The organism is Kitasatospora sp. SUK 42 (genome assembly GCF_015776785.2).
Lineage (GTDB): Bacteria > Actinomycetota > Actinomycetes > Streptomycetales > Streptomycetaceae > Kitasatospora.
This window is the reverse complement of the sequence record NZ_LFMD02000002.1, coordinates 152,773-209,898: the sequence shown is the minus strand read 5'-3', so window position 1 is coordinate 209,898 and position 57,126 is coordinate 152,773. Positions and strand designations below refer to the sequence as shown.

50 protein-coding genes and 1 riboswitch (2 of these 51 cut by a window edge) are annotated in these 57,126 nt (G+C 73.2%); of the genes, 22 read left to right on the top strand and 28 right to left on the bottom strand.

The annotated features are described in order from the left end of the window. Positions 1-224 carry the end of a TIGR03364 family FAD-dependent oxidoreductase gene (locus RZ50_RS00880; protein WP_196948384.1) on the top strand. 898 nt of this gene lie to the left of the window's left edge, so only the last 224 of its 1,122 coding nucleotides appear in the window; its start codon lies beyond the left edge, outside the window; the stop codon is at positions 222-224. Between the two features lie 11 nt (positions 225-235). After that, positions 236-910: a phosphonatase-like hydrolase gene (locus tag RZ50_RS00875; protein ID WP_308271092.1), complete on the top strand. Its 675-nt coding sequence runs from the start codon at positions 236-238 to the stop codon at positions 908-910. Positions 911-1,096: 186 nt separating this feature from the next. On the opposite strand, the gene RZ50_RS00870 is transcribed toward RZ50_RS00875, so the two are convergent. From RZ50_RS00870 to RZ50_RS00845, 6 genes are read right to left on the bottom strand one after another with little or no spacing between them, the layout of a single operon-like run. Further along, entirely contained in the window at positions 1,097-1,417 is a 321-nt protein-coding gene (locus RZ50_RS00870; protein WP_196948383.1) for a multidrug efflux SMR transporter, read from the bottom strand. Between the two features lie 7 nt (positions 1,418-1,424). After that, positions 1,425-2,102 carry an HAD family phosphatase gene (locus tag RZ50_RS00865; protein ID WP_196948382.1) on the bottom strand — a complete coding sequence of 226 codons (678 nt, stop codon included), beginning with the start codon at positions 2,100-2,102 and terminating at the stop codon, positions 1,425-1,427. 49 nt (positions 2,103-2,151) lie between these two features. Further along, positions 2,152-3,237 carry an ABC transporter ATP-binding protein gene (locus tag RZ50_RS00860; protein ID WP_196948381.1) on the bottom strand — a complete coding sequence of 362 codons (1,086 nt, stop codon included), beginning with the start codon at positions 3,235-3,237 and terminating at the stop codon, positions 2,152-2,154. A 35-nt stretch (positions 3,238-3,272) separates the two neighbouring features. Further along, on the bottom strand, positions 3,273-4,082 hold the full coding sequence (locus RZ50_RS00855; protein ID WP_374199892.1) for an ABC transporter permease: 810 nt from the start codon (positions 4,080-4,082) through the stop codon (positions 3,273-3,275). Next, on the bottom strand, positions 4,082-5,062 hold the full coding sequence (locus RZ50_RS00850) for an ABC transporter permease subunit (RefSeq protein ID WP_217680170.1): 981 nt from the start codon (positions 5,060-5,062) through the stop codon (positions 4,082-4,084). Before RZ50_RS00850 ends, RZ50_RS00855 begins: the two co-directional genes overlap by 1 nt. Positions 5,063-5,068: 6 nt before the next feature. After that, entirely contained in the window at positions 5,069-6,241 is a 1,173-nt protein-coding gene (locus RZ50_RS00845; RefSeq protein ID WP_196949830.1) for an ABC transporter substrate-binding protein, read from the bottom strand. A gap of 364 nt (positions 6,242-6,605) precedes the next feature. Here RZ50_RS00845 and RZ50_RS00840 point away from each other — a divergent pair, with 364 nt between their 5' ends. Further along, positions 6,606-7,406, top strand: a complete 801-nt coding sequence (locus tag RZ50_RS00840) for a GntR family transcriptional regulator (RefSeq protein WP_308271088.1) — start codon at positions 6,606-6,608, stop codon at positions 7,404-7,406. 27 nt (positions 7,407-7,433) lie between these two features. Here the strand turns inward: RZ50_RS00840 and RZ50_RS00835 are convergent, their stop codons facing one another. Next, the gene (locus RZ50_RS00835) at positions 7,434-9,029 is read right to left on the bottom strand and encodes a phosphonate degradation HD-domain oxygenase (protein ID WP_196949829.1); all 1,596 of its coding nucleotides are present in this window, start codon (positions 9,027-9,029) and stop codon (positions 7,434-7,436) included. Positions 9,030-9,256: 227 nt separating this feature from the next. On the opposite strand from RZ50_RS00835, the gene RZ50_RS00830 reads away from it, so the two are divergent. Both RZ50_RS00830 and RZ50_RS00825 read left to right on the top strand, forming a co-directional pair. Next, entirely contained in the window at positions 9,257-9,427 is a 171-nt protein-coding gene (locus RZ50_RS00830; RefSeq protein ID WP_196949828.1) for a hypothetical protein, read from the top strand. A 123-nt stretch (positions 9,428-9,550) separates the two neighbouring features. Continuing rightward, entirely contained in the window at positions 9,551-11,185 is a 1,635-nt protein-coding gene (locus RZ50_RS00825) for an APC family permease (RefSeq protein WP_196949827.1), read from the top strand. Positions 11,186-11,446: 261 nt separating this feature from the next. Here the strand turns inward: RZ50_RS00825 and RZ50_RS00820 are convergent, their stop codons facing one another. Further along, complete coding sequence (locus RZ50_RS00820; RefSeq protein WP_196950392.1) at positions 11,447-12,532, bottom strand: aminotransferase class V-fold PLP-dependent enzyme; 1,086 nt, start codon at positions 12,530-12,532, stop codon at positions 11,447-11,449. A gap of 98 nt (positions 12,533-12,630) precedes the next feature. Here RZ50_RS00820 and RZ50_RS00815 point away from each other — a divergent pair, with 98 nt between their 5' ends. The 6 genes from RZ50_RS00815 (at position 12,631) to RZ50_RS00790 (ending at position 19,455) form a co-directional block, all read left to right on the top strand. Continuing rightward, the gene (locus tag RZ50_RS00815; RefSeq protein WP_196950391.1) at positions 12,631-13,722 is read left to right on the top strand and encodes an amidohydrolase family protein; all 1,092 of its coding nucleotides are present in this window, start codon (positions 12,631-12,633) and stop codon (positions 13,720-13,722) included. 70 nt (positions 13,723-13,792) lie between these two features. Further along, a complete protein-coding gene (locus RZ50_RS00810; protein ID WP_196950390.1) occupies positions 13,793-14,470 on the top strand; it encodes a uracil-DNA glycosylase in 678 nt (225 codons plus the stop codon). 126 nt (positions 14,471-14,596) lie between these two features. After that, the gene (locus RZ50_RS00805) at positions 14,597-15,598 is read left to right on the top strand and encodes an SCO1860 family LAETG-anchored protein (RefSeq protein WP_217680168.1); all 1,002 of its coding nucleotides are present in this window, start codon (positions 14,597-14,599) and stop codon (positions 15,596-15,598) included. 201 nt (positions 15,599-15,799) lie between these two features. Continuing rightward, the gene (glnII, locus tag RZ50_RS00800; protein ID WP_196947042.1) at positions 15,800-16,822 is read left to right on the top strand and encodes a glutamine synthetase; all 1,023 of its coding nucleotides are present in this window, start codon (positions 15,800-15,802) and stop codon (positions 16,820-16,822) included. Between the two features lie 247 nt (positions 16,823-17,069). Continuing rightward, on the top strand, positions 17,070-18,167 hold the full coding sequence (locus tag RZ50_RS00795) for an LLM class flavin-dependent oxidoreductase (RefSeq protein ID WP_196947041.1): 1,098 nt from the start codon (positions 17,070-17,072) through the stop codon (positions 18,165-18,167). Between the two features lie 220 nt (positions 18,168-18,387). Then, on the top strand, positions 18,388-19,455 hold the full coding sequence (locus RZ50_RS00790; RefSeq protein WP_196947040.1) for a cobalamin-independent methionine synthase II family protein: 1,068 nt from the start codon (positions 18,388-18,390) through the stop codon (positions 19,453-19,455). Between the two features lie 50 nt (positions 19,456-19,505). Here the strand turns inward: RZ50_RS00790 and cobC are convergent, their stop codons facing one another. Next, entirely contained in the window at positions 19,506-20,552 is a 1,047-nt protein-coding gene (gene cobC, locus RZ50_RS28755; RefSeq protein ID WP_308271082.1) for an Rv2231c family pyridoxal phosphate-dependent protein CobC, read from the bottom strand. Continuing rightward, complete coding sequence (locus RZ50_RS28750) at positions 20,549-21,763, bottom strand: cobalamin biosynthesis protein (RefSeq protein WP_308271080.1); 1,215 nt, start codon at positions 21,761-21,763, stop codon at positions 20,549-20,551. Before RZ50_RS28750 ends, cobC begins: the two co-directional genes overlap by 4 nt. Before the next feature lie 304 nt (positions 21,764-22,067). Here RZ50_RS28750 and RZ50_RS00780 point away from each other — a divergent pair, with 304 nt between their 5' ends. The 4 genes from RZ50_RS00780 (at position 22,068) to RZ50_RS29630 (ending at position 26,317) form a co-directional block, all read left to right on the top strand. Further along, a complete protein-coding gene (locus RZ50_RS00780) occupies positions 22,068-23,006 on the top strand; it encodes an alkaline phosphatase family protein (protein ID WP_196947039.1) in 939 nt (312 codons plus the stop codon). A 5-nt stretch (positions 23,007-23,011) separates the two neighbouring features. Next, entirely contained in the window at positions 23,012-24,349 is a 1,338-nt protein-coding gene (locus tag RZ50_RS00775; protein ID WP_308271078.1) for an MFS transporter, read from the top strand. Positions 24,350-24,351: 2 nt separating this feature from the next. Further along, positions 24,352-25,377 (top strand): TolB-like translocation protein, encoded by a 1,026-nt coding sequence (locus RZ50_RS00770; RefSeq protein ID WP_196947043.1) that lies wholly within the window; start codon positions 24,352-24,354, stop codon positions 25,375-25,377. A gap of 109 nt (positions 25,378-25,486) precedes the next feature. After that, positions 25,487-26,317, top strand: coding sequence for a hypothetical protein (locus RZ50_RS29630; RefSeq protein WP_196947038.1), 831 nt, complete (start codon positions 25,487-25,489; stop codon positions 26,315-26,317). Positions 26,318-26,332: 15 nt separating this feature from the next. Here RZ50_RS29630 and RZ50_RS00760 read toward each other — a convergent pair whose 3' ends face one another. The 3 genes from RZ50_RS00760 to RZ50_RS00750 all read right to left on the bottom strand — a co-directional run bounded on the left by RZ50_RS00760 (position 26,333) and on the right by RZ50_RS00750 (position 29,154). Beyond that, positions 26,333-27,292, bottom strand: coding sequence for a hypothetical protein (locus RZ50_RS00760; RefSeq protein WP_196947037.1), 960 nt, complete (start codon positions 27,290-27,292; stop codon positions 26,333-26,335). A 21-nt stretch (positions 27,293-27,313) separates the two neighbouring features. Continuing rightward, positions 27,314-28,117 carry a serine hydrolase gene (locus RZ50_RS00755; protein ID WP_196947036.1) on the bottom strand — a complete coding sequence of 268 codons (804 nt, stop codon included), beginning with the start codon at positions 28,115-28,117 and terminating at the stop codon, positions 27,314-27,316. A gap of 116 nt (positions 28,118-28,233) precedes the next feature. Further along, positions 28,234-29,154, bottom strand: coding sequence for an EamA family transporter (locus RZ50_RS00750; protein WP_196947035.1), 921 nt, complete (start codon positions 29,152-29,154; stop codon positions 28,234-28,236). A 130-nt stretch (positions 29,155-29,284) separates the two neighbouring features. Here RZ50_RS00750 and RZ50_RS00745 point away from each other — a divergent pair, with 130 nt between their 5' ends. Both RZ50_RS00745 and RZ50_RS00740 read left to right on the top strand, forming a co-directional pair. Further along, positions 29,285-29,797, top strand: coding sequence for a MarR family winged helix-turn-helix transcriptional regulator (locus RZ50_RS00745; protein ID WP_196947034.1), 513 nt, complete (start codon positions 29,285-29,287; stop codon positions 29,795-29,797). Between the two features lie 110 nt (positions 29,798-29,907). After that, the gene (locus tag RZ50_RS00740) at positions 29,908-30,360 is read left to right on the top strand and encodes a hypothetical protein (protein WP_196947033.1); all 453 of its coding nucleotides are present in this window, start codon (positions 29,908-29,910) and stop codon (positions 30,358-30,360) included. A gap of 88 nt (positions 30,361-30,448) precedes the next feature. Here RZ50_RS00740 and cpt read toward each other — a convergent pair whose 3' ends face one another. From cpt to RZ50_RS00710, 6 genes are read right to left on the bottom strand one after another with little or no spacing between them, the layout of a single operon-like run. Continuing rightward, positions 30,449-31,015: a chloramphenicol phosphotransferase CPT gene (cpt, locus tag RZ50_RS00735; protein WP_196947032.1), complete on the bottom strand. Its 567-nt coding sequence runs from the start codon at positions 31,013-31,015 to the stop codon at positions 30,449-30,451. A gap of 24 nt (positions 31,016-31,039) precedes the next feature. Further along, on the bottom strand, positions 31,040-32,455 hold the full coding sequence (locus tag RZ50_RS00730; protein WP_196947031.1) for a cobyrinate a,c-diamide synthase: 1,416 nt from the start codon (positions 32,453-32,455) through the stop codon (positions 31,040-31,042). Between the two features lie 4 nt (positions 32,456-32,459). After that, on the bottom strand, positions 32,460-33,065 hold the full coding sequence (cobO, locus tag RZ50_RS00725) for a cob(I)yrinic acid a,c-diamide adenosyltransferase (protein ID WP_196947030.1): 606 nt from the start codon (positions 33,063-33,065) through the stop codon (positions 32,460-32,462). 6 nt (positions 33,066-33,071) lie between these two features. Continuing rightward, positions 33,072-35,216 carry a putative cobaltochelatase gene (locus RZ50_RS00720; protein ID WP_196947029.1) on the bottom strand — a complete coding sequence of 715 codons (2,145 nt, stop codon included), beginning with the start codon at positions 35,214-35,216 and terminating at the stop codon, positions 33,072-33,074. Beyond that, a complete protein-coding gene (locus RZ50_RS00715) occupies positions 35,213-36,727 on the bottom strand; it encodes a cobyric acid synthase (protein ID WP_196947028.1) in 1,515 nt (504 codons plus the stop codon). Before RZ50_RS00715 ends, RZ50_RS00720 begins: the two co-directional genes overlap by 4 nt. Further along, entirely contained in the window at positions 36,724-37,686 is a 963-nt protein-coding gene (locus tag RZ50_RS00710; RefSeq protein ID WP_374199853.1) for a cobalamin biosynthesis protein, read from the bottom strand. The genes RZ50_RS00715 and RZ50_RS00710 overlap by 4 nt, the downstream gene beginning before the upstream one ends. Before the next feature lie 98 nt (positions 37,687-37,784). Then, a riboswitch (cobalamin riboswitch) is annotated at positions 37,785-37,916 on the bottom strand. A 255-nt stretch (positions 37,917-38,171) separates the two neighbouring features. On the opposite strand from RZ50_RS00710, the gene RZ50_RS00705 reads away from it, so the two are divergent. Both RZ50_RS00705 and RZ50_RS00700 read left to right on the top strand, forming a co-directional pair. Beyond that, on the top strand, positions 38,172-39,284 hold the full coding sequence (locus RZ50_RS00705) for a S9 family peptidase (protein WP_196947707.1): 1,113 nt from the start codon (positions 38,172-38,174) through the stop codon (positions 39,282-39,284). 490 nt (positions 39,285-39,774) lie between these two features. Continuing rightward, positions 39,775-41,100, top strand: a complete 1,326-nt coding sequence (locus RZ50_RS00700; protein WP_196947706.1) for a hypothetical protein — start codon at positions 39,775-39,777, stop codon at positions 41,098-41,100. 124 nt (positions 41,101-41,224) lie between these two features. On the opposite strand, the gene RZ50_RS00695 is transcribed toward RZ50_RS00700, so the two are convergent. From RZ50_RS00695 to RZ50_RS00655, 9 genes are all read right to left on the bottom strand, one after another. After that, on the bottom strand, positions 41,225-42,103 hold the full coding sequence (locus RZ50_RS00695; RefSeq protein WP_374199852.1) for a phosphatidylcholine/phosphatidylserine synthase: 879 nt from the start codon (positions 42,101-42,103) through the stop codon (positions 41,225-41,227). After that, a complete protein-coding gene (locus RZ50_RS00690; protein WP_254801938.1) occupies positions 42,090-42,782 on the bottom strand; it encodes a phosphatidylserine decarboxylase in 693 nt (230 codons plus the stop codon). Before RZ50_RS00690 ends, RZ50_RS00695 begins: the two co-directional genes overlap by 14 nt. Positions 42,783-43,258: 476 nt before the next feature. Continuing rightward, positions 43,259-44,461: an acyl-CoA dehydrogenase family protein gene (locus RZ50_RS00685; RefSeq protein WP_196947704.1), complete on the bottom strand. Its 1,203-nt coding sequence runs from the start codon at positions 44,459-44,461 to the stop codon at positions 43,259-43,261. 237 nt (positions 44,462-44,698) lie between these two features. Beyond that, a complete protein-coding gene (locus RZ50_RS00680) occupies positions 44,699-45,202 on the bottom strand; it encodes a MaoC family dehydratase (protein WP_196947703.1) in 504 nt (167 codons plus the stop codon). A gap of 11 nt (positions 45,203-45,213) precedes the next feature. Beyond that, entirely contained in the window at positions 45,214-46,176 is a 963-nt protein-coding gene (locus RZ50_RS00675; RefSeq protein WP_196947702.1) for a CoA ester lyase, read from the bottom strand. 43 nt (positions 46,177-46,219) lie between these two features. Beyond that, the gene (locus RZ50_RS00670; RefSeq protein WP_196947701.1) at positions 46,220-48,250 is read right to left on the bottom strand and encodes a protein meaA; all 2,031 of its coding nucleotides are present in this window, start codon (positions 48,248-48,250) and stop codon (positions 46,220-46,222) included. Between the two features lie 10 nt (positions 48,251-48,260). Beyond that, the gene (gene ccrA / locus RZ50_RS00665) at positions 48,261-49,598 is read right to left on the bottom strand and encodes a crotonyl-CoA carboxylase/reductase (RefSeq protein WP_196947700.1); all 1,338 of its coding nucleotides are present in this window, start codon (positions 49,596-49,598) and stop codon (positions 48,261-48,263) included. A 368-nt stretch (positions 49,599-49,966) separates the two neighbouring features. Then, positions 49,967-50,887 (bottom strand): TetR family transcriptional regulator, encoded by a 921-nt coding sequence (locus RZ50_RS00660; protein ID WP_196947699.1) that lies wholly within the window; start codon positions 50,885-50,887, stop codon positions 49,967-49,969. A 155-nt stretch (positions 50,888-51,042) separates the two neighbouring features. Continuing rightward, the gene (locus tag RZ50_RS00655) at positions 51,043-52,818 is read right to left on the bottom strand and encodes a 3-hydroxyacyl-CoA dehydrogenase family protein (RefSeq protein WP_196947698.1); all 1,776 of its coding nucleotides are present in this window, start codon (positions 52,816-52,818) and stop codon (positions 51,043-51,045) included. 551 nt (positions 52,819-53,369) lie between these two features. Here RZ50_RS00655 and RZ50_RS00650 point away from each other — a divergent pair. The 3 genes from RZ50_RS00650 to RZ50_RS00640 all read left to right on the top strand — a co-directional run. Further along, complete coding sequence (locus RZ50_RS00650) at positions 53,370-54,809, top strand: glutamine synthetase family protein (protein WP_196947697.1); 1,440 nt, start codon at positions 53,370-53,372, stop codon at positions 54,807-54,809. A gap of 3 nt (positions 54,810-54,812) precedes the next feature. Next, positions 54,813-55,931 carry an amidohydrolase family protein gene (locus RZ50_RS00645; protein WP_217680166.1) on the top strand — a complete coding sequence of 373 codons (1,119 nt, stop codon included), beginning with the start codon at positions 54,813-54,815 and terminating at the stop codon, positions 55,929-55,931. Positions 55,932-56,148: 217 nt separating this feature from the next. Further along, positions 56,149-57,126: the 5' portion of a S8 family serine peptidase gene (locus tag RZ50_RS00640; protein WP_196951022.1), read on the top strand. Its footprint extends 507 nt past the window's final position; only the first 978 of its 1,485 coding nucleotides appear in the window; it begins with the start codon at positions 56,149-56,151; its stop codon lies off the right edge, out of view.

Sequence of the window (57,126 nt, the reverse complement as noted above, 5' to 3'; positions counted from 1 at the left end):
CGTACGACCACCTGACCGGCGTCGTGGAGGAGCTGCTCGGCCGCCCGCTGCCGCGCATCCGCCGCCGCTGGGCCGGGGTGTACGCCCAGTGCCTCGACTCCACCCGGGTGGTCCACCGCGAGCGCGTGCGCGACGGCGTCTGGCTGGTCACCGGCCCGGGCGGCCGCGGCATGACCTGCTCGCCGGCCATCGCCGAGACCACCGCCGAACTCGCGAACCTGTAAGGAACGTTGACGTGACTACCGACATCCGCCTGGTCGTGCTCGACATGGCCGGCACCACCGTGGCCGACGACGGCCTGGTCGAGCAGGCCTTCACCGCGGCGGCCGCCGCACTCGGCGTCGAGGCCGGCAGCCCCGGCTTCGCGCCCATGCTGGAGCACGTGCGCGCCACCATGGGCGAGTCCAAGATCTCCGTCTTCCGGCACCTGTTCGGCGAGGAGGAGAAGGCCCAGCGGGCCAACGCCGCCTTCGAGGCCGCCTACCACGACCTGGTCGACGCCGGACACTGCGCCGCGCTGCCCGGCGCCGCCGAGGCCATCGCCGAACTGCGCGGCCAGGGGCGCAAGGTGGTCCTCACCACCGGCTTCTCCCGGGCCACCCAGGACCGCATCCTCACCGCCCTCGGCTGGGAGTCGATCGCCGACCTCACCCTCTGCCCCGCCGAGGCCGGGCGCGGCCGCCCGTACCCGGACCTCGCGCTCACCGCGCTGCTGCGCACGGGCACCGACTCGGTGCGGCAGATCGCCGTCGCGGGGGACACCGGCTACGACATGCTGACCGGCACCCGGGCGGGCGCCTCGGTGGTCGCCGGGGTGCTCACCGGAGCCCACGACGAGGCCCGACTGCGGGCCGACGGCGCCACCCACGTGCTCGGGTCGGTCGCCGAACTGCCGGGCCTGCTCGGCTAGTTCACTTCCCGGAAGGGCGGAGTCGCGGGGGTTCCCCGGGCTCCGCCCTTCCGGCTGAACGGCCGGAAACGGGAAGAACAGGAAGAGCGGGGGAACGGGGGAACGGGAAGAACGGAACGGCCGGAGTGGGAAGTCGGGGGATCCGACTTCCCACTCCGGCCGTTGGTGTTCGGTTGGTGGAGGCCGTCAGTGGCTGCCCTTGAGGTTGAGGACGACCACTCCGATGATCACCAGGGCGATCCCCAGCCATTGCGGCCGGCCCAGGGATTCACCGAAGGCGATCACGCCTATTCCGGCGACCGCCGCCGTTCCGGCACCCGACCAGACCGCGTAGGCGATCGAGACCGGTATGTGCTTGAGCGCGCGGCCGAGCAGCAGGAAGGAGAGGGCGTAGCCGAGGGCCACGCCCAGGCTGGGCCAGAGGCGGGTGAACCCCTCGGTGAGCTTGAGGCAGCTGGTGGCGCAGACCTCGCTCAGGATGGCGAGGGCGAGCAGGAGGTAGGGCATGTGGCTGTCAAACGGCCGGGGCGGTGCCGAGCTTCCCCAGCAGGGCGAGGTCGGCCCGTTCCAGGCTGTCCAGCAGCGTGATCCGGTCGCCGTCCGGGATCGGCACGGCGGTGGACGGCACCGCGAGCACCGCGCAGCCGGCCGCGCTGGCGGAGGCGACCCCGGTCGGGGTGTCCTCGACGGCGACGCAGGCGGCCGGGTCCAGGCCGAGCCGCTCGGCGGCGGCCAGGTACGGATCGGGCGCGGGCTTGGTGCGCGGGGTGTCCTCGGCGGCCAGGGTGACGGCGAACCAGTCGCGGCCGATGGCGGACAGCACCAGGTCGACCACCCGGCGCGGGGAGGCGGAGACCAGTGCGGTGGGCACCCGGGCCTCGCGCAGCGCGGTCAGCAGGGCGAGCGCGCCGGGGCGCGGCACCGTCTCGGCGGCGACCTTGCCGGCGAAGGACTCGCCCAGCCGGTCGGCGAGTTCGGCCTCGGTGAGGGCGGTGCCGCTGACCCGGTGCAGGTGGGCGGCGGTGTGCTCGACGGCCTGGCCGAGCACCTCGGGGGCGTCCCGGTCGGTGAGCGGGTGGCTCAGTTCCTCGGCGAGTTCGGCGGCGGCCTGCCACCACAGTTGTTCGGTGTCGACCAGGGTGCCGTCCATGTCGAACAGGACGGCCGAGGGGAGTGCGAGGGATTCAGGCATGGCGGTACCTTCGGTGGTTCTTCGGTCGGTGCGGGGCGGTTCGAGGCTCTCAGGCGACGCGCCGGTCCACCAGTACCGGGCGCTCCGGCAGGGTGAGGTCGGCGCGCGAGCCGGCCGGCAGCGCGGCGGCGGCCTCGGTGGGCAGGTCGGCCTTGACCTCGGTGCCGTCGTCCAGGCGGACGGTGAGCCGGGAGACGGCGCCGAGGAAGGACGCGGTCACCACCAGCGCGGGGCCGGTCGCGGACGGGGCCAGGGTGACGTTCTCCGGGCGGACCAGCACGTCGAGGTCGCCGTCGGCCGGGAGCTCGCCGTCCACCGCGTGCCGGCGGCCGAGCACCTCGACGCCGTCCGAGGTGCGGGTGCACGGGATGCGGCTCATGGTGCCGACGAACTCGGCGACGAAGGCGGTGGCCGGGCGGCCGTACAGCTCGGACGGGGTGGCGCACTGCTCCAGCTTCCCGGCCCGCAGCACCGCGACCCGGTCGGCCATCGAGAGCGCCTCCTCCTGGTCGTGCGTGACGAACAGGGTGGTGATGCCCAACTCCTGCTGGAGGCGCCGGATCTCCTCGCGCAGCTGGAGGCGGACCTTGGCGTCCAGCGCGGACAGCGGCTCGTCCAGCAGCAGGACGCGCGGCTGGAGGGCGAGCGCGCGGGCGAGCGCGATGCGCTGCTGCTGGCCGCCGGACATCTGGTGCGGGTAGTGCTCGGCGCGGTGCGGCAGGCCGACCAGGTCCAGCAACTCGTGGGCGCGCTTGCGGCGTTCGGCCTTGCCGGTGCCGCGCATCCGCAGCCCGAAGGCGACGTTGTCCAGCGCGGTCAGGTGCGGGAAGAGGCTGTACGACTGGAACACCATGCCCGCGTCGCGCTTGTGCGCGGGGATCGTGGTGATGTCCTGGCCGTCGACCAGCACCTCGCCGGAGTCGTGCTGCTCGAAGCCGGCCAGGATGCGCAGCGCGGTGGTCTTGCCGCAGCCGGACGGGCCGAGCAGGGCGAGCAGTTCGCCCGGGTTGACGGTCAGGTCCAGGCCGTCGAGGGCGGTGGTGGCGCCGAAGGACCGGCGCAGCGAGCGGAACTCGACGGTGGCGCCGCCGGCGGCCGGGGCCTTGCCGGTGGCGGGGGCGGTGGCCGTGGTCATGGCTGGTAACTCCTGGATGGCAATGGGGGGTTGGATCAGGACCGGGCGGCCTTGCGGCCGCGGCCGACGGCGGACATCAGCAGCAGGACGAGCCAGACGATCAGCAGGCTGAGCATCGAGACCGCGACGGACATCTGGCCGTCGCTCTTGCCGTTGGAGTTGATCCACACCGAGAAGGGGGTGAAGCCGAGGATGGAGGCGGTGGTGAACTCGCCGAGCACCAGGGCGACGGTGAGCACGGCGGCGTTCAGCAGCGCGCTGCGCAGGTTGGGCAGGACGACGGTGAACACCGCGCGCAGCCAGCCGGCCCCGCAGTTGCGGGCGGCCTCGACCAGGGTGACCACGTCCACGCCGCGCAGTCCGGCGTCGATCGCCCGGTAGGCGAAGGGCAGCGCCATCAGCACGTAGGCGATGATCAGGACGATCGGGAACTTCGGGTCCTGGATGGCCACGATGGTCTGGAAGAGCGGGGTGTCCTGGAGGTAGTCCGGGCCCCAGCGCAGCACGCCGATGATGCCGGTGGTGAGCGCGACCACCGGGACGACCAGCGGCATCGAGCACATCACCTCGATCACCGGGCGCAGCCTCGGTGCGCCGAGCCGGGCGGCGAGCACCGCGGGGACCAGCAGGAGCAGCAGCACCACCACGGTGACGGCGGCCAGTTCGAGGCTCAGCACCAGGCTGTCGGTGAAGCCGGGGGCGTTCAGCAGCTCGGTGTAGGCGCGGAAGGTGGTCCCGCCCTTGTTGTCGTCGATGCTGAACCACAGCGAGGCGGCCATCGGCACCGCGAAGTAGATCCCGCAGATCAGCAGGACCAGGCCGCGGCCGAAACGGATGCGATTGATCAGGCGAGCCACTTGGCACTCCGGCGCTGAAGGGGCAGGTACACGGCCATCACCAGGCAGGCGACCACGATCATGTCGAGGCCGAGGGCGAGGGCGAGGTTGCCCTGGCCGACCAGGACGTTGCCGGACAGCGCGTCGCCGATCTGCATCGAGATCAGCGGCACCGAACTGCCGACCATGGCCTCGGCGGTGGCGTACGCGGCGAAGGAGGCGCCGAACAGCAGCACGAAGCCGCCGAGCAGCGAGGGCACCAGCACCGGCAGTGCCACGTGCCGCCAGTACTGCAGGGCGGTGGCGCCGTTGTTGGCCGCGGCCTCGCGCCACTGGGCCTTCAGGCCCTCCAGGGCCGGGGTGATGGTGATGACCAGCAGCGGGACGAGGAAGTACAGGTAGACCACCGACAGGCCGGAGAACGTGTAGAGGTTCCAGCCGTGCCGGGTCAGGCCGAGCTTCTTGGTGACCTCGCCGGAGTTGCCGAGGGTGGCGACGAACATGAAGGCCAGCGGCACGCCGCCGAAGTTGGCGAGCACGCCGGAGGCGGACATCACGGCCTCGCGGAACACCCGGAACCGGGAGGTGGCCACGGCCTGGGCCAGCGGCAGGCCGACCACGGTGGCGATCAGGGCGGTGAGCAGGGAGAGCTTCACGCTGCCCCACAGGGCCGTCCAGTAGGCGCCCTGGAGGGAGCCGGTGAGGTTGTCGGTGGTGAAGGTGCCGCCGCCGTCGGGGGCGTCCGTCGAGGTGGTGAACGCCCCGATGGCGATCGCGACGGCGGGCAGGCCGAAGCCGATCACGAAGAAGAGCAGCAGGGGGAGGGCGGCGAGCCAGGCGCGGCTGCCGCCGGTCCGGCGCCTGCCGGGGCGGGGGGCCTTGGCGGTGGTCGCCGTGGCCGTGGCGGGGGTGACGGGGCCGGCGGTGGCGCCCCCGCCGCTGTGAGCGGCGGAGGCGGGGGCCGGCACCGGGGTGGGAGCCGTGGTCATCTCAGGTCAGCCCGCGATCGCCTTGGCCCAGTTCTCGGTCACGGTCTTCTTGGCCGCGTCCGTCTGCTCCTGGGTCGGGAAGGTGGTGAAGGGCTTCTCGACGGCGGGGAGCTTGGCGGCGGCGGCCGTGTCCAGGGTGCCGGCGGTCTTCATGGAGTCGAACAGGGCCGGGGTGGCGTAGCCGCCCAGGAAGCCGTTCTGGCCCTCGGCGCTGTAGAGGTACTCCTGCCACAGGCGCGCGGCGGCCGGGTGCGGGGCGTCCTTGTTGATGGCCTGGTTGTAGTACTGGGCGTAGGAGCCGTCCGAGGGGATGGCCACCTGCCAGTCGATGCCCTTGTCCTTGAACTTGTCGGCGTAGCCGGCGCTCAGGTAGGACCAGTCGATGGTGATCGGGGTCTCGCCCTTCTCGATGGTCGCCGGGGTGACCTCGACCGGGTTGAAGTTGCCGGCCTGCTTGACCTTGCCGAAGAAGTCGATGCCGGGCTGGATGTTGTCCAGCGAGCCGCCGTTGGCGAGCGCGGCCGCGTAGACGGCGCCGAAGGCGGCACCGGCCTTGGTCGGGTTGCCGTTGAGGGCGACCATGCCCTTGTAGTCGGGCTTCAGCAGGTCGGCGAAGGTCTTCGGGCAGACGGACACCTTCTTGGCGTCGCAGCCGATCGCCATGTAGCCGCCGTAGTCGTTGTAGTGCAGGCCGTCGGCGTTCTTCATGGTGGCCGGGATCTTGTCGAAGTCGGTCACCTTGTACGGGGCCAGCAGGCCCTGCTTGGCGGCGCTGAGCGCGAAGGCGGAGCCGAGGTCGAGGACGTCGGGGGCGCGGTCCTGGCCCTTGCGGGAGGTGACCGCGTTGATCTCGTCCTGGCTGGTGCCGTCCGGGTTCTCGTCCTCGATCTCGATGCCGTACTTCGCCTTGAAGTCGTCCATCAGCTTGCCGTAGTTCGCCCAGGTGCGGGGCAGCGTGATGACGTGCAGCTTGCCCTCCTTCTTGGCGGCGGCGACCAGGCCGTCCATGCCGCCGAAGTCGGCGACCGAGGTGGCGGTCTTGGCGCTCTTGCCGCCCGCGGCGTCGCCGCTGCCGGACTTCGCGGTGGAGGAGCCCGCGGAGCCGCAGGCGGTGAGGGACAGCGCGGCGGCGGTGAGGACGGCCGCGAAGGCGGCGGAGCGGGCGCGGTGCACGGACACGGGTCAGTCTCCTGATCGGGTGTACTGCGAAGGGGGGTGCTGCACGGGAGTTGTGGTGTCTGATCGGGGGAACGATCGTGCGAGTGGCCGCCTGGTGGATTCCGTCCGGCCGTCGTCCGGTATCCGTTCGAAACCGTCCGAGTTGACTAGCCAACTTCGCTGACGGAGGTAAGTAACCCGGAATCCGGTGACGGGAAGGTGAACGGACGGCCCAGAACCGGGGTCGGCTGCGGGAACGGTGGAATCCGGCCAGTTGAGCTTGATCCGTTCGGTGCGATGCTCGGAAGGCGCAGCGGGATAAGGTCGGGCTGTCCGCGCCGGTGAAGCTGCGCAGGACACCGCCCCAGGAGGGACATTGACTGACGTGGCACTTGAACCCGAGCGCCCCGTGGCCGAGCAGCAGCGACCCGCCGAACGTGCGTCCGGCGCCCTGTACCGCAAGGTGGCCGCCGATCTGCGCGAGGCCATCACCACCGGCGCCTACGGCGAGGCGGGCCGGCTGCCGGCCGAGGGCGCGCTGGCCGAGCAGTACGGGGTCTCCCGGGGCACCGTCCGCCAGGCGCTCGCCGTGCTGCGCTCGGACGGGCTGGTCACCTCCCGCCGGGGCACCCGGCGGGTGGTGCTCGGCGGCGCCCGGGTGCAGAGCTTCTCCGAACTGCTCAGCTTCACGCACTGGGCGTACTCGATGGGCGAGGAGCCCGGCGGCATCCTGGACTCGCTGGTGCGCCGCCCGGCCGACGCCGCCGAGCGCGAGCAGCTGCGGCTGGAGCCCGGCGCCGAGGTGTACGTGACGGTCCGGCTGCGGACGCTGTCCGGCACCCCGGTGATGGTCGAGCGCACCGTCTACCCGCCGCGGGTCGGCGAGATCGTCGCCGAACTGCCGCCGGACGTCGTCTCGCACACCGAGGTGCTGCGCGAGCACGGCATCCTGTTCACCGACGCCGACCACACCATCGACATCGTCGCGGCCAACGCGGAGGACGCCCGGCTGCTCGGCTGCCGCCGGGGCGGCCCGCTGCTGCGCGAACGGCGGCGCACCACCGACCCGACCGGCACGCCGGTGGAGTGGTCCCAGGACCGCTACCTGCCCGGCACGGTGGCCTTCAGCGTGCACAACTCGCTGGCCACGTCGGCGCTTTCGCGGCACGCCCGGGAGCTGGACTGACCGTCCGGCCCCCGGGCGCGGCCGCCCTCACCGCATGAGCGCGGCGAGCAGCGGGCGGTAGTGCCCGAAGTCCGGCGTCGGCGCGCCGGCCACCTTGGCCTGCTCGTCCCAGCGCCGGACGGCCACCGCGTCCTCGGCGCCCGGGAGTCGGGCGAAGTCGGCGGCCTCCCGCTCGTCCATCGGGCCGCCCTGGACCCGCAGGGTGTACTCCGAGGCCTCGGACAGCCGCGCGCGGTAGTCGGGCTCGACCGCGCACAGGTAGCGCTTGGCGGCCACGTGCAGCCGGACCGGCTCGGTGACCTCCGGGCCGAACCAGCGGGCCAGCCAGTCGGCGCCGGTGTCGCTGTGCCGGTTGTCCTGACCCCGCATCAGATCCCGTCCGTGCAGGGATCCCTGGCCGCGCTTGTCGAAGAAGTGCCCGACGTCGTGCAGCAGCGCGGCGGCGACCAGGTGCTCGGGCGCCCCGGCGGCCTCGGCAGCGGCGGCGGCCTGCAGCATGTGCTCCGCCATGGTCACCTCCTCGCCCAGGTACTCCCCGGCGCCCTCGCCCGCGAACAGCGCGGCGAGGTCGTCCAGCGCGGCGGCGCGGCGGTGCAGCACGGCGAGGGTGGACGACAGCGAGTCCAGGTCGGCGTAGCAGCCCTGGAGGTGCCGGTGGCCGTCCTGCTGGAACGCCGTACGGGCGTGCAGCAGACGGGTGTTGTCGAAGACCAGGCAGTCGCCGGGGGCCAGTCGGAAGGTGAGCTGGAGCTCGGGGCGCAGGGTGATCGCGGCGAAGCGGCGGTAGGCGGCGTAGAAGGCGTCCAGCCGCTCACGGCTGCCGCGCAGGGTGCCGATCGAGCGGTTGTTGAACCGGACCTCGCGGATCCGGCCGAGCGCGTCCACGTCGATCAGCGGGCGGTCGGCGCGCAGTTCGGTGCGGCGGTCGCGGAAGACGAAGGGGACGGGCGTGCCGGTGAGCACGGCGAAGTCCTCGGGGGACTCCTCGCGCAGGACCGCCGCCGCCCGGAAGCCGTCCACCAGGCCGGAGTCGCCGCCGGTGGCCGAGTTCTCCAGGCAGTGCAGCAGCTGGAGGGTCGGCAGCGGGTCGCGGTACGGGTTGTCGGTGTGCGGGGTGATGGCGACGCTGGTGAAGGCCAGGTTGTTCGGGTCCGGCTCGACCCGGACGTCGAACAGCTCGCCGTAGTTGGTGACCCGCACGTACCCGAAGCTCTCGGCCACCCGCAGCACCTGCCGCTCCACCGTCGGCACCCCGCGCAGCACGGCGAAGCCGCTGCGCCGCACGGCGGCCAGGACCGCCGCCTGCTCGGCCGGGTCGGTGAGGTACGCGGCCCACTCCGCCTCCGGGATCCCGCGCGCGAAGTCCGCGGCCGCCCAGAGCCGCTTGCCCTGCTCGGTGCGCCCGTCGCCCTCGGACTCCTCGGCGAGCCACTCCAGCGGGTAGCGGGAGCGGTGCCCGTCCGACCAGAGGACCTCCAGGCGGCCGTCGGTCTCCTCGCTCGCCGCGACCGCCAGGTCGTCCGGCAGCTCGTTGATCTGGAACAGCTTCTGCCCGCTGCGCGGGTCCCGGCACTCGGCGCACGGGCAGTTGTCGCGCAGCCAGTACGGCGGCAGCTCGGTCATCGGTCTCCTCCTCGGCTCAGCGGTTTCGCAGGCAAAGTTGTATAGCCAACTTTTCCTCCAGGGCGGAGCCTGCCTGCCTCCGGTGAGATCCGGGTGCCCGACGGATGAACGCCCGGGGAACTGTCCGTCGAGAACGCCGTCAAAACCCTTGCGGCCACGACCTTGACCTGCTCGGATGTGCGGATGCTCGATCAGGACCAACCCCCGGCCGACGACGTCCTGTCGCCGTGTGCGACTGGGCCGACGGCAGCATGTGGGGCGTCTACAGCGAGCTCACCGAGAGCTCCGAGAGCGCCGTGAGCGCCGTGAGCGCCGTGAGCGCCGTGAGCGCCGTGAGCGTCGAGGACGCCGCCGCCCGCGCCCGCGAGTTCCGCAGGATCGCCGAAGTGCCGTCCTGACAGCCGGGCCCGACCGTTCGGGTGAGGGCGGTCGGGCGGCGCGCGTTTCGGCGCGGGGGAGTCCGCGGTGCTGCGGCACTGTCGGAAGACTTTCCCGCGTTCCCCACCGAGAGGCGCTCGGCCATGGCCCATTCCTCCGACCCGCCCGGATCGGGGCACACCGGGCTGCGGCGGGAGGTCGGCGTCATCGGGCTGCTCTGGGCCTCGGTCGGGGCGATCATCGGCTCCGGCTGGCTGTTCGGGGCGCAGAAGGCGGCGGTGGCGGCGGGCCCGGCGGCGCTGCTCTCCTGGGGCATCGGCGCGGTGGCGATCGTCCTGCTGGCACTGGTGCACGCGGAGTTGGGCGGGCTGTTCCCGGTGGCGGGCGGCACCGCACGCTATCCGCACTACGCGTTCGGCGGGTTCGCCGGGATGTCCTTCGGCTGGTTCACCTGGCTCCAGGCCGCGACCATCGCCCCGATCGAGGTGCAGGCGATGATCAACTACGCCCGGCACTGGTCCTGGGCGCACAGCCTGCTCAACGACGACCTGACGCTCACCGGGACGGGCTTCGCCGTCGCGGCCGTGCTGCTCGGCGTGTTCGTCGCGGTCAACTTCCTCGGCGTCCGGCTGCTCGCGCACACCAACAGCGCGGCCACCGTGTGGAAGGTCGCCGTCCCGGTGCTGACCATCCTCGTCCTCGGGTTGACCGAGTTCCACGGCTCCAACTTCGCCGTCCACGGCTTCGCACCGGACGGCGCCAAGGGCGTGCTGGCGGCGATCAGCAGCAGCGGGGTGATCTTCGCGCTGCTCGGGTTCGAGCAGGCCATCCAGTGGGCGGGGGAGAGCCGCAACCCCCGGCGGGACATCCCCCGGGCGGTGCTCGGCTCGGTGGCGATCGGCACGGTCGTCTACGTGATGCTCCAGGTGGTGTTCATCGGCGCGCTGCCGCCGGAGACCATCGCGAACGGCTGGAGCAAGCTCACCTACCCCGGCATCAGCGGCCCGTTCGCGGGCCTCGCGACGCTGATCGGCCTGGGCTGGCTGGCGACCGTCCTGTTCATCGACTCGGTGATCTCACCGGCCGGCACCGGGCTGGTCTACATCACCTCCAGCTCCCGGGTCACGTACGGCCTGAGCCGCAACGGCTACGCGCCGCAGGTCCTCCAGTCCACCGACCGGCGCGCGGTGCCCTGGCTCGGCCTGGTCATCGCCTGGATCGCCGGGGTGCTCTGCCTCCTGCCGTTCCCGAGCTGGCAGCGGCTGGTCGGGTTCATCACCTCGGCGGTGGTGCTGATGTACGCGGGCGCGCCGCTGGCCTTCGGGGTGCTGCGCAAGCGGCTGCCGGGGATGGAGCGCTCGTACCACCTGCCCGGCGGCTCGGTGATCTCGCCGCTGGCCTTCGCGGTGGCGAGCCTGGTCATCTACTGGTCCGGCTGGGACATCCTGTGGCGGCTGGGCCTGGCGATCCTGATCGGGTACGTGCTGCTCGGCGGGTACTCCGCGTACGCCGTGTCCCGGGGGGTGCCGCACGCGCCGCGGATGGACTTCCGGGCAGGGCAGTGGCTGCCGGTCTACCTGGTCGGGATGGGCCTGATCTCCTGGCAGGGCGGCTTCGGGGCGGGCGCCCGGGGGAACCTGCCGCTGTGGTGGGACATCGCCGTGGTGGTGGCGTTCGCGCTGGCCGTCTACTACTGGGCGCTGGCGATCGCGCTGCCGGCGGAGGAGATCGCGCGCAACCTCCGGGGCGTCGAGGTGGTGGACGTCGACGCGCAGTGAGGCCCGGCCGCCCGGTACGGGAGCGGCCCCCTCCCCTGGGGCCGGTCTTCAAACTCGCGTCTGCGGGGCGACGCCGGGGCACGCACCTCGCCGCGTTGTCGTCGGTCGCCAATGGCCCCCAGCCTTCGGCCGGGAGGTGCCCCCACCGCAGTGGCTCCCTCCTCCGCCTTGCGATGCACGCACCCCAACGCCGCCCCGCCCGCCCTCCGGGCGGACGACGGGAGTTTGAAGACAGGCCCTCGGTGGCCGCTCCCGTCTCCGTCAGGCCTGGACGGTGGCGCTCCAGGCCGCCTCGGCGGCGGCCAGGGCCGGGGCCGGGTCGGCGGAGGTCGCGCCGGCCAGGGCGGTGAGGACGGCGGTGACGGTCTCCAGCGAGGCCGCCTGGCCGTAGTGGTTGACCCGCAGCATCTCCGCCGCGAGGGCCCCGCCGCCCGGCTGGACGGGCAGCGCCGGGTCCAGGGTGGCGGCGAGCTCGGCGGCGTGCAGGCCGGCCGGGGTGCGCAGGGTGGTGGCGACCGGGGCCGCGTGCGCGTCCTCGTGGACGTACGGGGCGAGCGTGCCGAGGGCGCGCACACCGGCCCGGGTGGCGGCGGAGGCGGCGCGGTGGCGGGCGATCACGGCGGGCAGGCCGTCGCCGGCGATCCGGTCCAGGCAGGCGCCGAGCGCCAGCATCTCCAGCTGGGCCGGGGCGTGCGGCAGTACGGCGCGGCCGGCGTCCGTCCAGCGCTCCTTCCAGTCGAGCAGCGACAGGTAGGAGCGGCGCGGGGCGGCCGGGTTGGCGGCGATCCGCTCCCAGGCGCGCTCGGAGACGGACACGGCGGAGACCCCGGCCGGGCCGCCCATCGCCTTCTGGCCGCCGATCACGCACAGGTCGATGCCCCACTCGTCGGTGAGCAGCGGCTCGGCGGCGACCGAGGCGACGGCGTCGAGCATCAGCAGCGCGCCGTGCTCGCGCACCACGGCGGCGATCTCGGCGACCGGGTTGGTGTTGCCGGTGGCGGCCTCGGCGTGCACCAGGGAGACGAAGTCCACGGCCGGGTTCGCGGCCAGGGCCTCGGCCACCTGCGCGGCGCTCACCGCGCTGTCGAAGGGCACGGCGAGGTCGACGACGGTCGCCCCGCAGGAGCGCAGCCAGTTGCCGAAGGTCTGCCCGTACGGGCCGGTGACGATGTTGAGCGCGGTGGAGCCCGGGTGCGCGGCGCCGCGGATCGCGGCCTCCAGCGGGAGCAGCGCCTCGCCCTGGGTGACGATGACGTCGGCCTCGGTGTGCAGCAGCGCGGCCACCTGGTCCTCGATGGTCGCGAACTCGGCGGCGCTGAGCGGGGGGAGGTCGAGGAACGGACTCACGGTCGTGGAGGGCCTTTCGCGCGGGGTGGTGGGTGCCGCAATGAGTCTGCCGCATTCTCGCTGCTTACAGGGAACCCGCCCGTCGGTAGAGTGCGGACATGACTGATGGAGCGGTGCTGCACGTCCGTGGTCGGGTGCTGGTCGGCCCGGAGGACGTCCGGGACGAACTCTGGGTGGTGGACGGCCGGGTGAGCTTCACCCGCCCCCCGGCCGCCGGGGACGTCCGGACGGTGACCGGCTGGGTGCTGCCCGGCCTGGTGGACGCGCACTGCCACGTCGGTCTGGACGCGCACGGCGCGGTGGACGAGCAGACCAGCGAGAAACAGGCGCTCACCGACCGTGACGCCGGCACCCTGCTGATCCGCGACGCCGGCTCGGCCGCCGACACCCGCTGGATCGACGAGCGCGAGGACCTGCCCCGGATCATCCGGGCCGGCCGGCACATCGCCCGGACCCGCCGCTACATCCGCAACTACGCGCACGAGATCGAGCCCGGCGACCTCGCCGCCTACGTCCGGGCCGAGGCCCGGCGCGGGGACGGCTGGGTGAAGCTGGTCGGCGACTGGATCGACCGCGAGCGCGGCGACCTGGCCGCCTGCTGGCCCGGCGACGCCCTGGCCGAGGCGATCGCGGCGGCGCACGAGGAGGGCGCGCGGGTCACCGCGCACTGCTTCGCGGCGGAGTCGCTGCCGGACCTGCTGGCGGCCGGGATCGACTGCGTCGAGCACGCCACCGGGCTCACCGAGGAGTTGATCCCGGCCTTCGCCGAGCGCGGGGTCGCGATCGTGCCGACGCTGGTCAACATCGCCACCTTCCCGGAGCTGGCGTCCGGCGGCGAGGCCAAGTTCCCGGCCTGGGCGGCGCACATGCGGCGGCTGCACGAGCGCCGGTACGACACCGTCGGCGCCGCGCACGACGCGGGCATCCCGGTGTTCGTCGGCACGGACGCGGGCGGCTCGCTCGCGCACGGGCTGGTCGCGGACGAGGTGGCGGAGCTGGTGAAGGCGGGGCTGAGCCCGGCCGAGGCACTGTCGGCGGCGAGTTGGGGCGCGCGCGAGTGGCTGGGGCGGCCCGGGCTGGAGGAGGGCGCCTCGGCCGACTTCGTGGTGTACGAGCAGGATCCGAGGGCGGACGTCCGGGTGCTCGCGGACCCGCGGTTGGTGGTGCTGCGGGGGCGGCCGGTGGGGTGATCGGCCCGCCGGTCGGATGCATGATCATCCGCTGAACGCCCTGTCGGTGTAGGCCGATAGGGTGGCGACCATGGCACCGCGTCCACTGAACGAGATCGTCGAGCCCGGTTGGGCCACCGCCCTGGAACCCGTCTCCGGGCGGGTCGCCGCGATGGGCGACTTCCTGCGCGCCGAACTGGCAGCCGGCCGTACCTATCTGCCCTCCGGCCCGAACGTGCTGCGGGCCTTCCAACAGCCGTTCGCCGACGTGCGGGTGCTGATCGTCGGGCAGGACCCGTACCCGACCCCCGGCCACGCCGTGGGGCTCAGCTTCTCGGTCGGCCCGGAGGTGCGGCCGATCCCGGCGAGCCTGATCAACATCTTCCAGGAGTACGGCAACGACCTCGGCCTGCCGCAGCCGTCCAACGGGGACCTCACCCCGTGGACCAACCAGGGGGTGCTGCTGCTCAACCGGGCGCTGACCACCGCTCCGCGCAAGCCGGCCGCGCACCGGGGCAAGGGCTGGGAGGAGGTCACCGAGCAGGCGATCCGGGCGCTGGCGGCGCGCGGCGGGCCGCTGGTGGCGATCCTGTGGGGGCGTGACGCCCGCAACCTGCGGCCGCTGCTCGGGGAGATCCCGGCGATCGAGTCGGCGCACCCGAGCCCGTACTCGGCGAACGGGGGCTTCTTCGGCTCCCGGCCGTTCAGCCGGGCGAACGAGCTGCTGGTGCGGCAGGGGGCGCAGCCGGTGGACTGGCGGCTGCCGTAGCAGAGTTGGGTCAGCACAGAACGCCAACCTCACTCCAACGAGTGAAATGACGTTCTGTGTTACTCATGTGACGATCTGTTTGAGAAGACTGGCGGCTCATCGTTCCATCTGTGTGGGGGTACCGCCATGTCTTCTCGCCGAATCGTTTTCTCAGCCGCCGCCGTGGTGGCGAGCACCGTGCTCACGGCCGCACCCGTCCAGGCCGTTCCGTCGGCCGAGCCCACCCCGTCGCCCGGCAAGGCGCGGGCCGTCACCGCCGAACTCGACCTGGACGTCAGCCTGTTGAACAAGGCGGTGGACGTCCCGGTGAACATCGCGCTCAACAAGGTGGAGACGCCCCGGCAGATGAACGGCTCGGTGCTGACCGCCACGGTGGCCGGGGTCGACCAGCAGGGCCCGGTCACCCTGGTCAAGGCCGACGTCGGCACGTCCGTCACCCACGCCGACGCCAAGGGCGCCGCCGCCTCCGTCAAGCTGGTCAACGCCGATGTGCACGCCCCCGGCCTGCCCGCCACCGCGCTGCTCGGCCTGGAGGCGATGAGCGCCGAGGTGACCTGCCCGGTGGACGGGCAGCCGACCGCGAACGTCGTCGCTCCGGCCGGGCTGACCGTGCTGGGCAGGCCGGTCACCGTCGGGCTGTACGGGCCGACCAAGGTGGACGTGCCACTGGTGGGCAGCGTGTCGGTGGAGTTCTCCAAGAAGACCACCACCACGACCACCGCCGCCGCCTCGGCGCTGGAGGTGCAGGTGGAGGTGAACCCGCTCAACCTGAACGTCGCCAAGGTCACCGGGAAGATCACCGTCGCCTCGGTGAGCTGCGAGAAGCCCGTCCCGTCCGCGCCCTCCGCCTCGTCCGCTCCGTCCGCCTCGTCCGCACCCTCGACCGCGGCGGCCGTGGGTACCCCGTCGGCCGCGGGTACCGCGCCCGCCGCCCAGCCGGTGGCCGACACCACCACCTCGCGGGCCGCCGTCCCGCAGGCCGCGGTGGAGAAGCCCGAGAGGCTCGCCTCCACCGGCGGCAGCAGCGCCACCGGCCCGCTGGCCGCCGGGGCCGCCGCCCTGGTCGCGGGCGGGGCGGCCGCGCTGTGGGCCACCCGGCGCCGCCGGGCCGCGCACGCCCGGCGGTAGTGGTCGTCCTGCCGTACCGCGCGGGGCGGGGGTGCTGCTGCACCGCGCGGGGCGGGAGTGCCGCGCCCGGCACTCCCGCTGCGTGACCGTGCCGATGCGGACGGTTGGTTCACATGGGCGTTACACGAGAGGAACAACCGGGAAACGGCGGCTTGCGACGCTACGCGGGCACCCACCACCCAGCAATGCGAGGGACACGCCGTGGCAATCAAGGCCGAGTACATCTGGATCGACGGCACCAAGCCGACCGCGAAGCTCCGTTCCAAGACTCGCGTCCTGCCCAACGCCGACAAGATCCCGACCTGGGGCTTCGACGGTTCCTCGACCAACCAGGCCGAGGGCCACGCCTCGGACCGCGTGCTGGACCCGGTCAAGGTCGTGCCGGACCCGATCCGCGGCGGCGACAACATCCTCGTCCTCTGCGAGGTCCTGGAGACGAACGGCACCGCGCACGCGTCCAACACCCGCGCCCTGCTGCGCGAGGTCGCCGAGAAGTACGCGGCGCAGGAGTCGATCTTCGGCATCGAGCAGGAGTACACCTTCTTCAAGGGCTCCCGCCCGCTCGGCTTCCCGGAGGGCGGCTACCCGGCCCCGCAGGGCGGCTACTACTGCGGCGTCGGCGCCGAGGAGGTCTTCGGCCGCGAGATCGTCGAGCTGCACCTGGACCGCTGCATCGACGCCGGCCTGGCCATCTGCGGCATCAACGCCGAGGTCATGCCCGGCCAGTGGGAGTTCCAGATCGGCCCGGTCGACGCGCTGACCGTCTCGGACGACATGTGGATCGCCCGCTACCTGCTGTACCGCACCGCCGAGGAGTTCGGCATCGACGCCACCCTGGACGCCAAGCCGGTCCGGGGCGACTGGAACGGCGCGGGTGCGCACACCAACTTCTCCACCAAGGCGATGCGCGAGGGCTACGACGCCATCATCACCGCCTGCGAGTCGCTCGGCGCCTCCCAGGAGAAGGTCCTGGAGCACGTCAACCAGTACGGTGACGACATCCAGTCCCGTCTGACCGGCAAGCACGAGACCGCCCCCTGGAACGTCTACAGCTACGGCGTCTCCGACCGCGGCGCCTCGGTCCGCATCCCGTGGCAGGTCGAGGTGGAGCAGAAGGGCTACATCGAGGACCGTCGCCCGAACGCCAACGTCGACCCCTACGTCGTCACCCGCCTCATGATCAACACCTGCTGCGAGGCCCTGGAGAAGGCCGGCCAGGTCTGATCCACCGTCCCCGGGTGCACGGACGGTAACGCCCGCAGGCCCTTCCCCGCCCAGGGGGAGGGCCTGCGGGCGTTCCCTGGCGCATGCTCCCTGGTGCATAATCGGGCGCATGACCGCTCCGACCCGCCTTTCGCTCGTGCGCCGGCTGCACGTGGATCTGGCGCGGGTGTGGGCGGCCGGCTGTCGTCGTCGGTGAGTTCGTCCCGACCGACCGCAGACAGTACCGGCCGCAGGAGTGTGTCCCTTCATGGCTCTCACGTTTCACTGGTTCCTCCCCACCAACGGCGACAGCCGTCAGATCGTCGGCGGCGGGCACGGGTCCACGCCCGGCACGGCCGGCACGGACCGGTCGCCGAGCGTGGCGTACCTGGGGCAGATCGCCCGCAGCGCCGAGCAGTTGGGCTTCGAGGGGGTCCTCACCCCGACCGGGGCGTGGTGCGAGGACGCCTGGCTGACCACGGCGATGCTGACCCAGGTGACCGAGCGGCTGAAGTACCTGGTGGCGTTCCGGCCCGGGCAGATCAGCCCGACGCTGGCGGCGCAGATGGCGGCGACCTACCAACGGCAGTCCGGCGGACGGTTGTTGCTGAACGTGGTGACCGGCGGGGAGTCGGCCGAGCAGCGGGCGTACGGGGACTTCCTGGACAAGGACGCCCGGTACGCGCGCACCGGCGAGTTCCTGGACATCACCCGGCGGCTCTGGGCGGGGGAGACGGTCGACCACCACGGCCCCCATCTGCGCGTCGAGCGGGCGAAGTTGAACCGGCTGCCGGATCCGGTGCCGGCGGTGTACTTCGGCGGCTCCTCCCCGGCCGCCGGGGACGTCGCGGCGCGGTACGCGGACGTCTACCTGACCTGGGGCGAACCGCCCGCCCAGGTACGGGAGAAGATCCGTTGGATCCGTGAACTGGCCGCGGCCCAGGGCCGGTCGGTGCGGTTCGGGATCCGGCTGCACGTGATCACCCGGGACACCTCCGCGCAGGCCTGGGCGGAGACCGAGCGGCTGCTCGCGGGGATGGATCCGGTGCGCGTCCGGGAGACCCAACGGGCCCTCGCCGAGAGCGAGTCGGAGGGCCAGCGGCGGATGCTCGCGCTGCACGGCGGCTCCGCGGAGCGGCTGGAGGTGCACCCCGGATTGTGGGCCGGCATCGGACTGCTGCGCGGCGGCGCCGGGACGGCGCTGGTGGGCAGTCACCGGGAGGTCGCCGACCTGGTCTGCGAGTACCACGATCTGGGCATCGACGAGTTCGTGCTGAGCGGGATGCCGCACCTGGAGGAGGCGTACTGGTTCGGCGAGGGGGTGCTCCCGCTGCTCGCCGCCCGCGGGCTGTGGTCGCGGCCGTGAACTCGTTGGTCGTGGCCGCGCAAATCGCTGGTCAATCCCGGTCGACCCCCGGGCCGGACTCCAGGAACTGCACTTCGGGGCGCTGCGGGAATGGGCGGAAACCTAGCTGCCGTTCCGGGGGCGTGAACGGGAAGAGTGGGGCGCGCGGGGCGTGAACGCGCTGGTGAGTGCGCCGTGCACGCCGTTGTGCTCGGGGCGCGATCCTTTCTAACGTCCAGTCATGACCATTTCCACCGAACCCATCGGCAGCATCCCGCGGCCGACCGCCCTGTTGAACGCCCTCGCCGAGCACGCCGCAGGCCGACTGCCCGACGCCGATCTGAAGAAGCTGCAGGACGAGGCCACCGCCGACACCCTGGCCAAGCTGGAGGAGCTGGGGTGCCCCGTCCTGGTGGACGGCGAGCAGTCCAAGCCGAGCTTCGTCACGTACCCCCTCGCCGGGCTGGCCGCCCTCGACGGCGAAGGAGCCGTCATCCCCTTCGCCGACGGGCACACCCGGCAGCTGCCGCGTCTGACCGCCGGTCCCTTCCGGTACCAGGTCCGGGCCGAGGCCTTCCTGCGTGACGCCCGCCGCCACACCTCGCTGCCCGTCAAGCAGGCCGTCATCGCGCCCTCGGCGCTCAGCCTGCTCTACCCGGCCGACGGCATCGCCGGGTACTCGCGCGAGGAGTTCCTGAAGGACCTGGCCGACGAGGCCGAGGCCGACATCCGCGGCTGCCTGGACGCCGGCGCCCACGTCGTCCAACTCGACTTCACCGAAGGCCGGTTGTCGCTCAAGCTGGACCCGTCCGGCGGTCTGCTGGACGACTTCGTGGCCCTCAACAACCGGGTGCTCGACCGGTTCACCGAGGAGGAGCGGGCCCGCCTCGGCGTGCACACCTGCCCGGGCGGGGACCAGGACTCCACCCACAGCCTGGACGTCGACTACGCCGCGCTGCTGCCGAAGCTCTTCGAGCTCAGGGTCGGCAACTTCTACGTGCAGTTGGCGAGCGAGGCCGACCCCGAGCGCGTCCTCGCCGTCATCGCGGATCAACTGCGTCCGGGGATCAGGGTGTTCGTCGGGGTGACCGACCCGATCGACCCCCGGGTGGAGAGCCCGGAGGAGGTGCGCGACCGCGTGCTGGCCGCGGCCCGGCACATCCCGGTCGAGCAGCTCGGCACCACCGACGACTGCGGATTCTCGCCGTTCGCCGACGACACCTCCACCTCGCGCGACACCGCCTTCGCCAAGATCGCGGCCCGGGTGCGGGGCACCGCCCTGGCGGCGGAGGCGCTCGGGCTCCAGTAGCGCCGCGAGGCGCCTGCCCGGCCGGCGGGGGCCGATCCCGCGAAGGCCGGTCAGGCCGAACCGAGCACCGTCTCCAGGGCGTTGAGGAACCGGTCGGTGGTGGCCTCGTCGCGGACGGCGATCCGCAGCCACTCCTCGCCCAGCCCCGGGAAGGTGTCCCCGCGCCGTACGGCGAAGCCGTGCTCGCGCAGCCGCTCCCGTACGGCCGCGGCGCCCGGCAGTCGGACCAGGACGAAGGAGGCGACCGGTTCGCCGTACACCCGGACCGTGGGGAAGGCTGCCAGGCCCTTCACCAAGTGCTCGCGCCAGAGCGCCAGTTCGGCGGCGGCCCGCTCCGCCTCGGCCAGCGCGGCCGGGCCGCTACAGGCCTCGGCGGCGGCCAGCGCCGGGGTGGAGACCGGCCAGAGCGGCTGGGCGGCGCCGAGGGCGGCGATCATCGGCGCGGGGCCGAGCACGTAGCCGATCCGGAGCCCGGCCAGACCCCAGGTCTTGGTGAGGCTGCGCAGCACGACCACCTGGCCGGGCAGGTCGCGGACCGCGGCGAGGGACTCCCGCTCGCCCGGGACGGTGTCCATGAACGCCTCGTCCACCACCAGGGTGCGGCCTGGCCGGGCGAGTGCGGCGACGGCCTCGGCGGGGTGGAGGACGGAGGTCGGGTTGGTCGGGTTGCCGAGGACGACCAGGTCCGCCTCGTCGGGGACGGCGCCCAGCCGGAACCCGTCCCCGGGGGAGAGCAGCACCCGGTGCACCCGGTGTCCGGCGTCCCGCAGCGCCGCCTCGGGCTCGGTGAACTGCGGGTGTACGACGGTGATGTGACGTGCCGTCAAGACCCGGGCGAGCAGCACGAAGGCCTCCGCCGCCCCCGAGGTGAGCAGTACCTCCTCGACCGGGCGGGCGTGCCGGGCGGCCACCGCGGCGCGGGCGGCGCCCTGGTCGGGGTAGGCGGCGAGCTCGCCGAGGGTGGCGGCGAGGCGCTCGCGCAGCCACTGAGGCGGAGTGCCGGTGCGGACGTTGACGGCGAGGTCGACCAGGCCGAGCCCGTCGGCGCGGACCTCGGCGTCGCCGTGGTGGCGCAGGTCGGGTTCGGGGGTGGTCACGCGGGGTCTCCTTGCGTGCTCGCTTGCGGTCCGGGGACGCGGTGGACCTCGTACGGGCCGGGTGGCACAGTGGGCCCGTCGCCCTCGCCGAAGGTCACCAGGGCGACGGCGTGCCCGTGGGCGGCCAGGTGCGCGGCGGCCCCGGTGCGGTCCAGCACGGCCCCGGCTCCGTCCGACACCGTACCGGCGCCGTTCGGCGCGCTCGCCGCGTCCGGGTCCACCGGGACCAGCCGCGTCGTCGGCCGGAGCAGGCCGGCCACCGCCTCGACCGCCTCCGGGGTGCCCACCACGGCCGAGGCGCGGCGCAGTTCGGCGAGCGGCTCCGGCTCCGGGTGGTCCTGCGCGCCCGGCGGGAGGCCGATCACGGCGAGCCGTCCGCGCACCGCCGCCCGGGCGATCGCCACCGTCGCCGTCGCCGACTTCCGCTTGGCGACCACGAGCCGGCCGCCGGGCGCACTGGCCAGCGCCGCCGCCTCGGCGACGCTCGCGGTGCCGACGGCGGCACCGACCGCGCTGGACGGGTTCGGCACCGGCACGGCCGCCAGCTCCCGCGCGGGGTGCTCGTCCACCGGCACCCCGCCGAGGCAGTGCGCCACCCAGCGCACCGCCGGGTGGTCCGCCTTGCCCGCGACCGTGGCCAGTCGGGCCACCGCGGGGCGGGCGAGCCCGGCTTCCCGCAGCGTGTCCGTCAGCAGCCGCATCGCCTCGGCCGGCTCGGTGCCGCTGCCCGCGCCGATGCCGACCACCAGGGTGCGGGGGCGGACCAGCTGGTCGCCGTCGCCCGGGTCCTCCTGGTCGGTGATCCGCAGGACCGGGGCCTCCTCGGGCGCGCTCGGCGCCTCGGGCTGCGGTGAGGAGCCGGTGAACACCGGGGTGACACCGAGCGCGGCCTCCACCTCCCGGGCCAGCTCCTCGGCGGAGTCGCCGTGGGTCAGCGGGATCACCCAGCGCCGCAGCGGGTCCACGCAGAGCACGTCGGTGTCGCGTCGGAGGTCCCTGTGGAGGTCGGCCAGCAGGTGGACGACGGTGGCGAGCGGCCCGACGACGATCACCTGCCGGTGCAGGGTGAAGGCGAGGTTCATCGCCTCCGGCGCCTGGAAGCAGTTGCCGCGCGAGGCCCGGTAGGCGTGGCTGCTGTCCGGCCAGAGCGCGTGCAGCTCGTCGGTCAGCGGGCGGCCCGGCTCGTAGACGGCCACCAGTCCGATCACCACGTACCCGCGCTCCTCGCCGTTCCCGGCCCTCCGGCGGCGGGCCCCCGTGATCCCACCACGTGCGGCCGAAGGGGGTCAATCGCGGCGCGTGTGACGTCGGACGCCGGTTGCGGCGTTTCGTACGGGGGCGCTCTTTCGTACAGCGTCGCTTCGTCGGCGGTGTTTCGTACGGCGGCGTTTCGTACGGGGACGGCGTCGCAGCTGTTCGTCTGTTCTTCACTTCACTTGTGCGGTACACGACACCGCCGCCCTCCTACTGTTTTCCGCGCTCCCGCCCGGGAAGCCCCGACTCACGGAGGACCCCATGGCCTTCGCACGACTCCGCACCCCCGGCGCCCCCGTCCCCGCCGCCACCCCGCGCCCCACCCGCCGCCGACTGCGCCCGCTCACCGCCCTCGCCACCGGCCTCGGCCTGGTCGCCGGATCGCTCGGCCTGTGGGCCGCGGGCGGCAACGCGGCCGCCGTCACCGCCGGCGGCCTGCCCGCGCCGGACCACGTGGTCGTCGTCGTGATGGAGAACCACGCGTACTCGCAGGTCATCGGCAGCTCCAGCGCGCCGTACATCAACAACACCCTGGTGGCCGGCGGCGCGACGCTGACCCAGTCCTACGCGCTCACCCACCCCAGCCAGCCCAACTACTACATGCTGTTCTCCGGCAGCTCGCAGGGCGTCGTCGACGACAGCTGCGTGGACGTCGGCGCGCTGCAGCAGCCCAACCTGGCCTCCGAGCTGCTCGCCGCCAACCAGACCTGGGCGAGCTACAACGAGGGCCTGCCCGGCGTCGGCGCCACCGACTGCAGCAGCGGCAACTACGCGCAGAAGCACAACCCGTGGTTCGGCTTCGGCAACGTGCCCACCTCCAGCGCCTACGGCATGGACGCCTTCCCGACCGACTTCACCACCCTGCCCAAGGTCTCCTTCGTCGTCCCGGACCTGTGCGACGACATGCACGACTGTTCGGTGGGCACCGGCGACTCCTGGCTCCAGGCCAACCTCGACGCGTACGCGCAGTGGGCCAAGAGCCACAACAGCCTGCTGGTGATGACCTTCGACGAGGACAACAAGCTGTCCGGCAACCGCATCCCGACCGTGGTCTACGGCGCCCACGTGGCCCCCGGCAGCAGCACCTCCACCCGCTACAACCACTACGACGTGCTGCACACCCTGGAGGACCTGGCCGGGGTCAACGCCCACGCCGGCAACTCCGCCAACGCCGCCGACATCACCGGCATCTGGAACTGACGCCCGTGTACGTCGCGGACTCCCGCAGCTCCAAGGCCCCCGTCGCGCCGACCCCCTCCACGGGAGGGTCGGCGCGGCGGGGCGCCGCCGCGCGCGCCGTGCCCGGGGCGGTGCTCGCCCTCGGCGCCGTCAGCATGGTCACCGACATCTCCTCCGAGATGGTCAACGCCGTCCTGCCGCTCTACCTGCTCACCGGGCTCGGTCTCTCCCCGCTCGGCTTCGGGCTGCTGGACGGCATCCAGAACGGCTTCAGCGCCCTGGTCCGACTGGTCGGCGGCCACCTCGCCGACCGCCGCGGCCGCGACGGCGCCGCCCGCCACAAGGCCGTCGCGGTCGTCGGGTACGGGCTGTCCGCGCTGTGCCGGCCGCTCCTGCTGTTCGTCCACACCGTGCCGCTGATCGGCGCCGTCATCGCCGTCGACCGCACCGGCAAGGGCCTGCGCACCGCGCCCCGGGACGCGATGATCTCGCTCGCCACCGAACCCGCCCACCGCGGAAGGGCGTTCGGCGTGCACCGGGCGATGGACACGGCCGGCGCCCTGCTCGGACCGCTCACCGCCTTCCTGGTGCTGCGCCTGGCCGGCGGCCCGCTGCTCGCCGACGGCGGCGAACGGCACGGCTACGACGCGGTGTTCACGGTCAGCGCCTGCGTCGCCGCACTGGGCGTGCTGATCCTGCTGCTGTTCGTGCCGAACCGCCAGGATGGTGACGAACCGTCAGCGACGGCCCCCTCGCTGCGCGCGAGCCTCCACCTGCTGCGGCTGCCCGGACTGCGCCGGCTCACCCTGTGCGCGGTGCTGCTCGGGCTCACCACCGTCAGCGACTCCTTCCTCTACCTGCTGATCCAGCGCCGACTCGGCCTGTCCGTCAGCCTGTTCCCGCTGCTGCCGCTCGGCACCGCCGCGGCCTTCCTGCTGCTCGCCGTCCCGCTCGGCACGCTCGCCGACCGGATCGGCCGCCGCCGGCTCTTCCTGCTCGGGCACGGCGTGCTGCTGGCGGCGTACGGGCTGCTGCTCTCACCGCTGCGCGGCCTGCCGGCGGTGATCGGCGTGCTGGTGCTCCACGGCGCCTTCTACGCGGCCACCGACGGCGTGCTGGCCGCCGCCGCGGCCGACGCCGTGCCCGCCGAGCAGCGCGGCGCCGGGCTGGCCCTGGTCGGCACCGGGCAGGCGCTGGCCCGGTTCGCCTGCTCGCTGCTGTTCGGCGCGCTGTGGAGCGCGGTGGGCGGCTCCGTCGCGCTGGCCTGGTCGGCGGGGGCGCTGGCGCTGTGCGTGGGCGGCGCGGCGGTGGTGCTGCGCCCGTCGGAGACCGTTGCCACTGATGCCATCGAGGAGAGTTCGTGAACCTGCGGAACCGGACCAGGGTGATCGTGCTGCTGGTCGCCGTCCTGCTGCTCGGCGCGGTCGGCACCGGAGCCGTCCTCCACGCCGCCGACCGCACCGCCCGCCGGGACCAGGCGCAGCCCGGCGGGCCGGCCGTCACCTCCGGGGCGGTGTCGCTCCAGGCACCGGACAGCGGACGGCAGCTGCTGTTCCGCAACATGGCCTGGGGCCCGCACCGGGACGAGATCACCACCGTCCCCGCCGACCGCCCGGACGGCCCGCGCACCGCCTCCGGCGTGCAGTGCCTGCGCTTCCACGCCGCCGCCGGCACCGGCATCTGCCTCCAGGCCCAGCACGGCGCGCTGGAGGACACCTACCGCGCCGTCGTCCTGGACGACCACCTGCGCGAACTTCGCGCCTTCCCCGCCGCCGGCATCCCCACCCGCTCCCGGGTCTCCCCGTCCGGGCACCTCGTCGCCTGGACGGTCTTCGTCAGCGGCGACTCCTACGCCGGCTCCGACTTCTCCACCCGCGCCTCGATCGTGGACGTCCGGGACTGGAACCTGCGGGAGAACCTGGAGGACTTCGCCGTCATCCTGGACGGCCACCCCTACCAGGCGCACGACGTCAACATCTGGGGCGTGACCTTCGCCGACGACAACACCTTCTACGCGACCCTGGCCTCCGCCGGGAAGACCCACCTCGTCCGCGGCGACCTCGCCGCCCGCACCCTCACCACCCTGCACGACAACGTCGAGTGCCCCTCGCTCTCCCCGGACGGCACCCGCATCGCGTACAAGAAGCGCGTCCCCGGCCTGCCCGCCGACTCCCCGTGGCGGCTGTACGTCCTCGACCTGGGCACGATGACCGAGACCGCCACCGCCGAGCAGCGCAACATCGACGACCAGGCGCTCTGGTCCGGCACCGGCACCCTGCTGTACGCCCTGCCGGGGGACTACGGGGCCGATCTGTGGACCGTTCCGGCGGACGGCACCGGTGCCGCGCAGCTGGTCACCAGGGCCGCGGTCGCCCCCGCCTACCTGGGCTGAGGAACTCTGGGCTACCGTCCCACGTCGAGCAGAGTGTGACGTCCTGATCAAAGGTCGTGGTCGAACGTCCTGATCGAGCGTCCTGATCGAAACGGGGGAGCGAGCAACCGTGGACGGCATCCCACCCGAGCGGATGGTGACCGACTCCTGGCCCGCCCTGCACGGCCGCCCGGTCCTACGGCGCACCGTCGCCGTCGGACTGGTGCTGTGCGTGTCCGTCGCCGCCGCCCTCGTGGTGCGCGGCGTCAACGCGCTCACCGTCGGCAGGGTCGGCCGCGAGACCGACCGCGACCGCGCCGAGCGCCTGGCCGGGCTCCACCCCTCCCAGCACCCCGGCGCCCAGCGCTACTACGTCCCGGTCGGCGCGGTGTACACCCGCACCTCGGACGGCGCCCCCGTCGCCTACCTGCACTACCGCCTCGGCGGCGGCAAGGACCTCGGGCTCGGCGACTTCCTGCGCACCTACGACCTGCCGGAGCCGGGCCCGGCCCGCAAACTGCCGCCCGACCTGGCCGCCGCGCTCGGCGGCGACGAACCGGCGGAGGCGCCGGAGCTCCCGGAGCAGCCGGAGCCCTCCGCCTCCGCCCCGCCCTCCGCCCCGCCCTCCCCGCCGGCATCCCCCTCCGCTCCCGCCGTCCTCGCCCCGCCCGCCGCCGGGCAGGCATCGGCGGAGGACCCGACCGACGGCTCGCCCGACGGCCCCGCGGACGAGGCGTCCGGCGCGGCCCCGGACATCTCGCCGGACCCCACCGCGGACGCCTCCCCAGAGGCCTCCCCGGACACCGAGGCCGAGGGCGGGGTGCCGACCTGGACCCCGACCTCGACCCCCTCCGCCATCCCCACCCCCGCCCCCACCCCCACGGCCCGCCGCATCTACGTCGCCACCATCCCCGGCGGCCTCCCCGGCGCCGCCGACATCTACGTCCGCGCCACCGGCTGAGCCGAAGGTGAAGGCTCAGTCCACTTCCCGGTCAATGGTGAACGCCATGACGCTCCCCGGTTGGAGGGGGAACGGAAGCTGGATCAGTCCAGCCGTGTTGTTGAACGGGGCGGGGAAGGTGGCTCGGACGCTGGCGCCGTGAGTGGCCCCGAGCGCGCTGATCTCGGACGCGTTCACACTCAGGCGGGTCGGCTTGAGCGCCGGGTCGACGGTGAGCCGGTACTCGGCGTCGGTGACATGGCGGAACACCTGGGCCTGGACGCGGACCCGCCGATCGTTGCCCACGAACTTGCGTGCCGTGACGCTCAGCTCGACGAGATGGCCGATGGTGACCTGGGCATCATGAGGGACGGTGAAGTGCTCGACCCTGGCTCGCCCGCCGGCGACGGTCTCGTGGGTCGGCGGCTTGCGTTCCAAGTCCCGGTTGTCGACCCGGACCACTCCGACGGTGAAGATCTCGGGGTCGTCCGGGTCCAGGTTGTCGTCGATCATCCATCGGAGCAGACACTCAGACCCGGTGAATCCGTCCAGGCCGGCATCGTCGTTGGAGGCGAGGCAGGCGATTGTCACGGCCTTGGGCAAGGATTCGATCCGATAGGAGATCCGGAAGCTCTGGTAGAGGTAGTCGGGGTGGGCGTCACCGGCCGGTGCGGGCGAGAGCAGGCAGTCGTAGCGGTAGGCGGACAGTGCTCCGGCGAACAGCGGATCTCGCACCGGGCCGAGAACGTCCTGCATGCCTCGAAGGACGGCGCTGTCCACTTGCTCCGTGGTTTCCCGCACTGTGAGTGAGCCGATGGCCAGTGTCACGGCCGAGGCCGACACGAAGGCCCCGCCAACGAGGCTGAGGACGGTGGCCAGGACGGGCTGATGGGTCAGCAGTGCGGCAGCCACGACGCACACCAGGCCCGCAGTCAGTCCGAGGGCGTTGGCGAGCGCCAGGATCTTGCGCAGTTGTCGCTCTTGAGACACGGCCATGCGCCACCCCCATGGACAGCGTCAGAGTGCCGCCCCGTCTTTGATGATCCGGATGATCCGCTCGGAAACCTCCCCGATCTCCTGAGCCGTGCGAACGTTATCTGACTGACCATCAGTCAGAAAGACCATGACGACCGGGTTGTCGGGAAGCAGGACGATCCCCGCGTCGTTCACGACGCCGCGGAGGCTTCCGGTCTTGTGTCGGACCGGGATGTCGTCGTCAAGGCGGGACGGAATCCTGTCGTTTCGCAGGTAGTTGACCAGGTAGCGGCGAATCGGCTCCAGGTTTGGGGCCTGGTCGATGTGTTCGATCAGCCTCAACATGTCATCTGCGGTGGTGGTGTTGGCGCGCCCGAGGGGGCCGAGCTCCGACTCGGAGAAACCTGCCGGGAAGGTGGTCGAGTGCAGCCCGAGGGCTTTGATCGTGGCGTCGATTCGCTCCTGGCCCAGGATCGCGCGGACGTGCTCGGCTGCCGGGTTGTCGCTGGTCACCAGCGCGAATCCGCACAATTCCCGTACGGTGATGGTCGAATCGGGATCGAAGGCCTGGAGCACGCTCGGATACATCGTGCCGGGGAGGGAGCTGATCCGGACCCGGGACTCCGGATCGAGCTCGCCACGCTCGGCCGAGTCGAAGAGCGCGACCCCGAGGAGCATCTTCGCCAGGCTTGCGGCGGGCAGCACGAGGTCGGGCTGGTGGGTGGCGGTGAGTCGAGGCTCACCGAGTGTCTTGACCAGGACGCTGCGCACGCCCGAGACGTGCGCCGTCGCGAACCCTTCGATTTGTGCGGCGATCGCGGACCGCAGTTCGTCGGCATCGACCATCGGGGTCATCCCATTCTTCGACGTGGTTGAGTCGGGTCAACAGCCGTCTACCCGTGTGGGAGCCCGGTACGCCAGGAGCCTGCGGGGGCGTGCCCGCAGGCGTCCGGGTGCGGCGGTCAACGGGTGGTTGCTTCGATGGGCTGGGAGGGCGAGGCCGGGGTCGGGGAGGGTTCGGGGGTCCGGCGGGCCGGGGCCTGGCCGGCGAGCATGGCGCCGAGGGCCAGGGCGAGGCCGAGGAGCTGCCACGGGGTGAGGGTCTGGCCGAGGACGAGGAGGCCGCCGACCGTGGCCACCACCGGGTTGATCAGGCCGAGGAAGGACGCGGGCCCGGCGCCGAGGTGCTCGATGCCGCGGAACCACAGGACGTAGCCGAGCGCTGTGCTGAACAGCCCGAGGTAGGCGAAGCCCGCCAGGTTGGTGGCGCTCAGGGCGGGCGGTGCGCCCTCGACCAGGGCGGCGAGCGGCACCAGGAACACCGACCCGGCGAGGAGCTGCCAGGCGGTCAGGTCGAGCAGGGTGGCGCCCTCGGGGCGGCCCCAGCGGCGCGTGAGGACGGTGCCCATGGCCATCAGCCCGACCCCGGCGACCATCGCGGCGAGCCCGAGGCCGTCCAGCTTCGCGCCGCTCTTCAGCACCAGCAGCGCCACCCCGCCGACCCCGGCCAGCCCGGCGAGCAGCGCCCGCCGTCCGGGCCGTACGCCGAGCACGCCGATGGAGAGCCCGGCGACCAGCAGCGGCTGGATCGCCCCGATGGTGGCCGCGACGCCGCCGGGCAGGCGGTACGCGCCGACGAACATCAGCGGGAAGAACAGCCCGATGTTGAGCATCCCGAGCACCGCGGCGCGCCCCCACCAGCGCCCCTTGGGCAGTTTGCGGCCGATCAGCAGCAGGAGCAGCCCGGCCGGGAGGGCGCGCAGCGCGGCGAGCAGCAGCGGACGGCCTTCGGGCAGCAGTTGGGTGGTGACCAGGTAGGTGGTGCCCCAGGCGGCCGGGGCGAGTGCGGCGGTGGCGGCGATCCCAGCGCGCTTGCGGTCCATGACGTTCCCCTCAACGTTGATTATCTGAACGTTGAGATATTTCTACGCTCGGGGATCTGCGAACGTCAAGTATGTGAATGTTAAGATATCTACGACGAGGGGGAGGGCGACCGCAGAGAGGCGGACCACCATGCAGCAGCGCGACACCGTCGACGACATCGCCGAGCAGTGGAGAAGGGTCGACCCGGAGCTGGACCTGGAGGCCATGGCCCTGATCGGCCGGCTCCGGCGACTGAACGTCAGGGTCGACAACGCCCTGCGCGAGTACTTCGCCACCTGCGGCCTGGACTCCTCCGAGTTCGACGTCCTGGCCACCCTTCGCCGCGCCGGCGAGCCCTACGAACTCAACGCCCGCGCACTGCTCAAGTCCGCCATGGTCACCTCCGGCGCCATCACCAACCGCGTCGACAAGCTCTCCGCCAAGGGCCTGGTCGAACGCAACCCCTGCCCCACCGACCGCCGCGCGGTTCTCGTGCGCCTCACCCCGGCCGGCAAGGAGCTCATCGACGCCACCCTGCCCGGCCACCTGGAGAACGAGGAGCGCATCCTCACCGCCCTCGACGCCGACGAACGCGCCCAGCTCGACACCCTGCTGCGCAAGCTCCTCGTCGCCCACGGCGACACCGAGTCGCTCTTCGACTGAGCCGCTGTCAGTGCCGGGGCGGCCGCGAGGGGGGCGGCGGGGAAGGGGCGTGTCCACGGCCCGTCCGGCCGCGTTATCCCGTCGGGACGCCGCACCGGAGGAGAGGCCCGATGAAGCACAAGACCCCCAGGGAGATCGCCGTCGACGACCAGCTGCGGGCGGCGGGGGCGGAGGGCGCCCAATGGCTCGCCGCCGCCGGGTGGGGGCCGCCGGTGAAGGTGCCGCTGCAACACGCGGCCAAGTGGCAGCAGGAGACCCGGGCCCGGATGCTGGCGGCGCAGCAGGACGAGTCCTGCACCTGGTGCGACCACCTGCTCGACGGCGGGCCGCAGCCCGTCGTCGTCCACGCCGAGCACCCGACCCACCTGATCTGCCGCGCCTGCTCGATCAACGCCCGCCCCCGCCGCACCTGCCTGGACTGCGGGAAGCCCGCCGACTCCAAGTCCGCGCTGGACGGCCGGGAGGACGTCTTCATGGGCGCGGTGGCGATCTACACCCGCCTCCGCTGCGTCGCCTGCTTCCGGGGCGATCCGCTCAGGGGGACCTTCGGAAGCGGTCTGTGACGTCCGGCTGCCGGTGCGCGATCAGCGCCGACATCCGGGCCGGGGCGGCGCCGTGGGGGAGCGGTCCTGAACCGCTGCGGCGCAGGCCCTAGTCGTCTTGACCCGTGAGGTCGGGGGCGCCGTCCGCCGCCCGGGCGGCGATGAGCTGGGCGCAGTCGGCCGGGGAGGCCTGCGAGGTGTCCACGAGCAGGTCGTACGAGACCCCCTCGTGCACCGACTCCGCCTGTGCGGCGGCCATCCCGGGGACCCGGTCGCCGCGCGCGGCCTCCCGGGACGCGGCCACCGCGGGGTCGCAGCGCACGCCGACCCAGAGCACGTCCAGGCCCTCCAGGGCCGTCCGCCAGCGCTGCTGGGAGGCGGCCCCGCCGAGGAACACCTCGTCGACGACGATCCGGGCCCCGGCCCGGGCCATCGCCGCCACACCGAGCGTCCAGGCGGCGTCCAGCTGGGCGAAGACCGGCCCGACCGCCACCGCGCCGTCCCCGTCCTCCAGCCCGCCGATGCCCTCGCCGCCGCTCAGCAGCCGCGGCGGCAGCGCGCCGATCATGGTGTCCGTGCCGAGGTGCAGCCACGGCTCCGGCAGCAGCTCCTGGAGCCGGTGGGCGATGCTCGACTTGCCGGAACTGGAGCCGCCGTTGAGGACGATCACATGCATGCGCGCATCCTAGGAGCGGAACTTTCAGGACGTCTCGGTATTAATCGCCGCACCGCTGACCGCCGCACCACGGACCGCCGCGTCGAAGCCCGCCGCGGCGGCCGCGAAGGAGGAGGCCAGCGCGGGCGAGCCCGCCCAGTGCAGGTGCAGGTACGAGGCGTGCACGTTGCCGCCGGCGAAGCCCTCCGTGCGCGGCCCGGTCGGCAGGCGCCAGCCCCAGGCCGGGAGATCGCCCGCGCCCGGTTCGCAGACCGTCCGGTGGAACTCGTGTCCGCGCAGCCGGGTGCCGGCCGGGCCGAGCGGGGAGTCGTGCAGGGCGACGGCCTCCCGGTAGCCGAGGGTGAGCCGCTCGGTCATCCGGGAGGCGGTGTCCAGTACCCCGCACATCGGCAGGCCGTCCAACTCCCGTCCCAGGTACAGCAGTCCGGCGCACTCGGCGGCGATCGGCCCGCCCGAGGCGGCGAACGACGCGATGGCGGCGCGCAGTTCCGCGTTCCCGCTCAGCTCCCGCACGTACAGCTCTGGGAAGCCGCCGCCGATCACCAGCCCGGCCGTTCCCGCGGGCAGCGCCGAGGCGTGCAGCGGGTCGAGCGGGATCACCTCGGCGCCCGCCGCGTCGAGCAGTTCGGCGTTCTCGGCGTACGAGAAGGAGAAGGCCGCGCCGCCCGCCACCGCGATCCGGGGCCGCCCGGCGACCGGTGTCACCTCCGCCGCGGGGTCCCATGGCTCGGCGTCCAACTCCGGTGCCGTCCGGGCGAGTTCCAGCAGGGCGTCCAGGTCGACGGAGGAGGCGACCAGCTCGCCCATGTCCGCGACCGCCTTGAGCGCCTCCGCCGAGCGCTCCACCGCCGGGATCAGCCCGAGGTGCCGGGACGGCGTGGCGACCGCCGCCGAGCGGCGCAGCGCGCCCAGCACCGGCACGCCGGAGCCCTCCTCCAGCGCCTCGCGCAGGAGTTGCTCGTGCCGGTCGGAGGCGACCCGGTTGAGGATCACCCCGGCCAGCCGGACCTGAGGGTCCCAGGAGGCGAAGCCGTGCACCAGCGCGGCCACCGACCGGGACTGCGAGGAGCCGTCCACCACCAGCACCACCGGTGCCCGCAGCAGCTTGGCGACGTGCGCCGTGGACGCCAGCTCCCCGCGCCCGGAGGCCCCGTCGAACAGGCCCATGACGCCCTCGACCACCGCGACGTCCGCCCCCGCCGCGCCGTGCAGGAAGAGCGGCGCGATCCGCTCCGGCCCGCACAGGAAGGCGTCCAGGTTGCGGCCGGGCCGCCCGGCGGCGAGCGCGTGGTAGCCCGGGTCGATGTAGTCCGGGCCGACCTTGTGCGGCGACACCGCCAGCCCGCGCGCGGCGAGCGCCGCGATCAGGCCGGTGGCGACGGTGGTCTTGCCGGCGCCCGAGGAGGGCGCGGCGACGACGAGGCGGGGGATGTTGCTCAAGAGGTCACCACTCGATACCGCGCTGGCCCTTGCGGCCGGCGTCCATGGGGTGCTTGACCTTGGTCATCTCGGTGACCAGGTCGGCGAATTCGGTCAGCGCCTCGGGCGCGTACCGGCCGGTGATGACGACGTGCTGGCTGCCCGGTCGGTCCTTGAGCACGGACACCACCTCGTCCGGGTCGATCCACCCCCAGTGCATCGGGTAGGTGAACTCGTCCAGCACGTAGAAGCGGTAGGTCTCGGCGGCGAGGTCGCGCTTGACCTGCTCCCAGCCCTCCTTGGCCGCCTCCTCGCTGTCCATCTCCTGCTCGGCGGAGCGCTGGATCCAGGACCAGCCGGATCCCATCTTGTGCCAGTCGACGGTGCCGCCCTCGCCGGAGGCGCCGAGCACGCGCAGCGCGTTCTCCTCGCCGACCTTCCACTTGGCGGACTTCACGAACTGGAACACCCCGACCGACCAGCCCTGGTTCCAGGCCCGCAGCGCCATGCCGAACGCGGCCGTGGACTTGCCCTTGCCGGGGCCGGTGTGCACGGCGGTGATCGGCTGCGTACGGCGCTGACGGGTCGTCAGGCCGTCGTCGGGAACGCTCTCGGGGACACCCTTGGGCATGTCGGCTCAGGCCGCCTTTCGCATCGAAGTGGTCGAACGGTTCACGGAACGGCTCTCGGAGCGGCTCTCCCGCACGAGCGAGGCCACGCCCTCGGCGCGCAGCTCGTCCAGGCTGACGGCGGTGCCGCCGAGCAGCCCCGCCAGGGTGTGGGCCAGGCCGAGGCGGACGGGCCCGGACTCGCAGTCCAGCACCACGCTCGCGGTGCCCTGCGCCGCGAACAGCGCGGCCGCGCGCCGCGATGCGGCGAGCGCGTCCCGCCCGCCGGTGGCCCGGCCGTCGGTCACCACGACCAGCAGCGGGCGCCGGCTCGGGTCGCGCAGCCGTTCCACCCGCAGCACCTCGTGCGCCCGTAGCAGGCCCGCGGCCAGCGGGGTCCGCCCGCCGGTGGGCAGCGACTCCAGCCGGGCCGCGCCGACCTCGACGGAGGAGGTGGGTGGCAGCGCCAGCTCGGCGCCGGAGCCCCGGAAGGTGATCATGCCGATCTTGTCGCGGCGCTGGTAGGCGTCCATCAGCAGCGACAGCACCGCGCCCTTGACGGCGGTCATCCGCTGCCGGGCGGCCATCGATCCGGAGGCGTCCACCACGAACAGCACCAGGTTGGACTCCCGCCCCCGGCGCACCTGTTCGCGGAAGTCGTCCTTGTGCAGCACCAGCGCCCGGCCCGCCCGCCCGCGCGCCACCTGGTGCGGCGCGGCGGCCTGGAGGGTCGCGGTCAGGTGCAGCCGGCTCAGCGCGCCCTGCGGCCGCCGGGCGCGCACGGTGTGCCCGCCGGTGGTCTCGGCGGGGGAGCGGCGGCCCTGTGCGCCGTGGCCGGTGCCGCGTACGGTGAACAGCCTGGTGCGGTACGGGTCCCCGGCCGCGACCGGCGCCGACTCCCGGGCGGGGGAGGGGTGCTGGGCCGGGACGGGCTGCTGCGGCGCGGGCGCCTCGGTGTCCGGGGCCGCCTCCGCGGGGCCGCCGTCGGAGGGCTCGGGCGCGCCGCCGTCGTCCGGACCGCCGCCACCATCGGGCCCGCCGTCCGGTCCTCCGTCCGGCCCGCCCTCCGGGTCGCCGTCCGGGCCCGGCCCGTCACCCTCGGGCTCCGGCTCCGGTTCGTTCTCCTGGGAGTGCTCCTCCAGCGTGCGGTCCAGCTGTTCCTCGTCCAGCCCGGGCGCGTCGAAGGGGTTGCGGCGCCGCCGGTGCGGCAGGGCCAGCTGGGCGGCCTTGCGGACGTCCTCCTCCAGCACCTCCGTCCGCCCCGCCCAGGCGGCCAGCGCGACGGCGGTGCGGGCCATCACGATGTCCGCGCGCAGCCCGTCCACCTCGAACGCGGCGCACACGGCGGTGATCTGACGCAGTGCCACATCCGTCAGCTCGACCGACGGCAGCAACTCCCGTGCGGCGGTGATGCGTTCGGCGAGCTCCCGCTCCTCGGCGGCGAACCGGTCCGCGAAGCCGGCCGGGTCCGCGTCGTACGCGAGCCGCCGCCGGACCACCTCGGCCCGCTCGGCCGGATCCCGGGTGGCGGCGATCTCGACGGTCAGGCCGAAGCGGTCGAGCAGCTGGGGCCGCAGCTCGCCCTCCTCCGGGTTCATCGTGCCCACCAGCAGGAAGCGGGCCGCGTGCCGCACCGACACGCCCTCGCGCTCGACGTAGGAGCGGCCCATCGCGGCGGCGTCCAGCAGCAGGTCCACCACGTGGTCCTGGAGCAGGTTCACCTCGTCGATGTACAGCACGCCGCGGTGCGCCTTGGCGAGCAGCCCCGGCTCGTAGGCCTTGACGCCCTCGGCCAGCGCCCGCTCCAGGTCGAGTGAGCCGACGATCCTGTCCTCGGCCACGCCGACCGGCAACTCGACCAGCTGGGACGGCCGTTCGTGGCTCCCAACGGATCCGCGGCCCTCACCGGATGCGTGGCCCTCGCCGGATCCGTGCGGCCCGTCCGGGCAGTTCGGGTCCGGTGCGGCCGGGTCGCAGGCGAAGCGGCAGCCGTCCACGGTGGCGATGTCCGGCAGCAGCCCGGCCAGCGCGCGCACCATGGTCGACTTGGCGGTGCCCTTCTCGCCTCGCACCAGCACGCCACCCACGGCCGGGGACACCGCGTTCAGCAGCAGCCCGAGCCGCAGGTCGGCCATGCCGACGATCGCGGTGAACGGATAGCGGACGTCACTCATGCGTCACTCCCAGGTGCCCCGGGCGGGACGAACGGCAGCGATCCGGCCGCCGGCACCCCGCCCTCGATCAGCTTCCACAACGCGTCGGTGTCCGCGTGCTCCTCGATCAGGTCGCCCAGCCGGTCCAGCCGGGCCTCGCGCGCCTCGGCGAAGGAGGTGTCCGGCGCCGGAACGAACGCCCGGCCCGCCAACTCGGCGACCTCGCGCAGGAGTTCGCGGCGGAAGCCGTCGTTCTCCAGTGCGCCGTGCCAGGTGGTGCCCCAGACCGCGCCCACCCGGCAGCCGTCCAGGAAGGGAACGCCCCCCTCGACCTCCACCACCCCGTGGTGGATCTCGTAGCCCTCCACCCGCTGCCCGTACGCCTCGCCGACCGGCCGCGCGAGCACCTTCTCGGCGCCGAAGCGGACGTGCGTCGGCAGCAGCCCGAGCCCCTCGACGGAGCCCGCCCGGGACTCCACCTCGTCGACGATCCCGCGCGCCAGCATCTGGTAGCCGCCGCAGACCCCGAGGATCGGCAGTCCGGCCGCGGCCCGCGCCTTCAGCGCCGGCTCCAGGCCGCGCTCGCGCAGCCAGGCGAGGTCCGCCACGGTGGCCCGGGTGCCGGGCAGCACCACCAGGTCGGCGTCGGCCAGTTCCTCCGGCCGGGTCGCCCAGCGCACCAGCACGCCCGGCTCCTGCGCCAGCGCGTCCACGTCGGTGAAGTTGGACAGCCGGGGGAAGCGCACCACGGCGACCCGCAGCACGTCCGCCCCGAGCGGCCCGCGACCGTCCACCCGGTCCACCACGGTGGACAGGTCCAGCGAGTCCTCGGCGTCCAGCCACAGGCCCGGCAGCATCGGCAGCGTGCCCAGCACCGGACGGCCGGTCAGCTCGCGCAGCATCTCCAGCCCGGGCGCCAGCAGCCGCGCGTCGCCGCGGAACTTGTTGACGAACCAGCCCGCCACGTGCCGCTGGTCCTGCGCCGACAGCAGCGCCAGCGTCCCGTACATCGCCGCGAAGACCCCGCCGCGGTCGATGTCCCCGACCACCACGACGGGCAGCCCGGCGGCGGTGGCCAGGCCCATGTTGGCGATGTCGCGGTCGCGCAGGTTGATCTCGGCGGGCGAGCCGGCGCCCTCGCACACCACCACCTCGTAGCGGCCGCGCAGGTCCGCCAGGCACTCCAGGGCGCGCTCCAGCAGGACGGGCTTGCGCTCGCGGTAGTCCAGCGCGCCGACCTCGGCCACCGGGCGGCCCAGCAGCACCACCTGGCTGCGGCCGTCCGCGCCGGGCTTCAGCAGCACCGGGTTCATCGCCGCCTCCGGCTCCACCCGGGCGGCCTGCGCCTGCATCGCCTGGGCGCGGCCGATCTCGGCGCCGTCGGCGGTGACGAAGGAGTTCAGCGACATGTTCTGCGCCTTGAACGGCGCGACCCGTACGCCCTGGCGGGCGAGCCAACGGCAGATCCCGGCCGTCACCACGCTCTTGCCCGCGTCCGAGGTCGTCCCGGCGACCAGCAGCGCGTTGCTCATGCCCTACCCCTCCTCATCAAGAGCCGCAGCAGGACGTGCCCCGCGACCGTCGTACCCAACGCCAGCGCACCCACCCGCCGGGACAGCGCGCAGGCCCGCTCGATGTCGTCCACCGTGACCGGCCGCAACTCGGCGCCCAGCACCGGCCGGTGCTCCACCCTCTCGCCGTACCGCAGCGTCCCGCCCAGCCGTACGCCCACCGCGCCCGCGAAGGCCGCCTCCGCCTGGCCCGCGTTGGGGCTCGGGTGCGCGGAGCCGTCCCGGCGCCAGACCCGCCAGGCCGTGCCGGGGTGCGGCGCGGCGGCCACCGTCAGCAGCGCCGTCAGCCGGGCGCCCGGCCAGCCCGCCAGGTCGTCCAGCCGGGCCGAGGCCCAGCCGAAGCGGGCGTGGCGGGGCGAGCGGTGGCCGACCATCGCGTCCAGGGTGTTCACCGCGCGGAAGGCCAGCAGCCCGGGGGTGCCCGCCAGGGCGCCCCAGGTCAGCGCGTTCACCACGGCGTCGGCGGTGTTCTCGGCCACCGACTCGACCACGGCCCGGGCGATCTGCTGCCCGTCCAGCGCGCTCGGGTCGCGCCCGCACAGGTGCGGCAGCCGTTCCCGGGCGGCCGTCAGATCACCGGCGGCGAGGGAGCGGCCGATGGTGCGCGCCTCCCGGGTCAGCGAGGTGCCGCCGAGCACCGTCCAGGTCGCGGCCGCCGCCAGCGCCGCCCGGCCGAGCGGTCGACGGCCCACCGTACGGTCCAGCGCGAGCGCCCCGGCCGCGACCGCGCCCACGCACAGCGCCGTGTACCCGGCCCCGGCGGCGCGGTCGTCCCGCCAGACGCGCCGCTCCAGGCGGGTCGCGGCGCCGCCGAACAGGGCCACCGGGTGGCCGCGGCGGGGGTCGCCGAAACGGGCGTCGGCGGCGTAGCCCGCGACGGCGCCCAGCGCGAAGGCGGCGGCCCGGGTCAGCGGGCGCACGGCGGCGGGCAGCTCGGGGTCCGACGGGGCGGGGCAGCCTGCATCGCGTGCGTGTCCTCACTCAGGGTCCGCGCCCTGGATCGACGTAGCGGGGGCGAGAGTCTCCTGGCTTCCGGGTCGAGCGCACCCCCGGGCCTTCCAGCGGCTTCTGACGGCCCGCCGTGGCATCTTCCGAGCGTGCTCCCCGGTGACAGTGGCGGGACCGCGCCGGATTCGCACCGGCTTCCTCTCCATGCCTCCGATTGGCCCAAGGATCCCATCACGGGGCCGATCCGCGAGTCAACCGAGGTCACGGAGGGGTTGGTCACACGGATCCCCCGGTCGGCCGGGGTGCGACGGAGGGCCCGTCAGCTCCCTCGGCGGCGTCTCCGGGATTTCCTTGGCGGTGTCCCCCGAACGGCCCAGCCCGGTGGCCGGGGGTACGGGGTGCCGGTGGACTGGTGCACGAACACCGTCCGGACCGTGAAGCAGAGCAGGGGAGCGATATGCGTTGGGGAACCGCAGCCGTGGTGGCGGCCGCCGCCGTGGGGGCCGGGGCCGTCGTCCTGGTGGTCGGCCGTCGGGCCTCCGAGCGGATGGTCCGCCCGTCGGCCGCCGGGCAGGAGTCCGGGCCCGTCCAGGTGCGGAGCCTCGCCCCCGGCCGGGTCACCTTCTCCCGCGGCCCGGAGAGCCTGCGCCCCGGCCGCTGGGCGGTCGAGTGGGAGGGGGGCGGCCACGCGGTGGTCGAGGAGGTCCTGCACAGCGACGAGCAGGGCGTCACCCGGCGGCTCGTCCGTGCCGACCGGGGCGCCCTCACCCCCGGCACCGAGGTCCGCTTCACCCCCCGCGTCCACCTCGGCGACCCGACCTCGGCGCTCGGCCTGCCCTTCACCGACACCGCCGTCGAGGGCGAGCTCGGCGCCCTCCCCGCCTGGCGCCTCGACGGCAAGCGCGGCACCTGGGTGATCCTCGTCCACGGCACCGAGGCCGACCGCCAACAGACCCTCCCGGTCCTGCCCGTCCTCCACCGCCTCGGCCTGCCCGCCCTCTCGGTGACCTACCGCGGCGACGAGGGCGCCCCCGCCTCCCCGGACGGGCTCAGCCACTTCGGCGAGACCGAGTGGCGCGACGTCGAGGCGGCGGTACGGCTGGCGCTCGACAGCGGCGCGGGCAGGGTGGTCCTGTACGGCTGGTCGCTGGGCGCCACCATGGTCCTCCAGACGGCGGCCCGCTCGGAATGGGCCCACGCCATCAGCGGCCTGGTCCTGGACTCACCGGTCCTCGACCTCCCCGCCTCCGCCCGCCGCGACGCCGCCCGAGCCGGTTTCACGGGCGTCGCCGCCGAACTCGGCGCCCTCGCGGCGGAGGGCCGCACCGGCGTGGACCTCGCCGGCTTCTCCCGCCTCGCCGAGGGCACGGACCTGCGCGTCCCCACCCTGCTGCTGCACAGCCCGGCCGACCGGATCGCCCCCTTCCGCACCGCCGAGCGCCTCGCCGCGGCCCGCCCCCAGGTGGTCAGCCTCCAGCCGTTCCCCGGCGCCGAGCACGCGGCGCTCTGGAACTCCGCGCCCGACCACTACACCGAACTCCTCCGCCGTTGGCTGACCCCGCTCCTCTGATCCCGTTCAGCGGAAACAATGCGGTCCCGCACGGGATATTCAGGGGAACAAAAATTGCCCCTTACGAGAGGGGCTCGATTCACCGGACCGCCCCGGTCGACGAGGCGCCCGGGGCGGGAACCGCGCACGGAGGGTAGTCGTCCGAACGGGTACCGCGACGACCCGGGCCGCCGGTGGCATGGCCCCGCCACACGTTTCCGGCCAGGCGGTTTGCCTCTGTTGCCCGATCTTGCGGAGGTGCCGTCCCCGGTCGCCCGGTCGTACGGACAACCGGATGTGACAGAAGGCCGGTACAAGGGGAAGACTGCACGACGTGACGTCTCGGAACCCGCGCGACCGTGATGCCCCGCTCCAGCCGACGATCGGTACCGGTGCGACGGTGACCCGTCTCCCCGGTACGGCCCACCGGGCCTCCGGTGGCAGGCCGAACGGGGCCGGTGTACCCCGGCGACGAGGGCCCGCGCCGGCGCCCGGGCGGGGCCGGGTTCCCGTGCCCGAGGGCTTCCCCGCACCGGCCGAGCTGGCGCCGCTGGCCCGCCGGATGCTGGTGGACGCCGTCCGGATCGCCCGCTGGGCCGGGGATCTCGGCGAGGTCGACAAGCGCGGCGAGCTGCTCCCCGAGGATGCCCGTGCGGCGGGCCGGGCGCTGGCCATGACGGTCGGCGCCGCCGCCAAGGCGTGGGGGCAGGCGCTGCTGGTGGGCCTGGTGGAGGCCCGGGACGGCGGGGCCGGCCCCGGCTGGCGCCTGCACGCCTGGGAGCACGACGACGAGGCCGTGGTGCGCGGCTGGTCCGGGCTGTTCGACGCCTGGACGCTGCTCGCCCCGGTGCCGCCCGCCGCGCTGCGCGGCGTGTTCGCCGTCCTGGCCGGCCAGGCCGTGGACCAGGCCCCGCAGCTGCTGTCCTTCCTGCACCTGGTGGACGGTCCGGTGGTCGAGAGCGAGCTGCTGGAGCTGCTGCGCCGTGGCCTGGACGAACGGCGGGTCGGCGACGGCCTCGGCGGCCAGGGCCTGTCGCCCGTCCCGCACGCCGCCTCGGCCGTCTCCGCCGTGCGCGGCACCTGCCGGGCGCCGCAGATCGACACCCCGGCCGCGCCCTCCGACGTGGCCGCCGTCCTGGACTGGATGCTGGACGGCCTGGCGGCCGTCGGCGCCGTGGTGCGCAGGAACGATGCCGCCGAGCTGTCCCCGCTGGGCCACTGGGCGGTGCGGGCGAAGCTGGAGGAGATCTGCACGGTCGCCCAGACCGCGGCCGGGCACATCGAGCAGAGCGCCTACGAGCTGCTGAACGCCTGCGCGGACTACTCGCCGGGCCCCGCCCGGGCGGAGTACCGCGCCTGGGTCGCGGCCCGTCCGGCGGACCGGGCGGTGGCCGAGCTGCTGGAGGCCGCCCAGGGCGACGACGCGCTGGTGCGCGGACTGGCCTTCGAGGCGCTGCGGGTGGCCGGCGGGCCGGCCGAGCAGGCGGTGCGGGCGGCGGTGGACGCGCCGGTGCTGCGCCCGTACGCGCTGCTGTGGCTGGCGGAGCGCTCGGACGAGGGCGTCTCCCCGGCGGACGTGCTGGGCGCCGACGACGCGGCCTGGCTGTGGGTGGACACCGCGGCGGCGGTGCTGGACCACGGCGAGACGGAGCTGCTGGTGGGGCACGTCGAGGGCGCCTCCGCGGGGGACCCGGTGCGGCTGTTCGCCCGCGCCCGGCAGTCGGGGCACCCGAGGGCCGCCTCGGTGCTGACGGCGGTCTCGGGCGTGCACCCGGACCCGGGCGTGGCCCGGGCGGCCCGCCGCTCCGCCTTCAGCGTCCACACCGGCGGGGCGTAGCGAACACGAGCGCGAGCGCGCGGGCACGAGCACGCGGGCCGGGCACGAGCACGGAACGAGGAAGGGCCCGGAACCGTCAGGTTCCGGGCCCTTCCTCCGTACGGCGCTCCGTACGACGAACAGCTCAGCCGAGCCGCGACTCCGCCCGCCGGGCGCGGACGTCGCCGACCTTCTGGCCGACCTTGCGCCGGATGACCAGCAGCGGCGCCATCGCGGCGAGCGTGATCTGGGCGAAGGCACCGACGTGCATCAGGGTGTCGCCGCCGGGCAGCCCGGTGGCCCAGGCGGCCAGGCAGCCGATGGCCACGACGACCCAGCAGAGCGTGGCGGTGGCCAGCAGCCCCTGCGGCTTCGGGTACTCGATCCGGCTGACCATGAGGTACGCGGCGCCGAAGATGGCGAGCAGACCGGGCAGGAACGGCGGGTCGAGCAGCACGATGGCGATGACCGTCATCGCGCCCATCGGGCAGGGCATGCCCTGGAACACCCCGGGCCGCATCTTGACGGCCGAGAAGCGGGCCAGCCGCAGCACCACCGCGAGCAGCACGGTCAGCGCGATGACCGCCGAGAGCTTGCTGTTGGAGCCCTGCGAGACCATGCCCCAGACCGCGACGAAGTAGGCCGGCGCGATGCCGAAGCTGATCAGGTCGGCCAGGTTGTCGAGCTCCGCTCCGAGGGCGGAGGAGCGGAGCTTCCGCGCCACCAGGCCGTCGAAGAGGTCGCACATCGAGCCGATCAGCAGCAGCGTGACCGCGGTGGCGGCGCTGTGCCGGTCCGGAACGGCGTCCGGGTTGGTGATGTGCGGGACGAGGACCCCGGTGGTGATCGAGTAGATCGCCAGGAAGCCGCAGACGGCGTTCCCCAGGGTCAGGAAGTCGGCGGTGGACAGGTGCTGCGGGGAGCGCGGGGCTCGCATCTCGCGGTCGCGCGCCCAGCGGCGGCGGCGCAGGGCCGTCTCCTCGTCGTCCAGGACGACGATTGTCTCAGGATCAGTCACGGTCAAGGCGTGTCACCCCGGCTGTGGTCTTCTGGCCGACCTCGACGCCGACCTCGACGCCGGCCGGCAGGTAGGTGTCGACCCGGGACCCGAACCGGATCAGACCGATCCGGTCGCCCTGCTCGACCTTGGTTCCGGCGTCCACGTACGGCACGATGCGGCGGGCCACGGCTCCCGCGATCTGCACCATCTCGATGTCGCCGAGCTCGGTGTCGAAGTGCCAGACGACCCGCTCGTTCTGGTCGCTGTCCTTGTTGAACGCGGGCACGAAGCCGCCCGCGACGTGCTCGACCGACGTCACCGTGCCCGGCAGGGGCGCGCGGTTGACGTGGACGTTCAGGGGGCTCATGAAGATCGCGACCCGGGTGCGGCCGTCCGGCCAGGCGTCGATGCTCTGCACCACGCCGTCGGCGGGGGAGATCACTCTGCCCGTGCCGACCTCACGCTCGGGGTCGCGGAAGAACCACAGCATGCCCGCGCTCAGCGCGCAGGCGGGTACCGCCGCCAGGGCCCACTTGCCGTTGCGCCGGGTGAGGGCGGTGGTCACGGCGGCCGTGGCGAGGGTGGGGACGAACCAGGGGGTGGCTCCGCGCGCGATGGTCACGCGGGGTCGCCGACCGGCCGTCGGGGCTGCGAGGGCATCGCGGTCCGTGACGGAGGTGTGAGGGGACGGGCTGATGGGCATCGAAGACCTTTGTCGCGGGGGATCATGGCCGCTGGACGGGGGCCACCGCGGGATCGGTAATAGAGGGACGGCTTGCTGTCCCGGTGGATGCTATCGGGAGCAGACGGTGGGTGAGCAACCCGCCCGCTCGTTCATGTGTCCGGTGGAAGCGCGTGCGCGCGCCCACTCGTACGACCGTAGCTCGCCCCGGTCCGGTTCCCAAGGGACCGGACGAGGCTGGTGACACTTGTCTCAGCGGGCGAACGGGCGAACCTGCCGGGGGAAACGGCCGGGCGGGCCGGAGGAAGGTGCACGGAAGCGGCCGCAGGGCGCGTTCTTGCAGCTGTACGCCCTGCGGCCGCTTCTCGCGGGCCGTGCCGGACCCCAGGCGGACCAGGCCGGGATCGTGCCGGGCACGGCGCTCTGCCGGGACGGGCCCGCACGCCCGTCGACCGGCGGCAGAGGGGGGCCACCGGTCAACCCGGATGGCCCCGTGGTCACTCGGCGATCCGGTACTCCTCCAGGAGCCGGCGTCCGATGATCATCTTCTGGATCTCCGCAGTTCCTTCACCGATGAGCAGCATCGGGGCCTCGCGGTAGAGGCGCTCGATCTCGTACTCCTTCGAGAAGCCGTAGCCGCCGTGGATCCGGAAGGCGTCCTCGACGACCTCCTTGCAGTACTCGGAGGCCAGGTACTTGGCCATGCCGGCTTCGAGGTCGTTGCGCTCGCCGCCGTCCTTCTTGCGGGCGGCCATGACCATCATCTGGTGGGCGGCCTCGACCTTGGTGGCCATCTCGGCGAGCTTGAACTGGATCGCCTGGTGCTCGGCGATCTTCTTGCCGAAGGTGGAGCGCTGCTGGGCGTAGGAGACGCCGAGCTCGAAGGCGCGGCGGGCGACGCCGCAGCCGCGGGCGGCGACGTTGACCCGGCCGACCTCGACGCCGTCCATCATCTGGTAGAAGCCGCGGCCCGGGACGCCGCCGAGGATCCGGTTGGCCGGAATCCGCACGTCCTGCAGGACCAGCTCGGTGGTGTCGACGCCCTTGTAGCCCATCTTCTCGATCTTCCCGGGCACGGTGAGGCCGGGGACGGTCGGGTTCGGGCCGAAGCCCGCCGTCTTCTCGATCAGGAAGGTGGTCATGTTCTTGTACGGGGTGCTGCCGCCCTCGTCGGTCCTGCACAGGACCGCGACCAGGGTGGAGGTGCCGCCGTTGGTGAGCCACATCTTCTGGCCGTTGAGGACGTAGAACTCCCCGTCCCTGACGCCCTTGGTGGAGATGGCCGAAACGTCGGAGCCGAGACCGGGCTCGGACATCGAGAAGGCGCCGCGGATCTCGCCGGCGGCCATCTTCGGCAGGAAGTGGTCCTTCTGCTCCTGGGTGCCGTGGGCGTTGATCATGTGCGCCACGATGAAGTGGGTGTTGACGATGCCCGAGACGGACATCCAGCCGCGGGCGATCTCCTCGACCACCAGGGCGTAGGTGAGCAGGGACTCGCCGAGGCCGCCGTACTCCTCGGGGATGGTCAGGCCGAACAGCCCGAGCTGCTTCATGCCCTCCACGATGGCGGTCGGGTACTCGTCCCGGTGCTCCAGCTCGGTCGCGACCGGAATGATCTCCTTGTCGACGAAATCCCGCACGGTGGCGAGGATGTCCCGCTGGATCTCGGTGAGGCCTTCGGTCTGTGCGAGGCGTCCCATCGTGCGGCTCCGAAAAGGTCTGAGGGTCTGCGGAAAGTCGGGGAATCCCCCGGGGGGGGATTGCCGGGGGCCCTGCCGGCGTGGCTGCGGCAGCAGGGCCCCCGTACCGGGTGGGGGTCGGCCGATGACGGCGGCCTCCCCGTCCGGGGTCTTTCTGTGGGGGCGTCCGCTGTGCGGGTGTCCCCTTCATGTGGGGGTGTCCGCTGTGCGGGTGTCCCCTTTATAGGGGGGAGCGGTTCAGGAGAGGGGCTCCGGACGGCCGGGCTGCTCGCCGCCGCGCTCCTTGATGTACGTCGCGGTCGGCACCATCACCTTGCGGCGGAAGATGCAGACGACCGTGCCGTCCTGCTTGTACCCCTTGGTCTCGACGTGGACGATGCCCCGGTCGTCCTTGGACTTGGACGGCCACTTGTCGAGCACGGTGGTCTCGCCGTAGATCGTGTCGCCGTGGAAGGTCGGCGCCACGTGCCGCAGCGACTCGATCTCCAGGTTGGCGATCGCCTTGCCGGAGACGTCCGGGACGGACATGCCGAGCAGCAGCGAGTAGACGTAGTTGCCCACCACGACGTTCCGGCCGAAGTCCGTCGTCCTCTCCGCGTAGTTGGTGTCCATGTGGAGCGGGTGGTGGTTCATGGTGAGCAGGCAGAAGAGGTGGTCGTCGTACTCGGTGACCGTCTTGCCGGGCCAGTGCTTGTAGACCGCGCCGACCTCGAACTCCTCGTAGGTGCGTCCGAACTGCATGCCTCGCGTCCTCAGCTTTCCGGGATCTCGAACTTGGTGGTGCGCTGCATGCCGGCGGCCCGGCCCTTGCCGGCGATGACCAGGGCCATCTTGCGGCTGGCCTCGTCGATCATCTCGTCGCCGAGCATCGCCGAGCCCTTGGCGCCGCCCGCCTCGGAGGTGCAGTAGTCGTAGGCGTCGAGGATCAGCTCGGCGTGGTCGTAGTCCTCCTGCGCGGGCGAGTAGATCTCGTTCGCGGCGGCGACCTGGTCCGGGTGGAGCACCCACTTGCCGTCGAAGCCGAGGGCGGCGGAGCGGCGGGCGACCTCGCGGTAGCCCTCCTGGTTGCGGATCTGGAGGTACGGGCCGTCGATCGCCTGGAGGTCGTTGGCGCGGGCGGCCATCAGGATGCGCATCAGGATGTAGTGGTAGGCGTCGGCGCCGTAGCCCGGGGGCTGCTCGCCGACGACCAGGGACTTCATGTTGATCGAGGCCATGAAGTCGGCGGGGCCGAAGATGATGGTCTCCAGCCGGGGCGAGGCCGCGGCGATGGCGTCCACGTTGATCAGGCCCTTGGCGTTCTCGATCTGCGCCTCGATGCCGATCCGGCCGACCTCGAAGCCCATGGTCTTCTCGATCTGGGTGAGCAGGAGGTCGAGCGCCTTGACCTGCTCGGCGTCCTGGACCTTCGGCAGCATGATGCAGTCGAGGTTGGGCCCGGCGCCCTCGACGACGGTGATCACGTCGCGGTAGGTCCAGTGGGTCGTCCAGTCGTTGACGCGGACGACGCGGGTCTTGCCGCCCCAGTCGCCGTTGTTCAGCGCGTCGACGATGGTGTGGCGGGCGCTCTCCTTGACCAGCGGGGCACAGGCGTCCTCCAGGTCGAGGAAGACCTGGTCGGCCGGGAGGCCCTGGGCCTTCTCCAGGAAGCGCGGGTTGCTGCCCGGCACGGCGAGGCAGGAGCGGCGCGGGCGCAGACGGTTCGAAGTCGTCATGAGGGTGGTTCGGTTCCTTCCCAGTGGTCAGCTGGTCAGCTGGTCAGTTCGTGGCCGCGGTCGGTGCGGACGTCCACGGCTGGAGCCGGTTGGCCAGCCGGATCTCGTCCACGATCCGGCCGATGATGGTGGTGATCCCGAAGTCCTTCGGGGTGAACACGGCGGCGACGCCGGCGGCCTTGAGGGCCTCGCCGTCCGCTGCCGGGATGATGCCACCCACGATCACCGGGACATCCTCCACCCCGGCGCGGCGCAGCCGCTTCAGGACGTCGGGCACCAGTTCGGTGTGCGCGCCGGAGAGGATGGACAGGCCCACGCAGTGCACGTCCTCCGCCACGGCGGCGGAGACGATCTGCTCGGGCGTCAGCCGGATGCCCTGGTAGACCACCTCGAACCCGGCGTCGCGGGCCCGTACGGCGATCTGCTCGGCACCGTTGGAGTGCCCGTCCAGGCCGGGCTTGCCGACCAGCAGGCGCAGCTTGCCGGCGCCCAGCTCCTCGGCGGTGGCGGCGACGGCGGCGCGGACCTGCTCCAGCTCCCCGCCCGGCTCGGCGGCGACCGCGACGGGCGCGCCGCCCACGCCGGTGGGGGCGCGGTACTCGCCGAACACCTCGCGCAGGGCGAAGGACCACTCGCCGGTGGTGACGCCGACCCGGGCGCAGGCGAGCGTGGCGGGCATCAGGTTGGCCTCGGTGGCGGCAACGGCCTTGAGCTCGGCCAGCGCCGCCTGGGCGGCGGCCTCGTCGCGTCCGTCGCGCCAGGCCTCCAGGGCGGCGAGCACGGACTGCTCGGAGGCCGGGTCGACCACCATGATCGCGGTGTCGAGGTCGGCGGTGAGCGGGCTGGGCTCGGTGGTGTCGAAGCAGTTGACCCCGACGATCCTGTCCTCGCCGGACTCGATCCGGGCCCGGCGGGCGGCGTGCGAGGCGACCAGGTTGGACTTGAGGTAGCCGGACTCGACGGCGGGGATCACCCCGCCCATCTCCAGCACCTTGGCGATCTCCGCCTCGGCGCCGGCCAGCAGCTCGGCGGTCTTGGCCTCGACCACCTCGGAGCCGTTGAAGAGGTCGCCGTACTCCAGCAGGTCCGACTCGTACGCCAGCACCTGCTGGATCCGCAGCGACCACTGCTGGTCCCAGGGCCGGGGCAGGCCGAGCGCCTCGTTCCAGGCGGGCAGCTGCACGGCGCGGGCGCGGGCGTCCTTGGAGAGGGTGACGGCCAGCATCTCCAGGACGATCCGCTGGACGTTGTTCTCCGGCTGGGCCTCGGTCAGGCCGAGCGAGTTGACCTGGACGCCGTAGCGGAAGCGGCGCTGCTTGGGGTCGGTGACGCCGTAGCGCTCCCGGGTGACCTTCTCCCAGAGCCGGGCGAAGGCGCGCATCTTGCACATCTCCTCGACGAAGCGCACGCCGGCGTTCACGAAGAAGGAGATCCGGGCGACCACCTCGCCCATCCGTTCGGCCGGCACCTGGCCGGAGTCGCGGACCGCGTCGAGCACCGAGATGGCGGTGCACATCGCGTAGGCGATCTCCTGGACGGGCGTGGCCCCGGCCTCCTGGAGGTGGTAGCTGCAGATGTTGATCGGGTTCCACTTGGGGATGTTGCCGACCGTGTAGGCGATCATGTCGGTGATCAGCCGCACCGAGGGGCCGGGCGGGAAGACGTGCGTCCCGCGCGACAGGTACTCCTTGACGATGTCGTTCTGGGTGGTGCCGGTGAGCGTGGCGATGTCGGCGCCCTGCTCCTCGGCGACCACCTGGTAGAGCGCCAGCAGCCACATCGCGGTGGCGTTGATGGTCATGGAGGTGTTGGTGCGTTCGAGCGGGATGCCGTCGAACAGGGTGCGCATGTCGCCGACGTGGCCGACCGGGACGCCGACCCGGCCCACCTCGCCGCGGGCGAGGACGTGGTCGGAGTCGTAGCCGGTCTGGGTCGGCAGGTCGAAGGCGACGGACAGACCGGTCTGGCCCTTCGCCAGGTTCCGCCGGTAGAGCGCGTTGGAGTCGCTCGCGGTGGAGTGGCCGGCGTAGGTGCGCATCAGCCAGGGACGGTCGCGCTTCTGGGGCTCGGTCATCGGATCGGTCTCACACGTTCCGGAAGCGATTGATGGCGGGCAGGTGCTGTTCGCGGAGCTCGGCGTCGCGCACGCCCAGGCCCTCCTCGGGGGCCAGGCAGAGCACACCGACCTTGCCCTGGTGCTTGTTGTGGTGCACGTCGAGGGCGGCCTGGCCGGTCTCCTCCAGGGAGTAGACCTTGGACAGGGTGGGGTGGATCTTTCCCTTGGCGATCAGACGGTTGGCCTCGAAGGCCTCGCGGTAGTTGGCGAAGTGCGAGCCGACGATCCGCTTGAGCGACATCCACAGGTACCGGTTGTCGTACTGGTGCATGTACCCGGACGTGGAGGCGCAGGTGACGATGGTGCCGCCCTTGCGGGTGACGTACACCGAGGCGCCGAAGGTCTCCCGGCCGGGGTGCTCGAAGACGATGTCCACGTCCTCGCCGCCGGTGAACTCGCGGATCCGCTTGCCCAGGCGCTTCCACTCGCGCGGGTCCTGGTTGTTCTCGTCCTTCCAGAACCGGTAGCCCTCGGCGGAACGGTCGATGATCGCCTCGGCGCCCATGGCGCGGCAGATCTCGGCCTTCTGGTCGCTGGAGACCACGCAGATCGGGGTGGCGCCGCCGGCCAGCGCGTACTGGGTGGCGTACGAGCCGAGGCCGCCGCTGGCGCCCCAGATCAGCACGTTGTCCCCCTGCTTCATGCCGGCGCCGTTGCGCGAGACCAGCTGGCGGTAGGCGGTGGAGTTGACCAGGCCGGGGGAGGCGGCCTCCTCCCAGGTGAGGTGCCTGGGCTTGGGCAGCAGCTGATTGGTCTTCACCAGGGCGAGCTGGGCCAGGCCGCCGAAGTTGGTCTCGAAGCCCCAGATGCGCTGCTCCGGGTCCATCATCGTGTCGTCGTGGCCGTCCGGGGACTCCAGTTCGACCGAGAGGCAGTGCGCGACGACCTCGTCGCCGGGCTTCCAGGCGTTGACCCCGGCGCCGGTGCGCAGCACCACGCCCGCGAGGTCCGAGCCGACCACGTGGTACGGCAGGTCGTGGCGCCTGGTGAGCGGCGACAGCCGGCCGTAGCGCTCCAGGAAGCCGAAGGTGGAGACCGGCTCGAAGATCGAGCTCCAGACGGTGTTGTAGTTCACCGCGCTGGCCATCACGGCGACCAGGGCCTCGCCGGGGCCCAGCTCGGGCAGGGCGACCTCGTCGAGGTGAAGGGACTTGCGGGGGTCCTTGTCGCGGCTGTCGAGGCCGGCGAACATCTGCTCGTCGTCCTTGTGGAGCGTCACCGCCCGGTAGGACTCGGGGAGCTTGATCGCCGCGAAGTCCGCCGACGTGGTGTCGGGGCTGAGGATCGCGTCGAGGATTTCCTGCATGGCTGCCTCCGAAGGCGTACCTGTGCGAGGGTCACAGGGCGTCTGGGGGAGCCGGGAGCGGACACCGGCTTCGCTGAGGTGGGTGGTGGGTGGTCAGGCGGTCGCCCGGTGGTGGGCCGGGCTGGGTCTGGCACTGCTCCCGGGGTGTGGGAACGCCGGACGACGGCGCGCCGAGGTGGGGAGCCGCGGCGCCGCGACTGGTGGGTAACAAGGTAGTGGCACCCTGTGCCACTCGTAAAGACACCGGGTGTCAGCAATTCCGACGGCTTGGAAGGCTGCGGAACGCGCGTAGCGCGGGCATGCGAAGGGCCCGCGCCGACGGTTCGGCGTGGGCCCTCAATATCGCTCTGACCTGCGTGAATGCTTTCTCAGTTGTCCCGAGCGCCGCTCAGTGCGGCCCGGATGCTGTCCACCACGACGTCCAGCGGAGCGTCCGTCCGGGCGACTGTGATGAGCACCTCACCTCCGGGACTGGCACTCAGTGCGCTTTCCGCCACCACCTCACCCGGCACCTCACTGGCACCCGGTGCCACCACCGAGCCCCGGCGCCTGACACCCGGCGAGCTGGAGGCCCAGAAGGTCCGCCGGATCACCTCGAAGGAGTGGTCCAGCTGCGCCTCCACGTCCCCCCGGCCGCCGGCCCGCAGCCAGCGCCGCAGCACGTGGTTGTGCGCCGCGACGACCGCCGCCGCCGACACCTCGGCCAGCATCGAGTCGTCCTCGCCGCCGCGCTGCCAGCCCGACGGGATGGACTCGCGGGTGTCGAAGCGGCCCAGCAGGTAACGGGTGAACAGCCGCTCGTACCGGGCCACCACGGCGATCTCGCGCTCGCGCAGCGCCGGGACCTGACGGATCAGCTGGTACCGCGCGACGGACACCCCCGGGGTGGAGGCGTACATCCGCAGCACCTCCTTGATGCCCCGGCAGACCACGTCCAGCGGGTGCTCCGCCGGCTCGGCGCTGGCCAGCAGGTCGGCCACCCGGACGAGGGTGTCGTCGTGGTCCGGGAAGATCGCCTCCTCCTTCGACCGGAAGTACCGGAAGAAGGTGCGCCGGGCCACCCCGGCGGCCGCGGCGATCTGGTCGACCGTGGTCTCCTCGTAGCCCTGCGAGGCGAACAGCTCCATCGCGGCCGCGGCCAGGTCCTGACGCATCTGCTGGCGCTGCGCCGCCGCCCGGCGGCCGCCCGGCCCGCCGTCCGGTCCGGTGCCCCCGGTCGAGGGGGCCGACCGGTCGGCGCCGCGCGGTCCGGCGGAGTGCTGCGGGGTGGCTGACTGAACCCGATCCATGTCCGGAACGCTACACGGCCCCGTCGGCACGCCCACGGCCGTTCCCCTGCGCACCGGCGCGACCGGGCCGGTCACGGCCGGTCCCGGCCACCGCGCGGACACCGTCCCCGGGCTCCAGCCGGGGTCGGCGGTGCCGCCCCCGGCCCTCGGCGTGGTCACCGGCGCGCGTGGTCGCGGAAGCCGCGGCCGGTCTTGCGGCCCAGGCAGCCGGCCGCGACCAGGTGCTCCAGCAGCGGTGCCGCGGCCAGGCCCGGCTCGCGGAACTCCTGGTGCAGCACCCGCTCGATGGTCAGCGACACGTCCAGACCGACCACGTCCAGCAGTTCGAACGGGCCCATCGGGTAGCCGCAGCCCAGCTTCATCGCGGTGTCGATGTCGTCCACCGTCGCGTAGTGCTCCTGGAGCATCCGCACCGCGTCGTTCAGGTAGGGGAACAGCAGGGCGTTGACGATGAATCCGGCCCGGTCGCCGCACTCCACCGGGTGCTTGCGGACGGCGGCGGTCAGCTCCAGCACCGTCGCGGTGACCTCCGGGGCGGTCAGCACCGTGGAGACCACCTCGACCAGCTTCATCGCCGGGGCCGGGTTGAAGAAGTGCATGCCGATCACGTCCTGCGGCCGCGAGGTGGCCGTCGCACAGCTGATCACCGGCAGCGAGGAGGTGGTGGTGGCGAGCACCGCGCCCGGGCGGACGATCTTGTCCAGGGTGGCGAACAGCTCCCGCTTGACCTCCAGGTCCTCCGCGACGGCCTCGACCACCAGGTCCACCTCGGCCAGCTCGGCGTACCGGTCGACCGGGGTGACCAGCGCCAGCGCGGCGTCCCGCTGCTCCCCGGTCAGCCGCCCCTTCTCCACCGAGCGGTCCAGCGACCTGGCCAGCTGCGCCCTGGCCTTCTCGGCCTTCTCCTGGCTGCGGGCGGCCAGCAGCACCGGGTGCCCGGCCTTGGCGAACACCTCGGCGATGCCGGTGGCCATGGTGCCCGAGCCGCAGACGCCGACGGTGCGCACCGTCCGGCCGGTCGCCTTCGGCCGGGCCGGGCCGGTCGCCGCGTCCACCGGCCGGGACGAGCCCGGCGCCTCGTAGGTGTAGAAGCCGCGCCCGGACTTGCGGCCCAGCAGCCCGGCCGCGACCAGCTGGCCGAGGATCGGGGCGGGCGCGTGCAGACGGTCGCGGGACTGCTCGTACATCGCCTCCAGCACGGTGCGCGCGGTGTCGATCCCGATCAGGTCGAGCAGCGCCAGCGGGCCCATCGGCAGGCCGCAGCCGAGCCGCATCGCGGCGTCGATGTCCTCCCGGGAGGCGTACTTGGACTCGTACATCGCGGCGGCCTGGTTCAGGTACGCGAACAGCAGGCCGTTCACCACGAAGCCGGCCCGGTCTCCCGCCGCCACCGGCTCCTTGCCGAGGTCGCGGGCGAAGGCGGCGGCGTCCTCGGCGGTCTTCGGGGAGGTCAGCACGGTGCGGACCACCTCGACCAGCTTCATCGAGTGCACCGGGTTGAAGAAGTGCAGGCCCAGCACCCGCTCCGGACGGGCGGTCGCGGCGGCGATCCGGGTCACCGGGAGGGCGGTGGTGCCGGTGGCCAGCACGGTCGTCTCCGGGCAGATCCGGTCCAGCTCGGCGAAGAGCCCGCGCTTCAGCTCCAGCTGCTCGGGCACCTCCTCGATCACCAGGTCCGCCTCGGCGGCGGCCGTCAGCGTGTGCCCGACCGAGATCCGCGCCAGCAGTCCGGTGCGCTCCTCGGCGGTGAGCCGCTCCCGGTCGACCGCGTGCGCGGTCGCCTCCGTGATCCGGGCCAGCGCCCGGGCGGCCGAGTCCTCGGTGGCCTCGATGCCGATCACCCGGCGGCCGCTCCTGGCGACCGCCACCGCGACGCCGGCACCCATCGTTCCGAGGCCGACGACGGCGACGGTGGGGAAGGGACGCTCCATCTGTCCTGACTCCTAGTCATGAGGGGCCCGCGCGCGTTCCGGCGGAGGGGTCGCCGCGCCCGTCGACGGGGACGGGGGCGACCGGCGCCGGAGGAGGGTCCGCGCGCGGGGGCTTGGGGAGATGACGTGTTCCGGCGCACCCGGGCAGCGGCCGGTCCGCTCCGGCCGAACTGCGGGTGTGTCGTGGTGCTCAGGCGCTCGGGGGTGAAGGAGGCGGCGCCGATGCGAGGAGGAGGGCCCGGTCGGCCGCCGATCGCGGCACCGGCCGGTGAGAGCGCACCGCGCGGGCGCCGCGGACGCGGCGACAGCGACCTCCCGCCGGTGCGGCTCCCGAAGCCCGGCGGTGGTGCGTGCCGGTCACTGTAGCGAAGCTACTCGCCGGTAGGAAGAGGGCCGGCGGAAAACCGTTCGAGACCGGGCGGGCGGGTGCCCGGGTGTCCGTCGGCTCGCCCGCCCCCTCTCCCCGAACGAGTGAACGGATGGACGGGCGTCCAGTCGGACCACTCGATAGGGGAGTTACAACCACCCTGTGGGCGGGGCAGCATGGTGACATGAGCATTGAGACCGCCGTTCATCAGGCCGACCCGGCTGAGCCGCTCGGGCTGGGCGGCTTCGCGGCCGCCGTCGCGCTGCCCCCGCGCGCCGAGCGCGGCGAGCGGGCCGAGGCCGCGGCCGACCGGCTGCGCACCGCCGCCGTCGAGGCGGTCGCCGTCACCTGGGTGGACAACGCGGGCGTCACCCGGGTCAAGGCCGTACCGCTCTCCGGCCTGGTGCACGCGGCCGAGTGGGGCATCGGCACCGCGCCCTGCTTCGACGTGTTCCTCGCCGACGACACCATCACCACCAGCCCGATCATCGGCGGCCCCACCGGGGACCTGAGGCTCTACCCCGACCTCGACCGGATCGTTCCGCTGGCCGCCCAGCCCGGCTGGGCCTGGGCCCCGGGGAGCCGCTACACCCAGGCCGGCACCCCGCACCCCGGCTGTCAGCGGCTGTTCGCCCGCCGGATGGAGGCCGCCGCGGCCGCGCGCGGGCTGAGCCTCAAGGCCGGGATCGAGGTCGAGTGGGTGGTCGCGCTGGACGGGCCGCCGGAGGAGGCGCCGAAGTACCCGACGCACGGCCCCGCCTACGGCATGCACCGGATCACCGACCTCTCCGACTACCTGCGGGAGGTCGTCCGAGCCCTCCGCGAGCAGGGCCTGAGCGTGCTGCAGATCCACCCCGAGTACTCCCCGGGCCAGTTCGAGGTCTCGGTCGCCCCCGAGGGCCCGGTCGGCGCCGCCGACACCTCCGTCCTGGTCCGGCACACCATCCGGGCCGTCTCCGCCCGGCACGGCCTGCGGGTCTCCTTCGCCCCCGTGGTCGAGCCGGACGGGGTCGGCAACGGCGGGCACCTGCACCTCAGCCTCTGGCGGGACGGGCGCAACCTCGGCCACGGCGGCCCCGGCCCGCACGGTCTGGCCGCCGAGGCCGAGGGCTTCCTCGCCGGAGTGCTCGACGCGCTGCCCGAACTGCTGGTGCTGGGCTGCTCCAGCCCGGCCGGGTACCTGCGCCTGGTGCCCTCGCACTGGGCCGGGGCCTACCAGTGCTGGGGCCTGGAGAACCGGGAGGCCGCGCTGCGCCTGGTCACCGGCTCCACGGGGGAGCGGGCCGCCGCCGCGAACGCCGAGGTCAAGTGCTTCGACGCGAGCGCCAACCCGTACCTGGCGATCGGCGCGGTGATCGCCGCCGGCCTCGCCGGCCTGGACCAACGCCGGGCGCTGCCGGCCGAGTTCACCGTGGATCCGGCCACCGCCGAGCCCGGCGCGGTGCCCAGGCTTCCGCAGGGCCCGGCCGAGGCGATCGCCGCGTACACCCGCTCGGCGGTGCTGCGCGAGGCGCTCGGCGAGCCGCTGTACCAGGCGGTGCTGGCGGTGCGCCGGGCCGAGGCCGAGAAGTACGCGGCCGTCGGCGCCGAGGAGTTGATCGCGGCCACCCGCTGGCGGTTCTGACCGGTGGCGTGGTCGGAGGCTCCGGCGCTGGTCGACCACCACTGCCACAGCGTGGTGGCGGCCGAGCTCGACGACGACGCCCTGGCCGGGCTGCTCGCCGAGTCCGACCGCCCGCCGGCGCCCGGCACGTCGCGCTTCGACAGCGCGCTCGGCCTGGCCGTGCGGCGCTGGTGTCCGCCTGCCCTCGGCCTGCCCGTCCACGCCCCGGCCGCCGAGTACCTGGCCCGGCGGCGCGAACTGGGCGCGCCCGAGGCCACCCGCCGACTGCTCGCGGCCGCGGGGCTGGACACCTGCCTGGTGGACACCGGGCTGACCGCCGCGGCCGGGTGCGAGCTGCTGCCGCTGAGCGAACTCGCCGAGGCCTCCGGGGCGTTGGTGCGCGAGGTGGTCCGGCTGGAGTCGGTGGCCGAGGCGGTGCCGGCCGGGGCCGCGGACTGGCCGCGGGCCGTCGGCGAGGCGCTGGCCGCGGCCGCCACGGGGGCGGTAGCGGTCAAGTCGGTGCTCGCCTACCGGCACGGTCTGGCCGCCCCGGCCGAACGGCCCGCGCGGGCCGCCGTGGTGGCCGCCGCCGGCGCCTGGCTGCACGGCGGCCGCGGCCGGCTGGCCGACCCGGTGCTGCTGCACCACCTGCTCTGGACGGCCGTGGACGTCTGCGCCGAGCTGCGCCTGCCGCTCCAACTCCACACCGGCTTCGGCGATCCCGACCTCACCCTGCACCACGCCGACCCGTCCCTGCTGAGCGGCTTCGTGCGCGCCGCCGAGCCGAGCGGCGTCCCGCTGGTGCTGCTGCACGGCTACCCGTACCACCGGCAGGCAGCCTGGCTGGCCCAGGCGTTCCCGACGGTGTACACCGACCTCGGGCTGACCGCCTCCTACACCGGGCCGCGGGTGGCGGCCGTCCTGGGCGAGATGCTCGAACTGGCGCCGTTCGGCAAGCTCCTGTTCTCCACCGACGCCTACGGCCTGCCCGAGCTGTTCCTGGTGGGCGCCGCCCAGTTCCGGCACGGACTGGGCGCCCTGCTGGCCGACTGGCGGGCCGACGGCGCCTGTTCGGCGGCCGACGCGCGGCACCTGGCCCGGCTGATCGCCGCCGACAACGCCCGTCGGCTGTACGCGATCTAGCGCCGGTCGGCTCGTCGGCGAACCATCACTTTTTAACATTCTGACCGTCTGTTATGCCTGTTGACCTGCGACCTCTACCGCCTGTCGTTGGTCAAAATATGACGATTAGATGACTACCTCTTGCGCATATCAGCGAATATTCATTAGCGTCCCGGTCATTCCCTGCGCACCTGCCTCACCGCAGCTGCCGTATGACGACTCGGGAGGGCCAACCCCAATGAGAGTTCCTCGGATCAGCCGGACCCGGTACGCGGCGGTGGGTCTCGTGCTCGCCACCGCCGGCGCCCTCGCGCTCCCGGCCGGCACCGCCGTCGCGGCGCCCGTCAGCGGCTCGACGACCGGTCCGCTGCTCAGCTACGTCGTCAACACCAAGGCCAACCACGGCCAGGTGCAGAAGGTCGAGAAGGCCGTCACCAACATCGGCGGCACCGTCGTCTACTCGTACGAGCAGATCGGCGTCGTCATCGCCCGCTCGAACGACACCAAGTTCGCCGAGAAGCTGCGCCTGGCCAGCGGCGTCGAGTCCGTCGGTGCCAGCCGCACCAAGGGCATCACCGCCGCCGACCAGGAGACGACCGAGGTCGCCGCCGAGCCGGTCGGCGCCGCCGCGAACGGCCAGGAGCCGTACGAGGCCAACCAGTGGGACATGCGCCAGATCGGTGTCGACAAGGCGCACAAGATCTCGCTCGGCAGCCGCAACGTCACCGTCGGCGTGCTGGACTCCGGCATCGACGCCACCCACGAGGACCTCGCTCCCAACGTGGACGCCTCGCAGTCGGTCTCCTGCATCGACGGCGGCAAGCCCAACACCGACTGGAAGTCCTGGCAGCCCACCACCAGCGACCACGGCACCCACGTGGCCGGCACCATCGGCGCCGCGAAGAACGGCAAGGGCATCGTCGGTGTCGCCCCGAACGTGAAGCTGGCCGCGGTCAAGGTCGTCGACGACGGCGGGTTCATCTACCCGGAGTACGCCATCTGCGGCTTCGTCTGGGCCGGTGAGCACCACTTCAAGGTGACCAACAACAGCTACTTCGTCGACCCGTGGATGTTCAACTGCCCGAACGACAAGGACCAGTCGGCGATCTCTGACGCCGTCCGCAAGGCCGTCGCGTTCTCGCAGCGCAAGGGCGTCCTCAACGTCGCCGCCGCGGGCAACGAGAACATCGACCTGGCGCACAAGACCACCGACGTG

Excerpts from the sequence above, each read along its gene's own strand:
- RZ50_RS00870 (WP_196948383.1), bottom strand. The coding sequence starts at position 1,417 with ATGCCCTACCTCCTGCTCGCCCTCGCCATCCTGAGCGAGGTCTGCGCC.
- RZ50_RS00865 (WP_196948382.1), bottom strand. The coding sequence starts at position 2,102 with ATGCCTGAATCCCTCGCACTCCCCTCGGCCGTCCTGTTCGACATGGAC.
- RZ50_RS00860 (WP_196948381.1), bottom strand. The coding sequence starts at position 3,237 with ATGACCACGGCCACCGCCCCCGCCACCGGCAAGGCCCCGGCCGCCGGC.
- RZ50_RS00850 (WP_217680170.1), bottom strand. The coding sequence starts at position 5,062 with ATGACCACGGCTCCCACCCCGGTGCCGGCCCCCGCCTCCGCCGCTCAC.
- RZ50_RS00835 (WP_196949829.1), bottom strand. The coding sequence starts at position 9,029 with ATGACCGAGCTGCCGCCGTACTGGCTGCGCGACAACTGCCCGTGCGCC.
- RZ50_RS00825 (WP_196949827.1), top strand. The coding sequence starts at position 9,551 with ATGGCCCATTCCTCCGACCCGCCCGGATCGGGGCACACCGGGCTGCGG.
- RZ50_RS00815 (WP_196950391.1), top strand. The coding sequence starts at position 12,631 with ATGACTGATGGAGCGGTGCTGCACGTCCGTGGTCGGGTGCTGGTCGGC.
- RZ50_RS00810 (WP_196950390.1), top strand. The coding sequence starts at position 13,793 with ATGGCACCGCGTCCACTGAACGAGATCGTCGAGCCCGGTTGGGCCACC.
- RZ50_RS00805 (WP_217680168.1), top strand. The coding sequence starts at position 14,597 with ATGTCTTCTCGCCGAATCGTTTTCTCAGCCGCCGCCGTGGTGGCGAGC.
- RZ50_RS00795 (WP_196947041.1), top strand. The coding sequence starts at position 17,070 with ATGGCTCTCACGTTTCACTGGTTCCTCCCCACCAACGGCGACAGCCGT.
- RZ50_RS00790 (WP_196947040.1), top strand. The coding sequence starts at position 18,388 with ATGACCATTTCCACCGAACCCATCGGCAGCATCCCGCGGCCGACCGCC.
- RZ50_RS00780 (WP_196947039.1), top strand. The coding sequence starts at position 22,068 with ATGGCCTTCGCACGACTCCGCACCCCCGGCGCCCCCGTCCCCGCCGCC.
- RZ50_RS00760 (WP_196947037.1), bottom strand. The coding sequence starts at position 27,292 with ATGGCCGTGTCTCAAGAGCGACAACTGCGCAAGATCCTGGCGCTCGCC.
- RZ50_RS00755 (WP_196947036.1), bottom strand. The coding sequence starts at position 28,117 with ATGGTCGATGCCGACGAACTGCGGTCCGCGATCGCCGCACAAATCGAA.
- RZ50_RS00750 (WP_196947035.1), bottom strand. The coding sequence starts at position 29,154 with ATGGACCGCAAGCGCGCTGGGATCGCCGCCACCGCCGCACTCGCCCCG.
- RZ50_RS00745 (WP_196947034.1), top strand. The coding sequence starts at position 29,285 with ATGCAGCAGCGCGACACCGTCGACGACATCGCCGAGCAGTGGAGAAGG.
- RZ50_RS00740 (WP_196947033.1), top strand. The coding sequence starts at position 29,908 with ATGAAGCACAAGACCCCCAGGGAGATCGCCGTCGACGACCAGCTGCGG.
- cpt (WP_196947032.1), bottom strand. The coding sequence starts at position 31,015 with ATGCATGTGATCGTCCTCAACGGCGGCTCCAGTTCCGGCAAGTCGAGC.
- cobO (WP_196947030.1), bottom strand. The coding sequence starts at position 33,065 with ATGCCCAAGGGTGTCCCCGAGAGCGTTCCCGACGACGGCCTGACGACC.
- RZ50_RS00720 (WP_196947029.1), bottom strand. The coding sequence starts at position 35,216 with ATGAGTGACGTCCGCTATCCGTTCACCGCGATCGTCGGCATGGCCGAC.
- RZ50_RS00715 (WP_196947028.1), bottom strand. The coding sequence starts at position 36,727 with ATGAGCAACGCGCTGCTGGTCGCCGGGACGACCTCGGACGCGGGCAAG.
- RZ50_RS00705 (WP_196947707.1), top strand. The coding sequence starts at position 38,172 with ATGCGTTGGGGAACCGCAGCCGTGGTGGCGGCCGCCGCCGTGGGGGCC.
- RZ50_RS00690 (WP_254801938.1), bottom strand. The coding sequence starts at position 42,782 with ATGCCCATCAGCCCGTCCCCTCACACCTCCGTCACGGACCGCGATGCC.
- RZ50_RS00685 (WP_196947704.1), bottom strand. The coding sequence starts at position 44,461 with ATGGGACGCCTCGCACAGACCGAAGGCCTCACCGAGATCCAGCGGGAC.
- RZ50_RS00680 (WP_196947703.1), bottom strand. The coding sequence starts at position 45,202 with ATGCAGTTCGGACGCACCTACGAGGAGTTCGAGGTCGGCGCGGTCTAC.
- RZ50_RS00675 (WP_196947702.1), bottom strand. The coding sequence starts at position 46,176 with ATGACGACTTCGAACCGTCTGCGCCCGCGCCGCTCCTGCCTCGCCGTG.
- RZ50_RS00670 (WP_196947701.1), bottom strand. The coding sequence starts at position 48,250 with ATGACCGAGCCCCAGAAGCGCGACCGTCCCTGGCTGATGCGCACCTAC.
- ccrA (WP_196947700.1), bottom strand. The coding sequence starts at position 49,598 with ATGCAGGAAATCCTCGACGCGATCCTCAGCCCCGACACCACGTCGGCG.
- RZ50_RS00660 (WP_196947699.1), bottom strand. The coding sequence starts at position 50,887 with ATGGATCGGGTTCAGTCAGCCACCCCGCAGCACTCCGCCGGACCGCGC.
- RZ50_RS00655 (WP_196947698.1), bottom strand. The coding sequence starts at position 52,818 with ATGGAGCGTCCCTTCCCCACCGTCGCCGTCGTCGGCCTCGGAACGATG.
- RZ50_RS00650 (WP_196947697.1), top strand. The coding sequence starts at position 53,370 with ATGAGCATTGAGACCGCCGTTCATCAGGCCGACCCGGCTGAGCCGCTC.